The sequence below is a fragment of the Shewanella sp. GutDb-MelDb genome (assembly GCF_002836075.1).
In the GTDB taxonomy this organism is placed as follows: domain Bacteria; phylum Pseudomonadota; class Gammaproteobacteria; order Enterobacterales; family Shewanellaceae; genus Shewanella.
The window spans coordinates 1-57,671 of record NZ_PJBM01000263.1; the positions used below are offsets into that span (position 1 = coordinate 1).

Below are 57,671 nucleotides of genomic sequence, written 5' to 3' on the forward strand. Positions count from 1 at the left end.
TGTAAGAAGTTAATAATAAACTTGTGTGTTATTAAGTTTTTATCAGACTATTTTTATTATTTAGCCACATATTATTTGTCTAACTTTGAAGTTAATAAAACTCAGGTGAGTTGAGCTTTGCACCTATATTGTAGTTAGAGCTACTAGAGTAAAAAACTCTCCAGCAATGCTTGGATATGTAGTTGTTCATCTAGCATCGTTTCATAAATAACAAAAAAGGACAATAAAGAGACAGTTGTAATGAAAATTACCGCCTTATCTAGCATGTTTGTCTTATCTGTTTTGTTATTTGGATTTTGCTGCTGTTGCAGAACATTATTTAATAGTGAACTTAAGTGTTTACTTGACATTTTATTGCTCCTTAATGTTTGTCTACGGCTATTATCCAATCAAAATACTTATACCAATAACTACATTGTATTCGAATAACGAATAGCATCTTGAGGACTAGCTCAATCAAGCTTTTATGTATTCGTTTCACCAATAGTTACTAACTTAGGAAAGTTTGCTAACTCCGATAAGGTAAGAAGAGATCCCAACTAAGGTTTGTTAAATTTAAACAATTAGATAGAGTTCATTAGATGCTAACGTCTTTAGTCTTCCTATTTTGTACTGGTATAAAGCAGGTGGTGTTAATACCCGTTGGATTGTCTGCTGATGGAATTAGCGGTTGCATGAACTTAGATCTCTGTACAGCGAGTTTCAGCTTATTTAAGTCACATCTACCAGAAATGGATGTGTTAAATGAAGAAGGCTGGCAAAGCAAGGTTTAGCAAACATCATGACTTGGGGTTAGGCCGCTTCTCAAAATAGGCAGTACTGAGAAGCCTTACTTATTAAGATGGGAGAACCCTTGATGATTTATCTAGTGCGATACAGTTTTAATTATCAGCACAAGAATAAGCACACCAGCGAGCGTCTAACAGACAAAGTTTTTGTCAATGATAGAACGCTTCAAGGCGCTAAAGTACAAGTTACACGCCGCGCAGTAAGCGAGGACTTAAAAGGCTTTAAGATTATTTCAGCAGAAGTGATGTTATAGCTATGATTATCCTCTCCTCTACATGCTGATAATTTTTCTTTTCAAAGCAGGCTTAGCTTCAACTAGGCCTCCTATCTCTAAACTCTCTCAATAATACTTATTCATAAAAATGTTATGACAAATACAGCACTCATATAAATAGCTCACAACAATGCAAGTGTGCTTTACCTCTATGTCATTATTCGCTTCAGTGACCTATTCGATTTTTGAATGATAACCAACTCCTTGTATTGGTTTTTGTTGAGTAAAATAGCCTCAAGATTTACACACTAACTACATGAGGTACGACTATGAAACTTAAACATCTATTACTGACAGCCACTCTTGCACTTACTTGCGTAGCGACTAGCTCATATGCAGATTACTGCGACGATACATTAGGAGAGATGGTCGGTGGCGCTTTAGAAGGTGGTCTCGTTGGCACCGGCTTGGGTGCAATAGCTGATGGTAGAGGCGGGGCTATGCGTGGAGCACAAATTGGTGCTGCAGTTGGTGCACTTGACGGGCTTATTGAAGGAGAGATCAAGCGTGACCGCTGTCAGCGAGACATGCGAGATCTTGAGGATGGCCTAATCATGGATGAGCTTGATGATATGGCAATTGAAGATGCTATCGCCGACGACATTATCTTTAACGACTAATAGTCAAATTTACGCGCCTAGTGATCTCTGCGCGTGTATTCCTTGGGGGAGTCAACATGAACAATCGTAGTATTAAACCCGCTTTAACTGCAGCCGCGATATCGCTAATGATGTTGCCTAGTCTTGCCTCTGCAAGCTTTATGGACGCTTTTACTGATCCTAAAGATGGCCGTATAGATGCAAGTCAGTGGATCTTGGATAACTCAGCAGGCTTTATGCCTATTCCACTGATTATTACTGAGCCGGCAGTAGGGACGGGCGGTGGTGCTGCGTTGTTGTTCTTCCATGAGACTGATGAACAGAAGGCTAAGCGTGAACTATATCCGGATGAAGTCACTAATATTCCACCCAGTGTCACGGGTGTTGTCGGTGCAGCGACGAGTAACGGCAGTAAACTTGTTGGCGTGTTCCACTCTGGAAACTGGCAAGACGATAATATACGTTACTTAGGCGGCATATTTGGTGCTGAGTTTAACTTAAAATACTATGGTGAAGCATCAGATCAAGCCAACAATTTCAATATAAAAGGGCTGTACTTCTTTCAAGATATTGATTTTAGAATAGCGGGCAGTAACTTTTTTCTTGGTGCTGATTACGTCAATATGAATTCAGAAGCATCTTTTGATATGTCTTCGATGCTGCCTGGCGTCGATCCTCTCGCACTGGACAGTAATGACGCACACGTAGGCCTTAAGGTCACATACGATAGTCGTGATAACCAATTCTCAGCTAGGACAGGAACCAAAGCGGGTCTCAAAGCCAATATGCATGGCAAAGGTGTTGGTGGTGACTTTGACTATCAGGATTATCATGCATTTGTTGAGACCTATCATCGAGTGGCACCAAAGTGGGGCGTTGCTATGCGACTTGATGCTAAATCAACCACAGAAGGTGCACCATTTTACGCTAAGCCCTTTATTGATATGCGCGGCATGGCGGCAATGCGCTATCAAGCTGACAATACAGCGCTTGCTGAAGTTGAAGTTAGCTATGACATCGATGACCGATGGACAATACTCGGCTTTGCTGGCACCGGTAAAGCGGTTAATAACGATCAAAGTTTTAATCAGGCTGAATGGCAAAATGCTCAAGGAGCTGGCTTTAGATATCTGCTAGCACGCCAACTTGGTTTAAGAACCGGTATAGATATTGCCAAAGGGCCAGAAGAGTGGACCATGTATTTGCAGTTTGGTGGGGCTTGGTAGTTGCCTGCTAACTTTTTATTTGAGAAGGAGCTTTGTTGCTCCTTTTCCGCATAAGAATACTAAAGTAATCATACTTGAGTACAAAATGATTGGGCATCGCTAATAATCTAAAATGCTTCAGTATGTAAGCTTAAAGGAGTGATTTGGAATAACGGCGTATTCTTCGTCATACTACAGCGGACTCGGGAGTTCTTTAAGCCTCTTCCTTTAGCGTACTAATACAATAAGTGAGAGTTGTAGTTTTAACAGGAGCTCTGGCTACTCTCGTTGAGCACAAAATCAAGCTGCAGCAATAGAGTCCGCACTATCGCTAACACTTGAATGGATCTAGGGATTCATATTTCAGTCAGTTAAAAGGGCCACTCAGTTGGCCCTTTTTGGCCTTCAAAATGAGGGCCCAAATCGCAATCGTCGCCAATGATAGCTGTGGGTTTTATAAAGATGGTATTAAGAGGTTATGTGGCCAAATTAGTGTTGATGAAATGTACTTTTTTAAGCTGGAAAGCTATGTAGCCTGTCACTCCTATATTCACCGCTCACATCAATTTTTCATTGGCAGCCTAAGCGCGAGTAAATACTCAATAATATCTAGTAAGACTACTTAAATCAGTCTTGATTCATATTCCCTTCTGTAAAAAATGTCGGATGTTCTATTGCCCTATTAGCTATTTCATCGGTTTACCTTCTTTGACGCGCAAGTATCAGATTTAATCTGAATCAGAGCTGACTGTTTCGACCATTCAATCGAACGACCTATTCGATTTACCTATACTACATGGTTTAACGAATTACTTTTTCAATGTGAAAATAGCCTCACTTAGCAAGCTTACGAAATAATTCTATTTGCTAATTAACTTAAAAATCAAATCAATGAGGATGAACATTATGAAAAAGTCAGCAATCGTTATCGCAACACTACTCGCGCTATCTGCAGGCACTGCAAGTGCAAATACAGAAGTACTAAACGGCTTCACTGGTAAAATTGAAGCTGAATATACCACTCAAGATAAGCACGCTAATGTTGAAACCCAACTAGGTTACGACTTCAACTTCGGCGCGGTATCGGTTATCCCATTCTTTGCAGCTGAAACGGCATACTCTGGCGAACGTAACCTAGAAGATGGTAAGCGTGAAGGCTTTGATAAAGGCGGTTTAGGCGGCGGTATCAAGGTACAAACTAACTTTGACAACTTCTATGCCTATGTAGAAGGTCGTGCAATGCGCAAAGATCGTCTTAAGCTTCAAGGTCCAACACCTGAACTCTCGGGTTATACGCCTGCAGGGGCAGAAATTTTTACCAATAGCACTGTTAAAGAATACCGTGGCGAAATAGGTACTGGCTACATCTTTGACAATGGCCTAAGTGCCGGTGTTGAAGCTTCTTTCACTCAAGATCGCTTTGAAGACTTCAAAGATGAGAAACGTGAAGTGTTCGCCGTCGCTGGTTACCAAGTGTCAGACAATTTCAATGTGTACTTAAAAGCGGGCCGCGCTGATACAGCGGAGCTTAAATTAGTAGCAGTACCATCATCAGATAGTTTGAAAGGTGAGTGGGAAACAAAAACAGTTATTGGTCTAACGTACAAGTTTTAATCGCAACAGCTCTTAGTTAATGGTACCTCGATGCTCTAAATTCTATACAAGGGAAAGCATCGAGAGTCACTTTAATGAGTTGCCACCAATAACTTACCATCTTTTTATAACGTTAAACCGAATTAAGGGAACATCATGGAATTAACAGGATACTCTGTTAATTATAAAGCAATTGCTTCGCGCTCAGTTTTACTGCCGAAGTTACCACTTCATAGTCAACGTAAATCTAAAATCGCAAATGCACTTGCTATTGGATTGCCAGTCATCATGCTTAGTTTTGTACTGGCCAGCTCTGCTAATGCAGAGATAGCTTGTGCTAGTACTGACTTTGAGTGTCAGGTGGCATTGTCAGAAAGAGTGGAGATTGAATTGGATGAGCGTTTGGCGCTTTACCATAAGCAGAAGGAAGTTCAATCGAAGAAAGAGGCGGTGCAGCGTGAATATATGCAGCAGGCTCATAATCTATGTATAGAGAACCCATTTGCACTCAAAGATCAAAAGGACTGTAAACGTTGATAGCCAAACTTAAATTGGTAATATCTACAAGCCTGAGTGTTATGACTCGGGCTTTTTACTGTCTGCTGTACTCATTAGCTTTCTCTGAGTGATAGGAGATCTAAAGCAGATCATTTTGTGGTCTATGATATTTAGTCGATATTATTTGATAATCTTGAGGGAAGTAGCTGCTAATGACAGAGTTTAAATTCCTTAACCTGTTTAAAATTCGCCATTTAGTTACTTCTTATCTTCATCGTTTATAGTCAACTCACTTTGTGTCGAAAGTCGCTTATTTAAAAGTAGATGAGCATTTCGATTTGAGAGAAGCCAGAGCTGTGTTACGCTCTGTCGATTAGTAAAAATTTATAAATTTAGCAGGAGATTTCAATGGCCAGTCGTGGTGTCAATAAAGTAATTTTGGTAGGTAATTTAGGACAAGATCCTGAAGTTCGTTACATGCCGAACGGCAATGCCGTAGCCAACATTACCGTGGCGACAAGTGAATCTTGGAAAGACCCACAAGGTCAAAAGCAAGAGCGCACAGAATGGCACCGCGTAGTGATGTTTGGCAAATTGGCCGAAATCACGGGTGAATACTTACGTAAAGGCTCTCAAGTGTATCTTGAAGGCAAGCTACAGACCCGTAAGTGGAAAGACCAAAGTGGTCAAGATCGTTACAGCACTGAAGTGGTTGTCGATCAAGGCGGTCAAATGCAAATGTTAGGCGGTCGTGGTCAAGGTCAAGCTCCTGGTGCACCAGCACAAGGCGGATACCAGCAGCCACAACAGCAAGCACCTCAACAGGGTGGTTATGCACCTAAGCCACAGCAAGCAGCTCCTCAGCAAGGTGGTTATGCACCTAAGCCTCAGGAAGCTCCTGCACAAGGCGGTTACCAGCAACCACAACAGCAACAAGCACCAGCACAAGGCGGTTACCAAGCGCCACAGCAAGGTGGTTATGCACCTAAGCCTCAAGCTGCACCAGCTGCACCTCAGCAGCGTCCTGCTCCACAGCCACAGCAAAACGTGACTCCAGATTTGGATGATGGTTGGGATGACGATATCCCGTTCTGATTGACGGTTAATCAGAAAGTGTCAGAAAAGACATTACTACGCTAAGAAGACCAGCCATACGGCTGGTCTTTTTTGTTTCTGACACTTTTGACTGTCTAAATATGTACTATATTAGACTTGCGGTTAAAAATTATGTCAGAAAAGGAGTGATGATGTATAAGCTGGATATACTGATATTTGAAAATGGAGAGCGTTACCCTATTTTGATGGGTGAGGATGGTATGCCTCATTTATTTGTCACTCTATATGTTACTACAGAACTCCGTACCAAGATGGCCTTCAACACTATGGTCAATCGGCTTAAGGCAATTCTATGGCTGTTCGAGTGGGAAAAGAAGCATGCTCGATGCTTGGCCGAAGAGTTTGAACAAGCACAATTCTTAACTGTTGAAGATATCTTAAGCCTTCGTGACCATATGAAGCTTAATGCAATTGAGCAAAAAAATCATGATATGGGAAAAGCTAAGTTAAAACGCAGAGTCATCAACCTGAATGGTCCTGCTAGCATAACGACTACAGTAGCTTCTGTTAGTCAAAATCATCAGTACAACAGAATAACTGCTATTGCTGCATATCTACATTTCCTTGCCACAGTAACCAATCAACTTCGCAATAATCCAGAAGTAACGAAAGATATAGATGGTATGTCTAAGGCGCTAAAGAAGCATAGACCCAAAGGTCGTGGTCGAAATGTGGCTGAAGAACTAGATTCAAATTATTTACCTGATGGACTGCTTGATGAATTTATGGATGTCGCCAATCTTGAAAATTCCTTAAACCCCTTCAAAAATTCGATAGTAAAACTGAGAAACTATTTAGTTTTTAGGCTGTTGAGAGAAACGGGTATTAGACGTGGCGAGGTGCTATCGCTAGAGATTTCATATCTGGAACTGCACGGGGATAACCCTTTTATTTGGGTAAGACGAAAACACGATGACAGGCACGACCCTAGAATTTATCAACCAGTCTCAAAGACCAAAGAGCGCAAATTTCCGATTGCGAAAGAGACTGCGCAATTGCTCGATAGTTATATTGTAAATGAACGACTATCAACTCCAAATTCTGCTAAACACCCTTATTTGTTTATCACTCATAGAAAATGTGAAACTCAAGGCCAGCCAATTAGCTACAGCTACTTTAGTAGCGATATTATCTCAAAGATGAAAGCTGTTGATGAGCGTTTTTCTGTTATCCATGCTCACACCTTTAGGCATGAATGGAATTTAGATTTTTCAAGGCGAATAGATAAAATTAATAGCTCTGAAGAGGGTCGCAATATTCCTCCTGAAGAGGAAGCTAAGATGCGAAAATTTCTTATGGGGCATAGCTCAGAGAAGTCTGGAGACGTTTATAATCAACGCCACATAAGAGAAAAAGCAATGGAAATAATACTTGCTGAACAGATTGAATTAGAAGATAAAATTAAACGGAACCTCAAGGACGAATAATGAGTAATGGAATATGGAAAGCTGGAGATGGTGCTCTCCCCGCAAAATCAACTAATTTATTGATTTCAAAAGATGGATACACTTTTGACTCAAACTCAAATAGATGGATGCTAAACAAAGATAGAACTCTTGTTTTTCATTCAAACGTTCTAAATATGGAGACTCGAACGTCTCAAGGGCTTAGGTCTACATTAGCTAGATATGCTGAAGAGCTATCAGCTTCACATACCTGCATTATGTATGCACTCTTTCGGAGGATGATTCGAGTTACGGAAGCAACTCGATTGACACCTACCGTGATTCTTAATTGGAAGGCGCATTTAGGAAAAGACAGGGAGTGGGAACTAGGCAACATGCGAGGGCTATTAATCAGATGGTTTGATTATGGCTTTTATGGCGTACCTGCTGAGATAGTAGAGTTGCTAGGAAGTTTAAGATTAGCAGGAAATGAAAAAGGAGTAGCGATTGCTAATCGTTGCCCGTATTCGGGGGCTTTTACTGAAAATGAAGTATTAGCAATCAACGATGAGTTGAATCGTTTGCTACGTGATGAAGATATTTCATTGGAATGCTATGCATATGTCAGTTTAACTCAAGCAACTGCGAGACGACCTATTCAGTTACGCCAATTAAAGGCATGTGATTTGCTCCAAGATACTATTCAAGGTGCAAGGTCATATCGCCTCAACATCCCTCGTTCAAAGCAACGTGGAATAGGTTTTAGAGGCGCTTTTAATAGACTAGATATTACCGAGGATTTGTATCTCATATTGAAGAATTTGCTAGATCTTCAGATCGCTGCTGTTGAATCAATATTCAAATTAACTTTGGATGAAAAACATAAGCGTAAAGTTCCTCTATTTTTGGATGTAAGCTATTGTCGTCATCTATTTTCTTCTGGTGCATCAATTACTGACATATTGGACTTAGATGTGATGCACCTAGCCGCAAAAGATCTTGGGCAATCCTTGATGAACTTATTTGCAAAAAAGCAGAGGGCAATTTCAGAACGCACAGGTGACATCATTCACATTACCTCTCGCAGGTTTCGAAATACTCTTGGAACCAACCTCGGTCGCAAAGGCTTTGGTGTAAATATAATTGCCGAAGCTCTAGATCAATCCGATAGTCAAAATGCCAAAGTTTATACTGAGAACACGGCTGATACTGTTCAGTATATTGATAAAGCTGTCGGTAAAGAATTGGCTCGATATGCCAATGCGTTTTTGGGTAGAGTCATTGAGACATTGGAAGATGGTGAGCGAGGTGATGACCCTACAGCTCGAATTCCAAATGACAAAAATGAAGTTGTTGGAGCTTGTGGTACAAATAGCTTTTGCGTAAATGGTTACGAGTCATGCTACGTCTGCCACAAATTCCGTCCACTGTTAGAAGCGCCTCATGAACAGTTTTTAGAAAACCTCTACAAAGAAAAAGAACAACGATTGAAAAATACAGGCAGCATTCAGTATGCAAATGTTAAAGATCGTTTGATTTTAGCTGTGGAACAAGTCGTTAGTATGTGTGATGAAATTAAAGTGAGAAAGGGAGGGGCGTGATATGAGTGATATTGTTCAGTTTCAACCAAAGTCAGCTCATACGGCTCAAGAAAACCTAAACGAGTTTGTTAGCCTTTGTCGGGATGAGTTAACCGCTTTTGGTGAAGAGTGTTGGGAAGGTGACAATTGGAAAACTTTTTATGGCAAATCTAATAAAAAGGTGAATGCTCGCTTTTCTACTAATACGCAGCCATCTACAAGTTACAATTTTGAACCAATGGCAAAGCCATTTATCTACTTCGCTAAAGCTTACATTCGATACTTCTATTCATTAAACCCAGTTTCAAACTTGCAGCGTTATATGGAAGCATTACGAGGCTTGGAAGAGTCGTTGCTTTCAGTCAAAGGTGTAGCTGATATTACTGCTCTAGATGGAAGTGTACTTAGTGCATTAACTAATGTCCTTTCTGAAAGATACCCAAGCTCAGTAGCGTTGAACAAAATTGGCTATCAGATTGAAAGGATTTTAGACTTTTGTCGCTCCAAACAAATAACGCCTTCTCTGCCCGAATGGACTAACCCTTATGCAAGACCAAAAGATTTAACTATCGCTTTGGATGAGAAGGGAAAGGAGTATAAGGCTAAAAAACTGCCTTCGAATGAAGTGATGATGTTGGTTTCTAAACTGTTCAATGATGCCCCCAATTTGGGTGCCGAAGCCGAGTATTACAGCGCCGTTATGGCACTCTTGATGGTTGCACCTTCTCGCAGTTCAGAATTGACGGTTTTACCTGTTAACTGTCTAGAGTGGGAAGAGGATAGAGCTGGAAAACGTCAGCTCGGCATTCGCTGGAACCCAGCAAAAGGCGGTAAGGCGGGGTTAAAATGGGTTCCTTCCGTTATGCAGGATGTGGTTGTTGAAGCTGTTGCTAGGCTAGAGAGGATTGGTGCGTCAGCACGTTTGGCAGCAAAATTTGCAGAAGAAAATCCGAATGTTTTTATGCGTCACAAAGACTGTTTAACTCCTACCTCCTTTAAAGACGATAAGGCTTTAGATTATCTGGAGTTGGCTGCTGCAATAGCTATGGAAATGGATCGCCCTTCTCATATGTACAACAAGACAAAGTGGCTTGGTAAGTTATATCAAGAAGGAGGTGGTGAAATTACCTATGAATTGCTTGGGAAGTATTTTTACGACTTTTATGTATCCAAGTTGAATAACTGGCCTTATATCGACAAAGCTTCAAAAGTCAAAGCTTCAGAAGCTTTGCTGTTACATAGAGAAAATGAATTTCATGCTGACTTCTCTCCTCGTAATTTTTCTTTTGTTTTACCCACGGTAAATCATATCAATGATCGTTTTGTGCAGTCTGGAGCCAGAGGGGAGCGGTCCCTTTGGACAAAGTTAAACATCCAGCAATCAGATGGCTCTCCAATTTCGTTACAGAGCCACAATGCCCGTCACTGGCTATCTACTATGGCTGAGCGTGGTGGTATGGATGAACTAACTTTGGCTAATTGGGCTGGTCGTGCAAAGGTTTCTGATAACAAACACTATGACCATAGAACTGAAGATGAGAAAAGTGATGCAGCCAGAAGTCTGATGCTTCCAGAAGATGCCAATGCTCTTGATAAAATCAACGTAAATTTACCCGTGTCATATGAAGATATTGGCAGGAAGGACATGCTGGGTATCGCTATCGTCACTGAGTTTGGGGTATGTGAGCATGATTACTCTATGATGCCTTGTCAGCGCAGTGGTGACTGTGAAACCTGCAAAGAGCTTGTATGCATTAAGGGGTTCGTATCATCGCTAGATCTTCTTAAAAAACGAGAAAAAGTAGTTGAAGAGCAATTTGATAAAGCAGGAAAAGATCATGAAATGGGGGCGTTTGGGACTGATCGCTGGGTGAGTTCTCTGGGTTGGCGACTTTCTCATATTCGAACCAAAATTCGCTTACTCGAAGACGACAGGGTGCCTGATGGCGCTGCGATCCGCATTCCTGAAGAGTTTGACCCTTCTCCTGTTAAAACGGTTCTATTGGAAAAGGGTTATGACACCGAAGTTCAGAAATCAGACTCAATCACATTAGATGATGATGTGTATAAATTGCTAGGGTTGTAATGATGCCGAAAATTGTAATTACACAAGCAAATATTAATACAGTTCTGAAGCTTATCCTTACTTGGGAGGGGAAGCTAACGTGGGGGCTGTTGTGCGAAAGGATTGCCAGAGAGCTTCAGGTTGACAAAGTGGAGCGCCAATCCTTAGCGGCTTATACTGCAATTCAAAAAGCTTATAGCGAGCGAAAAGAAGAGTTGCGCACTAAGTCGCATGAGGTTCAGAGAGTCTCTGATGACGTGACGGTGGAATATCTGAAAAAACAAGTCAAAGAGCTTCAAGCTGAAGTGTCAATCTTAAAAAATGAGAACAAAAGGTACAAAGAGCGATTCATTCTTTGGCAGTACAATGCGTATTTGAATGGTGTTCGGGTCAGTCGGCTTGATGATGTAGCTGATGTCTTAAATAAACCATTAACAGCAGTAAATCGAGCCAAAGGAGGGTGAGGTAGTGGCTAATGGACAGCAAAAAGCACAACAGAATTTAGAAGCCTTTATTAGCTGGTCAAGCACTATGACAGATGATGATTTTCGTCAGATTGTTCACCGTGGACAGTTAAATCGAGTTGAGGTTTCAAAAGGTGTTGGTTGTGCAAAGTCTGTCCTGCTTCAAAACCCTAGGGTGCGAGCACTGCTAGATGAGCTTGAAGTTGGCTTAAGAAAGCGAGGTGTATTGCCTCAACTGACTGATGCTGCAAATTCAGTTCAAGATCTACCTAAAGTTCACGATAGAACCCTCTTAAGACGCTCACAAGACTCAAAGCGTGTTGCTGAGCTAGAACAGGAGATCTTGACGTTAAAAATGCAGCTAGAGCGCTTTAAAGAGCTTTCAGAAGTAATTCACGAGCTGGGGCTTGATGAATTATGAATGAAGTTGCCGATCTTAGAATCACCTCTGTGTGGGTGTACAGCAGGAAGTGGGCATGCTTTTCAGGTGTTCCAATCGTTAGTGACGGATTCGTTAGAACTAGCGGAAAAGATATTGTAGTCGTTAAGACTAAGCCTGAGCTGCTGCCAATAAAACCTGCGGTAGGGCAACATTGGCGAATAACAGGAGTATCTACGAGTCGTATTGCGGCTCATGGTGATTTCAAGGTGAACGAGCACCATTTCATAGACCCAGAGCGCTGTGAAGTTACTCTGCCCCATGATGGTGAGAATTTTATTCGATTTATTGCCAAAGAAAAAGACTTTAGGGGCATAGGTGAAGTAAAAGCCAGAGAGCTTTGGCAAGCCTTCCAAAGAAGCATCTTTAATATTCTCCAGCAAAAAGATATCGGTAGGCTCACTAAAATTTTGTCTGAACAATCCGCTCAGAGCTTGATTGACGGGTTTCAAAAATACGCCAATCTAAAATACTCAACGTGGTTCTCTGATAGAAAAATCCCGCCATATATCCAACAGAAACTATTCAAATATCACAAAGAGAATTCGGTTCAGTCGATTATCGATAACCCTTATAGGTTAGTGACTTTCGGGATGCCTTTCAAAGCTGCTGATGACATAGCTATCGAGAGCTTCGACATTCCATTTAATGACATTAAAAGACTGATTGGATCTGTTGAGTACGCCCTTAAAAAGCACTCAAAAAGTGGAGGTCACACAGTTGCCGCACATCAAGATATACATCGCTCAGTATGGACTTTGCTTGGTAGCAAAGAATTAGCATCTAAAGCGTTAAAAATTGCTGACATTGGTAAGTCTTATTTCATCGACAGCGAGACAGGAAGTTATCATCATACGCCTTTACTTGTTATGGAAAAGGTAGTGGCTAAGCGGCTGCTAACTCTAAATGGCAGGGAGGATGGAACCAGTTTGGAGTTTGACTTAGCTTATGTTGAGGCATGCAAAGAGTTGCCCTACGACTTGACAGCAAAGCAAACTGACGCAGTACTCATATCGTTGGCAGCAAGCGTATCCTGTATTACAGGCGGAGCTGGTACGGGTAAAACGACCGTACTCAGAACAGTATTAAAAGCCTATAACCATATGGGGTTTGATATAAAAGCGATTGCTTTGTCAGGTCGAGCTGCTATGCGCCTGCATCAAAGTATTGGGTTTACCACATCAACAATTGCTGCGTTTTTAAGGCAAGATCCGATTGAAAGTGACTCTAAGTGCGTAGTAGTCATTGATGAAGCTAGCATGATTGATTTGCCCACCATGTATAAAATTGTTGCTCATACCAATCCTGCTGTTCGCTTCCTCTTTGTTGGAGATTATCATCAATTGCCACCCATCGGTGCGGGTTTGATTCTTGCTGACATTGTTAAGTCTGGTGTAATCAAGAACACTGAGTTAGACATCGTTAAGCGACAAAATTCAGCTTCGGGGATTCCTCACTATTCGAAATTAATCAAAGATGGTGAAGTCCCTGAAGAGTTGTCTATCGGTCATATTCACTTTCATGATGTTGCACTTGATGATGTAGCAGCTAAATGTGTTGAGCTATATGCACTGAGTCCTCATTGCAGTCAGGTTGTTGCTGCAACTAAGAAGCTGACTCTAGATATCAATATCCGATGCCAAAACAATATTAACACTGGCGCTCAGCGATTAGAGTTTGAAGAATTCGGAGAGCGATATAGAACCGATTTATTGTTGAACGACCCAGTGTTATTCACCAAGAATAACTATGATGCAGGTGTTCAAAATGGCTCCCTTGGTCGGTTGACCTCATTGGCACAAACAGCAGATAGCCATGGCTTAGTAAAACTAGATGATAGCCATGACGAAATTGTTATAACTAGAGCACTTCTTGACTCGTTGGAAGCTGGTTACTGCATCACTTTACATAAGGCTCAAGGCTCTCAGTTTAAGCGAGTCATAGTCGCACTTAGTAGCGCAAAGATGCTGGATCGAGCTTGGTTGTATACAGCCGTCACTCGTTCGGAGGATGAATTGCACATTGTCGGCTCACAGGAATGCTTTGAAAAGTCAGTGCGAAGTCTCAGTGCTCATCATAAGCGTCAAACTCATCTTGCTTACCTGCTTCAGCAATAGCTATAAGCCTCCTCAACTAGTGCATAAAAGTTAATTTTCATTTTACCCAGTTTTTTCAACACCTTCGTTCTTTGAACTGATATTTACTTCTAAACAGCGCTTTTGCTCAGATAAATTCAGTGCTATACCACGTCAACATTTGAGTGTTATTCAAGTATTTTATCACTGTTGGAGGGGAAGCGTGTTCTCAGTTAAATCGATTAATAGTGAGGAAGTGCTCTTAGATTCGGGGGAGTGTAATGGCAATCGGTATCGAATTTATTTCAAGAGTTGGGATGAAAACTTGAGATGGAGCGTTGCTGTCAATGATGACATTTTTGAGTCTCAAACTTCCGCACCAGGTATAAATTTAGCGGCTTGTCTAACTGATAATGAGCTGAGCATTGGTTGGTGGAGTGAATTGAGTTCTACGTTCAAGGCTAACGTGCTTCTTTTTAGTGATGAATCGGCCTATGTGCTTCAACTGGCAAGTAAGCATCAATGCATATTCGAGCTTGTTGAAGCGAGACCAGCTTTGCTCGCATTATTGCTGTTTAACACTGAGGGACAAGAAGCATTGATTGCAGTCGCTTCACAAGCTCAGAGAGAGATTTTGCCGATACTTGGTATGTCTGCATCAAAGAAAGTGTTGAAAGTGCTTAGCAAGTATTCCTGTGAGCGATTTGATAGACCGCAGATAGATAGATTGTTGGAGTTCCTGAGAGCTAACCCTAACAGCGATGCGCTTCAACACGAAGCACTGATAACTGATGCGACAATCAAAGTTGCCACTGCCCATCCTTGGCTTATTTCAACCGTTTTGTGGCGAAGTATTTGCCATCTCGAAAGAGTCAAAAGGAAGAGCTTTATTTCATTGATTGATGATTGCTTGATGCTTGCAGCGACTTTAGGTGTAGAGAATGAAAAGCGAGTAATTAGCTCCTTGAAGGGGTTAGAAGAGCTTCAAGCGTTGCATGATCGATGGGTTCTGAGAGTGAACTCTAAAACTATCGAAGACATACCTGTCGAAGAGTACGAGATGGCTTTTCATTTATTCCCGCTCCCTGATATTGATGGTATTGAAGCGATTAAGAATAGAGGAGAGCTGAGTGAGGAAGGAATTACTTTAAAGCACTGCATAGGCGCATATTTCGATCATATCTTTTTTGGTTGGTACTGTGCATACAGAGTCACCAAGCCGCAGCGAGCCACAATCGGGCTTAAATTAGCAGAAGATGGCAGTTTTACTTTAGACCAAATTCGAGGCCATAAAAACGCAAAAGTGAGCAAAGATACATCTGATTTTATTACAACGTGGTTAAAAAGAGGTAAGTATGAACAATAAAAAACAAGCAAAAGTCCAAGTAAAAACAGGTCTGGACTCTGGGAAAACAAAATATTCAGTCAATGAGTTATTAGGGGTATTATTGAGGAAGGCTTCTTCAGGTAGAAGTTAATTATATAGATGCTAACTTATGGTTTCATTAGTTAGCATCATTTTATTTCCAACTTATCAATTGAGTCGCATGATGAGTTATATATGGCCTAAACATAGACTTTTAAGTTTTGGTTTACTTTTATCATGCTTATTTGCGACAGGTTCGAAATTTACTAAGTCTCCCTTTTTAATCGATTGATTTTTAGGATATAAACGGGCAGGAAGATAAAACACGTTTTTGTCTTTGCTACTTTTAACCAAAGAAAAGTTTTTGGCTTCATGTTTAAAGATGACAATTCCGTTATGACGAGAGTCTAACTCTACACTTTCAAGCCATTCCTCAGCATTTAAATCTTCAAGTTTATCCATCTCTTTGGGTAGCTGTTTAAAACGTTCGATTTCTCCAATAACACAGAGTGTTGCATACTTGGTGTCGTTTTCGAGTAATTTGATAAGCTTTAAATTCGAGCTATTAATCCAGTTGATAACAGTAAGACAGTCTGCATATATTCTTGCTGTTTTATTGACGGCATTTTCAATGGAATAGTGTTCTTTATCATTCCACATTGGTTCGTGATGAGCTAAACGATTTCGAATAGAGTTGATATATACAAGTTTGTCCCGTATTTTTTTGATACTTAGAGGGGTTTTATCTTCTTTTATGGCATTTGGGAAAACTATACTACGAAGCGTTGGCCAGAGTTGTAGGTTAGTCGTTTGGTTGACATCGTAGGCGGTACTGCAAAATGAAATCCAAAAACCTAATGGTAGCTTTGATATTAAATTATCAGCTGTAATAGGCTTATTTTGCTTTACTAGTTGCCTCTCTGCGGTTTCAATGTGTCTCTTAGATTCAGCGGGGGATGTATTTTTCTCAATTTCAGTTTTAAACCACAAAATATCAACTAAAGCCTTTGCTTCTTCGATTTTTTTACCTTCATTAACAAGACGCTGAACTTCACTGTCAATGTATCCATAATATAGGGCATTACGCAAAGATACTTCAATGAGTTGTAAGGGAGGAAGAAGGTTAGAACATAAGAGTTTGTTCCATAAGTAACCTCCAACACATTCGATTTCATCATTGTTGAAATGAGAATTTTTATAAGTTGCTATTCTCTCTTGTGAGATGGATTGAATTATAGATTGAATTGTCACAATGTGGTCTCTAATGTGTTGATGGTTATAACTTTATCACAGAATTGACAAAGTTATAATTAGTTGTATAATTAACTTAAGATAGCTTGCTATCATGTGTGAGCGCCTTGATCCACTCAGAGAAGGTCTAGGTTAGCGAATAATATTTCAGAAAAGGTTCCGAATAGGAGCCTTTTTTGATCATAATGAGATAGTCGTCATTTTGTTCCAGTCGCTTATTTGTTGACGGCAAAGTAAAGTCTTGTTAAAGTTTGATCTGTTGACTGAATAGTCATCATGTGTGAGCGCCATGATCCACTCAAAGAAGGTCTAGGTTAGCGAATAATATTTTCAGAAAAGGCTCCTAAAGGAGCCTTTTTTGATCCAGTAAAAAGTAAACCTCTTCACACATTTAAAAGTGCTTTCTAGGTTCGGTTCTTTTGTTGTCAAAGTAACTATCTAAGCTCATCGTTTATACTTTAAAGAACTTGTCTCCTACTGATAATTCTAAAATTCTATTTTGTGTTACGAATTCATGCCCAACCAACTGAAGTTTATCATTTAAAACTGAGATGACCGTTTGAATTTTTCTTTTGTTAGCAAGTATCATTAGCTCTGATAATTTCTCTTCGTCTATAGACTCTAGGTAATCTTGTAAGGTGAACTGAGGCAGTTTGGCTTTACTTTCTTTTACGTATTCAACCATCGCCATATCAAAGGCCATTGATGCCGCTCTAGGTGCGCCGTCACCAGAAACTTTGTCTTCGTTTACAGTGGAAAATGTTAATGAACCGTTCGCTTCAGAATTTACCTTGAGTTGCAGGCTAAAACTCTTAAACAATTTTGTTGTGATGGACTTTAAAGGAGTATTAAAGCGAGTCAGATTTGTAGCTAATTCACCCATATACGATTCTAGCATAGCCCTAAGTTCTGCTATTTTATTATTCTTCCCGTTGACCTCATCTCTGATAAGCGAGACTTCATCTAAGACGTAAGTTAATCGCCCCCGCTCTTCCCTTTTTTCTTGAATAGCCTGCTCTATCAAAATGAATCCGCTTAGATGGCTTTCATTTGAAAGAGATTTGAATAGTTTCTTTTCAAGACCAAGCTGTTGGTTTAAAAGATTTTTTACTCTGGCTAGTTTTGAGTTTAAAATACCTGATTGCTTTTCGACATATTGAGCTTTTTTAATAAATATAGCGTTGTGAAACTCAACCGCCTCATCAAAGGTTTTAGTTAGGTTTGGAACCAAAGTTAGTGCTTCGTCATAAATCGCTTTTATCGCTGTCGAATCTACATGAGCAACTTTTGTTCGATAGTTTTTTATTGTTCTCTGATTGTATATTTCTTTTGTTTCTAGGTTGGTGATTTCATTTGACAATGTGATGATTTCACTACGATGTACTCTTAGTTTCTCAATTGCTTCATTCTGTATGCCTGTAATGTCATATGAATCTTCTCGTAAATATAAAAGTTCTAGAGCATCATCAATCGAGGATACTTTATCTGAAAGCTCAGACTCTTTACTGCCATTTAATAGGAAGCTACTTCTGAGCTGAAGAGTCTTTATTTCCTGAATTAATTCGAATTCTTGAGTTAGCTCATGATGTCCATCGAACCCAAAAATGTGGGAGTATATTAATGTGTATTCATCGTTGCTTGTAAAAAAGGAATTAAATCTAAATACGTTTCCAGAAGAGCCTTTATCTAAACGAACGAATCGACTTTTAACGCTGTTATAGGAAGGTTTTTCAACGTCATAACCAAATATTTTTGCCACCGCAGTTTTAAACTTATCTTGAGAGCTATACTCTTGTTCATTTATCCAGCTAAGGCGTCTTAATCGAGTGCCTTTTTTCGTTAGCTGAGCCTCTACTTTTCTTGTTACCGAGTAGTCGATGCCGTTAACGTTTAGTTTTAGAGTGAATGTAAGCAGGCCTCCTGTAACCAGTTGATAAACACTTTCGTTTACAGTTTTTGAGTCTGGGTCTTTCCAAATACTATCGCCATTAGATCCAAGGCAAAAATTTATAACTCTTAATGTAGTGCTTTTTCCTACTTGGTTGCCGTCATCATCTTTACTCGTGATGATATTAATTCCATCTTGAAAATCGATGTTACGAATTACTCTGTGACCCTCAGATACAGTTAGGTTTCTTAATTGCATAACTTTATGTCCCCTGTATCTGTTAGGATTATGTAACCTGTGATAAATAGCCAGTCGAGTCCAAATATTAGATAAGAAAATGATAAGGTTTCGTGTTCGCTATTATATTTGTTTAGCAATATTATTGGGTTGATAGACTCAAATTGATAAAGCTTTAGAATGCCAAGAATGTTGCCACCAATGACAAACAAACTCTTTTTTGGTGTTTGAAAATTGGATGCGATCATTGTGGCTTCTCTAATATTTGGCAGTTAATAAAGCCATAACAAACAATGAGTTCTTGCGCTGCTTCTACTAACTCGATGGGAGCATTTATGTGACCAGAGCAAGAGCTAATAATGGTTGTCGCCACCTGATGAATAATTTTGTCAGCATTGGCTGATATTATTTCTTGTGCTTTTGGTTTATCTGAAGGGTCAATGCTGTTATCTAGAAATAGCTTTCTCTTGCAACCTTTGTACTTCTTATTTATTGCCCATAAAAAAGTGACTTTGGCATTGGGATTCTGGTCATCAATGCTGTCAAGTATACCTTCTATTAAGGCCATGTAGCCTGTGTTTTCCCTTATGTCATCGGCATATATCTTTACGGAGTTATAAGATATCTTATCCTCAACATCAGGTATTTCAGTGGTGTTACCTATTTCTTCGTATTGAGGTTGGTAAGCAGAAATTATTTTATCTAATAATGGTATCAAAATGGAAGGTAAGGAGGTTGCGTGTTTATTGATAGTTATGCTAACGGGACTCTCCGTTCCAGTGCTGGTTATCGCAATTCCGTTATCCGAAGCTTGAGTTTCACCTATCCTCTGTAAATTCATCTTGATTACTTCTTTATAGTTACAGGGCTATGACTTCCAGAGCTATCAACAGCAACGGAGTTGCCAGTTGCACGTGTTGTTCTGCTTGGTGAGTTTTTAGAGCTAACGTGAACTATGAGCAGTAAGACAAATGCAACAAAGGTAGCAGCTAAGCTATAAAGAAATGCGTTATAGGTCTGTTGAGCTGTTAGATCGGAAAAAATCCCAAGGCTAAACCACTCTTGATGCATAGAATAAAAGAGAGCAGTTGCTATAGCTGTAAGCCCAAAGCCTGCTTTGAGTGAGGTAGATAGGAGGTTTAGCATTTCAAATTCCTTTTCGTTTGGCTAATTTTTGACATGTTACCATCAGTTTCATAAATAAGCAGTATTTTCAATTGATTAAGTGTTTTCTTTATTAGTCATTTGGTTGTAGCTCAAATTGGCTTCCAAGACTGGCTTCATCATAAGCAAGTACAGCAAGGCTCATGGTCGATTTTTATTTTAGAAACATAAATCTCTGTTTTTGCTATGCACTGCGTAGAATTTGAATGGGTAAGTGTGCTTACATAGGAAAGGGTGTTCAGTTGTCAGTTATAGGCGTAAGGAGGAGGCGTTGGCTAGAAAAGGGAGCGGTTTAAGGTTAGCTATTAAAGTTGTTAAGGCTATTGATAAGGCTGGTAAGCAAGCAGCTAGAGATACTGAGCGGAGGCAAAAGGCAAACGCTAGGGAACAAGCTAAAGCTGAGAGGGAGTATCAAAAGCAATTAAGGGAGCGGGAGCGTGATGCAATTAGTGCGGAAAAAGATAGGGCTAGTCGAGCTAAGCAAACTGAAAAGTTAAATGCTGCTCAAGCCAAGCAACAGTTCAAAGATTCGCTTATTGATGCCCAAGAAGAATATGCTGAGAGATGCTCAGAAAGAGCCGCTTTACGTAAACAATTTATTAATGCAGTACTAAGGTAGTCATTATGGATAACAACCTCCTTATCGTTATAGCTATAGCTGTTTTAGCCGTAATTATTAGCTATTTCGTTGCCAATCATAACTTCAATAAAAAACTAAACGAATATAAAAATAGTGTTAATCAAAAGCTCGATGAACACAAAAGTATTGATGAAGCTTTGCACCAAATAAATGCAAAGATGGCACTTGTTAAAATTGAGCTTGATGATGACTCCAAAGAATTGGAGCGTGTGCAAGTAGAGACTGCTGAGTTACAAGAACTTAAGAAAAATGAAAAGCAGTTATTAGAAAATGTTCAGTTGCATACGTCAGCGATTTCTAAGTTAGAAGCTGATGAAGAAAAGCTTGTGTTAAGCATATCTAAGCTTGGTGTGGAGCAGGAAGAGTTAATGGGAATGTTAGATTTATATTCTCGTTTGGATGAATATACGACATGCGGCCATTTTGAAATGCCTGACTACCTCTATGAGACCTCAGTTAGATTTGTTGAGGAAATCAAAGATGTCAGGGTTCAGCAAAAAGAAATGATTAAAGATAAAGAAGCAGTCACTTACCCTGATACGACAATCATCTCAAATGATAAATCGTTCAATAAAAAGATTCTAGACGGGCAAGTCAAGTTGATGCTAACTGCATTTAATACAGAATGTGATTTTCTTATTGGTAAGGTTAGCCCAAGTAGTTTTGGTCGAACTTTGGAACGCATAGAAAAGCTTGCTAACACTCTTGAGAAATCGGCAGCCACCTTAGAGTGTGGCTTTAACATCAGTTACGTAGAGCTAAAGTTTGAAGAGTGTAAACTTCAATATCAATACACACTGAAGAAGCAGGAAGAAGTCGCAGAGCAAAAGCTAATTAAGGAACAGATAAGGGAAGAACAACGGGCTATCAAGGAATATGAACGAGCTATTGCTGAAGCTGAAAAAGAAGAAAAAATGTATAGGGATTTACTGGATAAAGCACGAAAAGAGCTATCTGAAGTATCTGAAAGTGAAAGGTCTGTCGCAGAACTTAGAATCGCCCAACTTGAGCAGCAATTATTGGAAGCTGAGGCTAAAGAAAGTCGAGCTAAGAGTATGGCTGAGCAAACTCGAAAGGGTCATGTTTATGTAATTAGTAATATTGGCTCATTCGGAGAAGATGTATACAAAATTGGGATGACTAGGCGTTTAGAGCCTATGGATCGTGTCAAAGAGTTAGGCGATGCAAGCGTACCGTTCCCATTCGATGTGCATGCAATGATATACGCTGAAGATGCTCCAGCACTTGAAACGGCTCTTCATCGAACATTTACGTCATTACGGGTTAATGCTGTAAATCTTAGGAAGGAATTCTTTCAGGTGGATCTCGACTCTATAAAAGAGGCTGTTGATAATATTGATGGGATGGATGTTGAGTTTAAGATGACAGCTTTAGCTGAAGACTATTATGAAAGTCTTCGTTTACAAGAAAGGTTAGCTGCCTAATCTCTACTAGTAAAAAAGCCTTCAGTGTAAAGGGTGAAGGCTTTGCCTATTACTGTAAACAAGGATGTAAATATGGGTAAAAATACGGCTCAGCAACATTTCTTCGAGTTTTTAAGAGAAAAGCAAAAGCTATCGAAAACCTTTAACAAGGCCGAAGTAATCAAGGCTACTAATTGGAAGCCTGATACATTTAAAACGTACTTTGGTAAAGGTCAAATAACGCAGTTTGTAGTTAAATTAGCTGTTGATGAATTTGAAGCTATAAATACGCTCGACATCAAATTTGTTGAGTTCAAAAAGCGGTTGTCACAAAGTAAACACTATCAAGAGCTTGGTCATAAGTGTAAGTCTAGTCTTGCTAAAGCATTGCTGAAGAAGTCTCGTGACAACATGATGTTGGCGCTTGAGTTGTACAACAGGCCGTCATTGGAAAACAAGCTGGATGGTTTTGTTGTCTTGTTCTCTATGTCTTGGGAGCAATTGATAAAGGCAATACTAATTGAAAGAGATGGCGAAGATAGTATCTACAAGCCGCCATCAAAAAAAGGCATTAGAGAAACCATATCCTTAAGAGTCTCTTTGGATCGACTATTTAAAGGTAACGATTCAATTAGAAAGAATATCGAGATAATAACAGGCTGGAGGGATAAAGCCGTTCATCTGCTGATGCCAGAATTACAAGGCTTAGCCTCTAGGATATTCCAATCGGGAGTCTTGAACTACTCGGCAAAATTTGAGCAGTTTAGTGATACCCCCTTCCTTCATGCACAGCATAGCGGCATGCTTTCTTTAGTTGGCGACTTCAAGCTCCCTCCAGCTTCTGTTCTCAAAACAAATTATGGCTTAGCGGCAGATGACATTCTGGAGCTGGCTATGGCCGCTGAAGAGGAAATTAAAAACTCTAACGACATTGAATTTGCAATACCCATTAACGTCTCTCTAGTGTATGCCAAGGATGGGCAAACGATTATTGCCAATGCAAGCGGGAATAAAGAAGACTTACAGAATCTAAAAAATGCCCTAATTATCAATAAAACAGTGAACGCTGAAGAGTCGCACCCTTTAACTCAAGATAATGCAATTAAGGCTATTAATGTGGAGTTGGAAAGCACTTTCGATGAGGGGAAGTTGAATCGTTGCCTTATTGCAAGAAAGGGAGGTAAGCCCAATTTTAACCGTAATTGTTTTCAATCCTGCCTACAGAAGCTCAAGTGGAAAATGGACAACAACGACTATCACTTTTACCAATCCATTGCTAATAAACACATCTATTCCCCTTTAGCGGTTCGTGAAGTAGTGAAGCGGGTTACTGAAAATGAGAGTTTTTTGTCGGAAGCAAAAGCAAATTTTAACCGTAAGTAGGCTGACAATCTGTTTCCATATTTAGTATCGCTTTCAGATTGATATAGCTAAAGAGGTCGTTGGTAGTAAATGAAAGAACGATATGAGAACAATACATTTTCTAGCGGAGCCATTAGCAGGTTAAATGCTACGGTTGGTTTTAATGGAAGTTCTGCGCCAGAAGGTAAGCCGAGATCCAATACCGATTATGCAAAAGGATATGCTAATGCATCTCTTTTGCTCATTAATACTGCTCTAGAGAGTAAAGAGTTTAAACACTCTGTAGATTACCTTGTTTATCCTGTTTGTTTTAATATGAGGCACTCGGTTGAGCTTAGATTAAAAAAGTTATGGACTGATTTAGAGCTGTTATCAACCAAACGGACTCATATACTTACAGTGTATAGGGGGGCTAAATTTGATGCTGAGCCAGCTTTAAGGGGATACCTGGAGATTTTCCCTAAAATTGACCAAGTAATAACTCATAATATTAATAGTCTTTGGCTACTTATTAAAGAATATGCTCCCATCATCGATAGTCGGTTTGATGAGGTTATTTCTATTCTAGATAGTTATGTCGATGATATCGCTAATATTGACCCTACAGGCCAAACTTTTCGTTATCCTGCTAGTAACGACAGTAAGGTGCATTTGGCTAACACTCCACTGATTAATTTTGTGATTCTAAGGCTTAGGTTTGAACCATTAGTTGAGATATTTGATTTTCTAGAGTCACTCATTCAAGATGTTAAATACGAGTATGGCTGGGCGAAGCAAACTAATTCCTTATCCTATTTTGACATCACGAATGTATGCATGCTTATCAATTCATTATCACCAAATGGTGACATTAAACTGTATGAGTATCGTGATGCTGTTAAGGCTAACTACCCGATGTCTAATAAAGAATATGGCGAGCTATTAGACATCGTTGGCTCAAATCAATACCTGAGTAGTATTGTCAGAAAAGAAGTAGGATTCAGATATCTAACCATTGATTCATTTATGACCTTTTGTAATGTGATTTTTGAATTTTGGTCATTAGATTCATTCAAAGAATATTATAATTCTGAGGGTAATTACAGTCTTGGGGAGATAGATGTATCAGCCGTAATGGATGATATGTTGAAAGAACGAAATGCAATAAGTCGGTTGATTGAACATCTTTCTGAGAATGAAATTTTAGAACTTTTTTCAATCTATGATGCTCGTCATGAAACATTTATTTTTGAGATATTTACCAAAGTTAAGAACGACATTTTTAGTGCTTCTAAGCGTGATGATTTTGAAATATCATCGTTTGTTGGTTCATATGGTATTGGACATCATATAGTTACAGCAACAATTAAGATGCTCTATAAAATGGGGTATCACGCTTTTTTTCATGATTTAGCTTCCCTTTACAAGCTGTATGATTTGCCTTGGTGTGTCGAGCTGTTGAAGAAAGAGTATCTACCCTACCTAAATGAATACATGTGGTTTAATGAAAGACTAGCAGAGTTAAAGTGCAAGGTTGACAATGCTAACGGTTATTTGGCAAAGCACCGTAAAGCTTTAGGTGATTAATGCTTCGTAATACTACATGCCTGAAATTATTTAAGCTTCAACCTTAGAGACTAATAACGAATGAATTTACAATTAAGTGATTTGGACGAGTTGCTGCAATCTGTAAGAAATAGATATTCACAAGAGTATTTAAGAGAAGCTGTGATTGCATATCGAGCAGGTGCATATCGTGCAGCAGTAACATCTACATGGATATCAATTTGTGTCGATGTAATCCAGAAAATAAAAGAATTGAGTGTAGGTGGGGATGCTGCCGCAGCCAAACTTGAAGTGAAACTTGATGCTATTCAACCAAGTGATGTACGAGGAATGCTAGACTTTGAGAATGATATATTACGAATAGCACATGAAGAATTGGGGGTTATCTCACTGATAGAGAAAACTCATTTAGAACGAGTTAAAGAAGATAGAAATATATGTTCTCACCCAACATTTTCCACAGATGGTAGCCAGTTTGTCCCTTCTCCTGAGTTGGCTAGATCTTACATTGTGCAAGCTGCTAACTATCTGTTGACTAACGCTCCACTAAAAGGAAAGGTTGTTGTTCATCAGATGTTTGGGCTTATCACTTCTATTTCATTTCCTGAAAATAAAACAAAGGCGTTTGAAGTCTTAAGTTCTGAAAGGTACTTGGGGCGTGTGAAAGAATCTGCTATTCGTAATCTAACTATTATATTATTCAAGCGCCTTTTTAATGATGAAGATTCAATGGCTTCAGGGGTGTTGCTCCAGATAACAGCAGCCTTAATAGCCATTAACCGCATAAACTCAGAGGCGTTTAAATCTGCTTGTCGAGATAATTTGATTAAGTCATTAGCAGCATCTTCAGATGCGACCCTTAAGAGATTACTTCCAGTGCTGAGTGAGATGCCTGAGCTTTGGAGGTATGTAGAGGAAGCTACTCAGCATAGGTTAGAGCAAGTCATTGAGAACATGTCAGTAAAGGAGCTGGTTTTATACAGGGTAAGTAGTGTAGCGTCAGCAATTCCTAGTGTTGAGGTTTACTTTCAAAGCTCTATTGATGATATCAAATGGGTCGACTCTAGTATCTTATTAAGTGGCTCTCCATCGGTAACCTTACTCGAACAAGCTATTGAGTTCTTTGTTAAATCGGGTAGTTTTGATTCGGCCTACTCGAATGGGGTCAATATTCTACTGAAATACGCTGGTTTTTTAGATGATGAAAAATTGACGGAGGTATTCGAGGGCGTGTATAGAAATAAAACTTATGGTATTAATCAGATATTAAATGCAGGTGGAATAGGTGAGTTTTTTGCAAGCCTGTATAGCAAAACACAAGTAGGGAATGTTTCTAAGCATACTGCTTTGTGGCTTGCCTTTAGAAATGAAGTTGTTAAAAAGGGATATAATTATCCCGATTTGGACGGCTTTATGGAGGCTGATGGTATAATCAAATTGGAAGCTGCTGAAGTCGCTTGATAAGCCGAAATTGCTAGGGCGTATATAGTGTCAATTTAGAAGTAGATATTTAGCTGTATAGCACTCTTTGTTTGCGAAATTTTCACTTGTGTAAATTTAATGGGAACTAAATCAGTTTGAAATGCCATCTAGCTGGGTGTGTTACTCACTCACTCGGTAGTTAAATTTTGTTTTTACCATAAACTACCGTTCTAGATCCCTGTAATTACAGTAATGTAAGAATAAGCTGTAAAATACATTTAAACCCAGTCTAATGACTGGGTTTTTCTTTTTCTGACACTTTCGTTTGTCTAAATATGTCCTATATTAGACTAGCGGTTAAAAATCGTGTCAGAAAAGGAGTGGTTATGTAATGCCCGATTGCCTTATTAGCCTCATCAAATGAGGTAAACTCCGCTCTTGGACTTAAGACACCGTTTATTACTTTTGCTCGTCATCAGGATAGAGTTCGGCAAATAAATATACTAAACATAAACTGTTAAGCGGCATAACGGGATTTGTCCAAATCATACGGCTGTGACGCCCAGCTTCACCAAATATTTCAAGTAGAAAATCCGAAGCACCATCAAGCGCTTTTGGATGCTCAAAGCAAGATTCATGGACATTCAACACACCCTCCAAACGGTAAATTTGTTTTATCCGCGTAAGCTCACCACAAGCCTGTTTTAATTGCGCAATGGCATTGAGAGTTGCAAGACGACATGCAGCATATCCCTCACTCACGGTATGCTCTGCTCCCAATTGTCCTTGATACTGAAGCACGCCCTTTAAATAGGGAAACTGCCCCGAGGTCATTAACTGGTTGCCGACGATTGAATAGGGCTCGTAATTCCCAAGTCCCCTAGCGACTTGAGGTAATGCAACCCCTGCGGTCATTAACCGCGATTCAGGAGTGATCATCATGATGTCGCCTGGTGTGACAAGGTCTTCGTTGGATCCAGGAGCGGTGCTAACCAAGCCGTCAAATGCTGAGGATTGGTCATCAGCCAGTTCGCTGCCGCCTCATCTTCTGTCATCCCTTGTCGATTAACCGCATAATCGAGCTCTGCAACAATTTGATTCGACATTACTATATTATCGAGTACCTTAATTTGTTCCGGCGAGAAATTACGCGTTAGCTCCACCTTACGGGCAAGCAACACTGCTTTATCTTTACCACCGAGCAAACCTCTTGGATCCTGAAGCTCACGAATACGGTATTGGTGATGTAAAAACTGAGGGTGCCACAGAGGAACAATCACCCAATCATTCACCGCTGCTGCAGATTCAAAGGCCGCGACACAATCAGCCTGAGTGCCAGTTTTAAATTGATAACCCGCCGCAGTTAATCCATATTGCACCATGATATTTTTAGAAAATCGTGTAATTCCCGCACCTTCACCAATCCCTTGAATTGTCGGCCGCATACGTTGCTGGACTTCAGGTTTGAGTAAATCCTCAATGCTCGACACTAATTCTGCAGGCACATAGTCGGGCACACCCCAGAGCGCATAGGGCTCATAATGCAGCCCGAGTTGCTGCGTAGGTACTCGCTCTTCAACGTGTTGTCGATAAATCCCATGGCTATGAGGTAGCCATGCAGAACAAACCATATCCACTTTGCCTTCACCTAGCCGATCAAAATTAGCCTCATGCAGTGCATAGCTTCGTTGTACCTCTTTACCCATAACTCTTATTACCTGAGCCACTACAGCCGCGGTAACGCGGTGGAAACTCAAGTCCGTCACTCCCATGCGAATAACCTGCTCACCCTGTGCACTTTTGCTATTCAGGCTTGTACTCTCATTCTGTGAACTCATGCCCATTGCGCCTCGGTGAAATAACCCTAAAGATGCCAAGCTTCCCAGCCCCAGCGTTTGTAATAATTGTCGCCTAAAAGAATCAATCTTTGGCATGCTCAATCTCCTTAGTATCTAAAATGGTGAGTCTGTCCATCGCAATCCCTACGATGGTGTTGTGCTTTGCATAGGGAAAAATCACCTCTACTTTGATGCCATTCGGATCTTCGAGGAACAACTGATGTTCACCAATTTCGGGCACGATTCGTTCCTGAAAAGTCATCCCTTGCTGACATAAATGTTGCTGCATCTGGTGTAAATCTGTGCCGCGAAACGACAAATGATCAACACGCCCAGAACCATAGAGGTTGCTACTCTCCCCTAAATAAACCTGTAGCGCTTGATCGCCTGCAGCCACTAAATGCAAGATGGGTTTATCCGAGGCATAGAGCCAATGGCCTGGAAAACCAAACTGTGGCCGCCAACCGAGTTTCAAGTCCAGAATGACTTGATAAAATGCGAGCGTCTCAACCAGTTTTGGGGTTCTGATAGTAAAGTGGTCTAATCCGATTATGTTCATATTGTTATCCTCTGGCAGTATTGACTCAGCATTGCCAAGTGCGGAGCCAAACGGTTTCAACTCAAACGAATTACGTGAGTAAATTCAATTAAGCTCAGTACTTGGCGTAAGCCGATAAGATTAATTCCCGCGAACGCCCGCAGCCAAAGGCTTGAAACGGAAAATGTAATAAGGTGGACTGTTTTCAGCTTTGCCATTATTGAAAGGCGCTGACAGCGGTAATTGTGCGGCGCCTGAGTACAAATAACCTTGCTTGCCATAACTCACGCCGTCGGGCCACACCATACGTTCATCATGCACATAAGTACGGTACTGACGAGACTCAGCGGGTATCACTCCAATGGTTCGTTCACCCACTTCCGTCAGGTACAAATTATTGGCTTCATCGATACTTAAGCCGCCGTTATTAGGTTTGTTGGCATAGGTCTCCACTTTGGCTGAGAGTGCCGCAGGTGTAAGCGAAGGATTGATTAAATCCGTCATTTGCACTCGGTAGATTTTGTCTTTATTCATGGGGGCAAAGTAGAGCCATGTTTGTGTTTTATCTAAAGCAATACCATCGGCACCCACATAGACTTCAATCTGCTTACGGTTTTTTGAGTCCTTGTCGATAATAAGTGGCCGTTGCAAATCAGGCATTACACTGTTATCCCCCTGTAGTAGGCGACGGCTAATACCAGTGTTTAAGTCTACGACTACCAATGCGGCCTTATCACCTATGGGGCCGGTGGCAATGCCTTCATCGGCAATCACTATAGTTTGATGCCTTGATGAAATAACAAAGTCATTATGCTGTGATTCTGCAAGCGAGACAGGCGCTGGCAAGTGAATAATGCGGTCTAATTGATTTTTCTTGGTATCCCACGCTACTATTTTAGGTTCAATGCGTGGTGTCTGCTGACCAGAGTCCAATAGCCAGACTCTATCTTGATCATCAGTTCGCAAACCCAAAACCCAATTAAGGCAAGTATCAGGATCTTTGGCTTTACCCTGTAGGTCATGGCATTGTTGCCAATCTGCATTGGGAAATGGCTTGCTGCTGCCATCAGCTAAAAGCTCAGCAACCTTAGTCTTAGGTTGATAAAAAGGGTGATAACTGAAAATCAATCTGTCAGTCGATGTGAAGGTAATGCCGCCTACGGCCCCATCTAGTTCGGCAAAAACTTCCATTTTTGCCAGCGGCGCTGTCCTTGTTACTGCCAATGTGTGACAGCTCAACAGGCTGGTTATCAATAACACCAATGTTTTTGATCGTATAGGGGATATCATTAAATCGGAAAATTTTATCATCTTTATTCTCCTTAACGTGGGCCAGCTAACAAGGTTAAGCTTGCATCGGCTAGCCTATGCTGCCAAAGATAAAATCCCACCAAAGCAGGCGTTGCGCCCTTGTCTATAGGTAACTGCGCCACATCCAAAGCATGGACAGTCCACACATAGTGGTGTTGACGCCCCTCCGGCGGGCAAGGTCCAATAAAGCCAGGCTTACCCAAATCGGTATTCGCTTCAACGGCACTACTGGGTAATTCTCCACCGTCTACGCCACCAGGAAGCGTGGATACTTGTGCTGGAATGTCATACACCACCCGATGCCAAAAACCACTGCCTGTCGGTGCATCTTTGTCATAAAAGGTGACGGCAAAGCTTTTGGTGCCAGCTGGCGCATTTTGCCAAGTTAAACTTGGAGCGAGATTTTCGCCCGAACAGCCAAATTGGTTCCAATAATACTTAGGCGGAATAGTTGAATTATTACTCAAGCTGCTTTTTAAATTAAAACTCTTGGTACTGTTATCAGCCATAACATTATTAATGCTGGCGGCCAAAATAACAGTAACCAAAAGGATACTATTGGAACAAGATAGGCGGGTTAATTTCATGTTATGTTTACACTCATAGTTTGTTAGAGACTTAGCATAGCAATTAAAATATTTTGATAAATAGCATGTGGATTGAATGAGTTTCAAAAAATATTGTCTAATAAATGCTTGTAAAATCACAACAAATAAGTAACAACTCATCAGGTGTCATCATGTAGGGAGGTCGCTATTATCTGGCCTACAAACTAAGTTACCGTGGAACTGAGGAGATGTTCGCTAAGCGAAATATCCATTTTAACCACTCAACCCTGAACCGTTGGGTTATCAAATATGCGCCGAAACTCGAAGGTATATTCAGGAACAGAAAGTGTCGAGTCTCTGGCTCGTAGCGAATGGACGACACCTACATAAAAGTAAAAGGTCGGTGGGTTTACTATTATCGAACCGTGAACAAGTACGGCGTTATTATTGATTTTTATTTGAGTGGAACTCGTGATGAGCCAGCACCCGGGAATTTTTCAATAAAGCCATCAACTAGCCCGGCTTACCTGAAAGGTGGTCATTGATAAAAGTGGTGCCAATGCCGCGGCATTAGGTACTGTCAATATTCGTCTTTGGTTATCTGGACATATGCAGTTGATGATCGAGGTATTGGCGGTTAAATATTTGAATAATATTGTCGAGCAAAGTCATCGAAAAGTGAAAGGCAAAATACATCAATGTTTGGGTTGGAAGTCTTGGGCAAGGGCCAAATGAACATTGGCAGGCGTTGAGCTTTGGTCCATGATTAAGCAAGGGTAAATGGACACCACTGAAAAGATGACACCATGGGAACAATTTAATTTTTTAGCAGCCTAATTGCACCTGTGTGACCCCGTACCCTCAAATTATAGCGCCGATACCTCAGTTTGAGACAGAAGCAGCATCTCTTAGTTTGTCACTTTGGCCCCAGAAGGTGGCAAAGTCTTCAAGTGACATGCCAGATTTGTTGGTCATTTCAGCGTCACACTCCTGGCTGTAAAGCTGCTTCATGATTGAAAACTCTGCTTTGATCACTGCGCCCATTATCGCAGTATTTCCCCGCTTATCCTGCAGGCAGGCATTGGCACCCTGTTCGAGTAATGCCGCTGTTGCCAACTCTTGACCGTTATAGGCAGAGACCATCAGCGCGGTATAGCTTTGGCCATTGCGTTGATCAACAGGAAACCCAGCTTCGATAAAGTGAGTTAACACCTCAACATCGCCAGTTCTGGCAGCGGCAAAGTAATACTCCATGAGTAACTGAGTCTGTTTCTCGATAGCCTGCTCAGCAGGCTTTTCTTTGTGAGCGTGCTCGGCTGCAAGTGGTGCAGCGAGTGAATAAGAGACATAAAGCGCTGAGGTGATAATACTCGCGCCTAAGTTAGCACAGAGTAAAAAAAACATTGATTTCAGTGACAGTGAGCTAAACATTGAACTGGCCCTCGATTAAAAGATGTCGATCATTGGTATTGAATATTTATTTGGTGATTTCCGGTTGCCCGCAAGACGCACTCTAAACAGGGCAGAAAAGAGCAAAATTACGTCTTGCGGGGCTTACTGGGTACTTCCTATACTGATTGGTATTAATACTTGCCCTTTAGTATTAAATATCGATTGATTGTTACATTAGACTTCCCTGATGTTCTACTCTTTGCTTCACTTCGTTTAAATCACCATTAACGGCTTTAGTGAGTCGCTTACCAAAATTTTGGTCAGCGAGGTAGAAGTAGCTCAACATCTGATGCTTAACATTACTGTCTCTTACTTGACCAAGGTCGCCAGATAAGTTGGTGATCAAATCACTCTTATCTTGCTTGCTTAGGCTGCGATAAAAGATCCCTGCTTGAGTAAAGTTATCTTGCTTACCAATGACTTTTTGCTGCACGGTGCCAGACACTGGCGTATTACCTGAGCGGTAACGGTTATCTTCAGCGAGTGCTAAATGACTACTTGGCTGATAGTTAATGTCACTCGTGGTGTGGCCGTAGTTCAATGCACCATCTTGGTTGTGATTCGCAACTTTCACTCGTGTTTGGTTAATCGGCAGCTGTGATAAGTTGGCGCCTAAACGATACAGCTGTGTATCGGCATAGGAGAAGATACGCCCTTGCAGCAATTTGTCTTCCGATGGCTCGATACCTGGGATTAAGTTGGAAGGAGCAAACGCGGCCTGTTCGGTTTCTTGGAAGAAGTTACCCGGAACACGGTTTAAGGTCATTGTGCCTACGGTTGTTTCAGGCACATCAAGCCACATTTTCGTTGCATCGAGCGGGTTGTAATCAAACTTACTGAGATCTTCTGGGCTTAATACTTTGACTTTTAGATCCCATTTAGGAAAATTGCCTTTACCAATCTCGCTATACAGATCGTCGGTTAGGTGGTTGAAGTTTTTACCTTGCATCTGTGTGACTTCTGCCGGTCTGAGTCCTTCAACACCTTGCTGGCTCTTCCAGTGAAACTTCACGTATTTAACTTGGTTATCATCATTAATAAACTTATAGGCATGTACGCCCCAGCCATCCATTTTACGGTAGCTCGATGGCGTGCCTAAATTGGTGTAAACCCAGGTCAACATGTTGGTGGCGGTGCCTTCATGGCTGAAGAAATCAAAGTAACGATTAGGGTCTTGGATATTCGTAATAGGTGACGGCTTTAGTGAATGCACCATGTCAGGAAACTTAATGGCATCACGGATGAAGAACACAGGCAGGTTATTACCAACGAGATCCCAATTACCTTGCTCTGAATAGAAGCGTGTCGCGAATCCACGAGGATCACGTAACGTTTCCGGTGAACCTTTTGAATGGATAACCGTTGAAAAGCGAACAAATACTGGCGTTACTTTTCCTTTTTCAGAAAAAAGTGCTGCTTGCGTTAGTCCACTAAGGTCATCGCTGGCAACAAACTCACCATGCACACCAGTACCTCTGGCGTGAACAACACGCTCAGGAATACGTTCACGAGCGAAACGTTGTAGTTTTTGAATCAACTGAACGTCCTGTAAAAGCACGCTGCCGTTACTGCCTGCAGTGATTGAGTTTTGGTTATCGCCTACAGGGGCACCATTGTCACGGGTTAAGGTTTCAGCTTGGACACTAAATGCCAGACTCATCGATAGTACTAAACAGCTTTTTCTTGTTAGATCCATTGGGATTCTCATTATCTACAACACACGCTCTTTCTGCCTGTAATCAGTGTAGAACGGAAATAGAGATTAAAAGAAGCGATCTTTATCGATTGAGTGAATTGTTAAAATCTATTAAGCCTATATTTCATTTAGATTTTTTAATTATCTTTAGTATTCTAGGTCTAAGTACAAAAAGTGGTAAAAACGACAACGGGTACAGGTTAAGCCATTGATTAACAATAATGAGTTACTGATATTTGCAAAAAACATTGACCGATATGGAAACTGACTTAGACTAATGTCATGTTAAACGGGGTATGAGCACCACCAGAAAGGGATAGACTCTCTACGCGGAGCCTATAGCCAGACATCAGCCAAATACACAATATATTGTTTTTTAATGCTAATAACTTTATATACTGACTTTAGTATGTGATTTCTGTTGTCTGATTCAAGTAACCGTTTTACGTCACTATAGATCTCATAAGTTTCTTTGACGGGTCATTGATCCTTCTCGCCTCAATGAAAACAACAGCCTCTTTTTCAGATAAAAAAACCACACCGTCTATATGAGGGTAGCTTCTACTATTTTGCTTTAGAGGCGCTTATAGCCAAGTAAATGCATCATCTTCACTATTAGTTAAACTTTTAACAAACAAATCTGATTAGCTTTCATAAAACCTGTCAATTTATGCGCAGGATAATAAAAATTAAGAATATTTCCGTGCTCATACAACTGGTTAATTGACGTTTTTTGGTAAGTGTAAATTTAGAGTTACTGTGGTGCTGTTTTGGTCTCTATATCGCTAGGGTTCATTCACTCCGTTGCTGATTTTGATTTTTACCATGAACTGCCGTTCTAAGACAGATATAAATTAAAAGTGTCAAAATAGGTATCTAAAATACAACTAACCCATTATAAGCGAAGGTTTTATTATTGCTTCAACCCCCCTTATTTTAATATCGGCACCCTACCTAAAAGTACTACTCCTTTGTGTTGGTTCTTCATTTTGACGGGTAATTCGTTCTGTTTGAGACATTAACTATCACCAATTGCTGTTAGGGTAACAAAATGACGCAGAGCAGCTAGTTCTCAATTTGAATCAAATCAAATTAGCGGTGAGTCGGTTGCAGATTATTCAACAAGGATTGTGCTGAATATGCGAGGAATATTACTGGTATTGCTATTGATTATTAGTAGCGCGATGCCATCGATGGCTGAAGATAGTGACATTGAAATCAGTGGTCTCATGATTGACCGCACATTAACTCGCTTTGGTAAGGACTTTGGCTTTTATTACGCAAGTTATTGGCGTGATCTGCCGTTTACTCAGGGTTTTAATGTCACGCTTTATGAAACTGTTTTCCCTCAGGCTGGTACGTTACTTCGCTTAGAAGTTAATGGCGTTACCATTTACAGAACTCACTTTGGACGCAGAGCTAGCCCGATAAAGGAACGAGCAGAACAAGCCATTTTACTAACAATTGATTATTTGGCTCAGGTTAGAGCAAATGCAATTACAGCTGAGTTTGCTGATAATGCTGACGGATATTAGGATAATTACAATGAATAACAGGATGTTAATTCTCGCTACTTTATTCGTAGCAAGCCCTCTTCAAGCCACCGAATTAGTTTATACCCCGATTAACCCTAGTTTCGGCGGTTCAGCATTAAATGGCTCCTACCTGCTGAATAAAGCCAATGCACAGAATGACCATACTGCAGAAAATGCTGAAAAAGATTTTGTCACTCGCTTTAAAGAGTCATTAGAGCGAAACATCATGAATACCATTACTCGTGGCGTTGCCAGTGGGGAAATTACAGATGGTACTTATGATACTGGAGACTTTAGGATTGAAGTTGCCTCAATAGGCGGTGGTGTGATGTTAACGATTACTAATCTACTGACAGGTGAGGTAACCGTGATTGAAATGCCTTCTTACGGAGGATAACGGATGAAATTATTAATTAGCCTATTGTTACTCGGCAGCTTATCCGCTTGTAGCCTTATTCCCAAGCCTGAGTTGAATATCAGTGAAGCACAGCTCAATCCAACCAGTGAAACGATGCGGCAATTAGTGGCAAAACCAGGCCCAAAGTACCCAATTCCTGTCGCGGTATATTCCTTTAGGGATCAAACCGGGCAATATAAACCACAGCAAAACGTGAGTTCTTTTTCTACTGCGGTAACGCAGGGAGCGACATCAATGTTGGTGCAAACATTATTGGACTCTAAGTGGTTTACCCCAGTGGAACGAGAAGGGTTACAAAACCTGTTAACCGAACGAAAAATCACCAAGAAACAACCTAATAAATCCAAAAAAGAAGATGTGCCACAACTGACCAATGCCAGGTTGTTGTTAGAAGGCGGCATTATAAGCTACGAAACAAATATCAGTACAGGTGGGTCGGGAGTTGAGTACTATGGTATTGGTGCATCCGAGATGTATAGGGAAGACCAAGTGACGATCTATCTTCGAGCTGTCGATGTTCATACGGGTAAAGTAATGATGTCGGTATCAACCACTAAGCGGGTGTTTTCTCAGGAAATGCGAGCAGGACTGATTCGATTTACGAGCCTAAATAGACTCGCTGAAGCTGAAATTGGCTTTACAACCAATGAACCCGTACAGTTTTGTGTCTTGCAAGCTATTGAGTTAGCGGTATCTGAATTGGTAGAAAAAGGACTTGAAATGGGTTATTGGAATTCAGCTACATTAGCCGCTAAAGAGCTTACTCCAGCCAATTCATAAAGTGTTTCCTTATTTGGTTTTTTCAGTAGCGGTAAAATTTATTTTACCGCTATCTTTTGCGTTTTATGTCGTTAAACTATTGATATGAAGCAGTTTAGTCGTAAGTATGGTTTAGTTGTATTTGTATGGTGTTTTCAGTTGTAAGGGTCTTTTTATATAGCTATTAATACTGAATTGTTGTATTAATGTTAAATTCTCTTGGGTAACCTAGAGTATAAAGAGCATTCATTCATAAGGACAAGTATGGGTGGTTCATCTATAGCGTTAGATGATTTCATTTCAGGGAGAGAGCTCAATGAGTAAAATAGATGAACTAGTCTTCATCCACCAAGTTGCCGCGCCTTGCCACTTGGCCATATTAGCGGATTCTATTGGTATTAAAACCAGGGTAATCAAAAAGCCTTCTGACCTAGTTGTTGCAAAAGACTGTAATCGCTTTTATATGGTAGCCCAAAAAGGCACGGCGTTAGATAGCAAAGGCATTCCAATCGTCGCTGCTCGATTAGTGTCGCAGTTCCCAATCGCATTGTATCAGGTAGAACGAGATTCTTTAGATCCTAAAGCAGCACTACTGCTAGGAATAAAAGGCCTTTTATATGCCGATCAAGGCATGGACCTGTTATTGACAGGGCTTAAAAAAATGGTCGCGAATGAGCTTTGGTATGAACGGGGTTTACTGAGTGAAATGTTTAGTCATTTGATGAAACGTTTAGATAGCAATAACGAGGTGGCTCAAGATCAAGATACGATAGCTATGCTACAAATGCTGACCAACCGAGAAAGAACCGTCATTCAGTTAGTGTCCAGTGGTGCACGAAACAAAGAAATTGCACATCAACTATGTATAAGTGAACACACAGTCAAAGCACATATATCTTCAATATTTAGAAAGACCCAGTCGCGTAATCGAGTTGAGTTATTGCGTTGGGCGCAAACCTATCAAAGCCAATTTGAGTTATGTTCTTAATATAACAAGTATAAAAAAAGGGAGCCTAAGCTCCCTTTTTAATGGATGAATAATTTAGTTTTGCATTACTGTCGCACTGTTAAAGTCACCAGTTTGGCTGACTGAAATCGCATTATTGGCACCGGTTTGAGAACCACTTACGAAGTTATCATTACCTACTTGTGCAATCGTTAGGCTATTGTTTACGCCATCAACTCGGAACGCTTCTTCAGATTCGCCACCGACCCAGTTGCCGTCGCCAGTTTGAGCTATTAACGCGCTATTTTCATCGCCAACAATAATCAAATCAATGAGGTTAATATCACCATCTTGAGTCATCTCAACGTCAGTATTGTCAAAACCGACCACTGTTACTAAGGCTTCGTTTTCGTTGCCATCTTGTTCGATATCGACTTCGTTACCAAAACCTGTCACGTCAGCATAACTGTAGTTGTCATCGCCTTCTTGTGAGATCTCAATTTGGTTGTCATCCAGAGTTGTAAAGGCAACAGCGGTGTTATTGTCACCATCGGAGATGATACTGATGTCGTTATCATCGCCATAAGCGGCGAATGTAGCAAAGTTAGTTTCGCCTTCTTGATCTAAAGAGATGTTATTTTCATCTCCTAGGATCTGAAATTCAGCTCCATTATTATTGCCATCTTGGTCTACACGCAAGACATTATCACTACCTTGAATTTCAGCAGTTAAGGAATCACCAATCGTGTTAGTGTTACCGTCTTGATTCACTTCAATGTCATTGTCATCACCAGCGGTAAAGGCAAAGTATGCCGTATTGCTATTACCAACTTGGTCAATCTCAATCTCATTTTCTGAACCAACCAGCGAATATACAAAACCTGTGTTGTTATCACCTTCTTGAGAGACTACAAAATTATTGTCGTCACCGGCCACACCTTTCACAGCCCCTAAGTTACCATTACCCTCTTGGTAGACTTCAACATCATTGTTATTACCAACGTTTGGCGTAATGTCTAACGACACTAAACCGGCAACGTTGTTATCGCCCATTTGAGTGATGTCACCATCGTTACCATTGCCTTCAACTCTAAAAACACCAAAGTTACTGCTACCCTCTTGGTTCACAACACTCGTGTTTTCATCACCTAAGAGCTCAACAACCGCCTCATTTTGAGCACCGTCTTGCATCACGTCGCTCGTGTTGCCGTTGCCAGTGATATCAGTGGTGCTTTCGTTAAAGAAGTCGAGCTGCATGACCGTTGCTTTGTTGTCGTTGCCATCAATATTAGTGGTACTTATATGCCAATCATCAGCCTGGTCGACGTCAACAGTGTTGCCGTTACCCTTGGAGTCAACATAAGCTTCTATCCAAACTCCATTCTGGATCACGATTGCAGATTGATTGTCACCTTGTTGGTTGACGTCTGCGATATGTAAGTCACCTGTTTGGATCACAGTGGCGTCTTGACCCACAACACTGCCAGCGGTAACGGTAGTTTGTGTAATTGTGGCCGTGTTTGATGTGTCGGCAAATGCATTACTGCTAAGGCTAAAACTTGCGGTAATCGCTAGTGCAATCATGGTTTTTTTTGTTTGCGATCTCATTAGATGCTCCCTGTTTAGTATTGAGTAATTGTGATTGCTGCGCCGTCTGCAATCTGTTCAATCGAAAAACTGGCACTTCCTAACTGATTAATCTGCACTAAATTATCATTACCAATTTGGGTGATGTTAGCTCGGTTATCAGCTCCAGCTTGTAAAAGTTCAACTTCATTATCTTGACCATACTGGATAATGTCAGCGTGGTTGTTGCTACCCATTTGGATTAAGTTTGCTCCATTACCAGCGCCTGATTGACTCAGATTTGCATGGTTTAGAACACCTAATTGAACGAGGTTAATAACATTTTCTCGGCCAGTACTTTCAAGCAGTGTTTGTAGTGTTATTGGTAGCTCGGTGCTCTGATTGTTGAGTTCAGTAGCGCTTGTCGGCACTGAGTGCAGCAATAGCGCAATGGTGAGTCCAATCGTTTTAAAAACTGACACTTAACGCCCCTTGGTATTGGTGTAAATAGGCAGTAGAAAACTTAATGTTTAAGTTACTAATCCTGCTTTACGGCTTGCTGGTAAGGGACTGTATATGACAGCTCTCGCCAGATAAGTGACTCAAGCTACAGTGCTGAATTTTTGCAGCAATCAGAAAAAGGTCTATTTATTCAACGTAAGCTACCGACATTGAAATTTGTTAATTTCGGTAATTTTCTGTTGAAAAATATAGTGTTTATTTAATTATTTTACGAATGCGGAAGAGATTACTAATGCCATGGGATTAGTAATTAAGTGTTAAAGGGTTGGGGGGCTCTTTTAAAAACAGAGTGGCTATGGCAACAATCCCTACGTTAACAATTTCCGGATATGCGCAAGGTGTTTTCAGCGGTCAGTATTTTATGTGGCTATGGATGGCACTCAGAGCATTTGCAGTACCGGTTCGGGGAAATTTAAAGGATTAATAGGAAGACTGTTATATGTTTAAGAAACTGACACCACTTGCTTCGGCAATCGCAGGCATTATTGCCGTATCATCGGCACCTGTTTATGCAAAGGGGCCTGCACAGCATGAAATAGTGAAAGACTCACTCATTGTTGTTTATAAAGATAACACTACGATGAGCGAACGTGCTTCAGCACAGCGATTAGTACGAGGCTCAGTTCGTGATATCAATGCCGATGGCGTAGACGATCGTTTTTCAAACTTACTTGGCGGAAAATTGGCTCGTCTCTCACTGCGCTCAGGCTCAGATGTTGCGAAAGCAATCAAAATGATTAGTCGCCATCCAGCGGTAAAGTATGCAGAACCAAACTATGTACTAAAAGCGATTGGCACGCCTGATGATCCTGATTTTGTTTCACTTTGGGGGCTTAATAATGCAGGGCAAGATGGCGGAACTACTGATGCCGATATTGATGCAGTAGAAGCTTGGGACATCACGACCGGTGATACCAATATTGTCGTGGGTGTTATTGATACGGGTGTTGATTATAACCACCCTGATTTACAAGCTAATATGTGGACTAACCCTAATGAAATAGCCGGTAATGGTATTGATGATGATGGTAATGGTGTTGTCGATGATATTCATGGTTTTAGTGCTGTTAACAACAGTGGTGATCCCATGGATGGTAACGGTCATGGTACTCACGTATCAGGTACTATCGGAGCGAAGGGTAACAACGGTGTTGGTGTTGTTGGTGTGAACTGGGATGTCAGCATTATAGGGTGTCAGTTCCTTGATGCTAGTGGCTCAGGTTCTACAGCAAATGCCATAGCATGTATCGACTATATGACAGATCTTAAGTTAAACCATGGGGTTGATATTAAAGCGACAAACAACTCGTGGGGAGGTGGTGGATTTAGCCAAGCAGTAAAAGACTCTATTGAAGCTGCCGGTGATGCAGGGATATTGTTCTTTGCTGCAGCGGGTAACGATGCTGTCGATAACGATGCTAGCCCGCATTATCCATCCAGCTATGATTCTGATGTTGTGATGTCAATTGCCAGTACTGATCGAAATGACAATATGTCAGGCTTTTCACAATGGGGTTTGACGAGTGTCGATATGGGAGCGCCTGGTTCCGCTATTTTATCTACAACACCAGGTAATACCTATTCGACTTATTCTGGTACTTCGATGGCTACCCCTCATATGACGGGAGCAGCGGCATTAGTTTGGTCTATTAATCCTGACCTGACCCCGTTAGAGATGAAGCAACTACTAATGGATTCTGGCGATGTGAATGCAGGATTGACGGGGAAAACAGTTGCAGGAACACGATTAAACGTAGCAAATGCGCTTGATCTTGCCGACCCAGAACCAAGCTATCGCTTTAGTGTTTCTCCTACGGCACAAACTGTTGAAGCTGGCAGTGCTGCAAGCTTTGACTTTAGTGTGGGCAGTGTAGCAGGTTGGGATGGCACCGTTGCGTTGACTGTTGATGTGAGTCCGGCTTTGGCGGGAGTGTCACTTTCAAGCGACAGCGTAGTGACTGGTGATAGCTTTACCGTTGATATTGCCACGGCTGCTGATGCGTTATGGGGAGATTACACCATTACAGTATCGGGTGACGATGGCAGTACAGTGAAGAGTAAAGCTGTATCACTGACGGTATTACCACAAGGTATTCAGGACTTCACTTACGCAAATGATGAGTCAGTAGCCATTCCAGATAATGACCTTGCAGGTTTGGTGAGCACGATTGTTATTACTGATGATGTTCAAGTCTTTGGGGTGAATGCAGACGTTGATATTTCTCACTCTTGGATTGGTGATTTAGCCGTGACATTAACTTCACCAATGGGAACCGAAGCCGTGTTGCATAACCGTGAAGGTGGTAGTGCGGATGACATCGTTAAGAGCTGGGACTTAAGTGCTTTTAATGGAGAAATGGCGACAGGTACGTGGACATTAGCGGTTAATGATAACGTTGGATCCGATACTGGTATCTTAAATAGCTGGGGAATGGTGATCTCAGGTGTTGGTGATGCAGCGCCGCAGGCACCAGTGGCAGGCTTTAGTTATGCCATTGATGGTTTAGATGTCACCTTTGCAAACGCAAGCTCAGATATGAATGACGATATTGTCAGCTATAGCTGGGACTTTGGTGATGCTGGAACGTCAACAGAGATGAGCCCTGTTCATACCTATGATACAGCAGGTACTTACACTGTATCGATGACTGTTATAGATGCAGAAGGCAACAGTGATTCTGCGACCATGAGTGTCGAAGTGTTTGAGCATAGCATTACTGCTGGAGTGGCAAGAGCTAAGTTATCTCGTCGTGGCAGTGCATTAGTTGACTTAACATGGGGTGGCGCATCTGGTGAGTCAGTGGTGATTTATCGTGATGGCAATGCCATTGCGACAACTGCAAATGACGGTCGTTACCGCGATCGTTTCAGCGATGCTGCTGCATCAGTTGAGTACAAGGTTTGTGAAGCCAGCAGTAGCTTGTGTTCAGAACCTATCGTTGCGACTTTCTAACTAATTATTAGTTAACTTGTCTTTTGGCGGTCTCCGGGCCGCTTTTTTTATTGCTGTTAACTTTAGCGATGAGTGAGTCGTTATTTAAAATAAAGAACTCACCTCGAACAACTTCAGGTTTTTGTGTTGATATTTGCGAAACCCAGCATGCCTTCAATAACATCAGCGGCTATTACTCGCACTTGGTAGTGGTCAATGTGATAGCGAACATAACTTGCTTAACGGTAAAGCACCAGATGATGTGACCCACACTGAATTGATCCAATGCATGGGTGAAAAAGTCATTAAATTATAATTTTAATAGAAAAATAGGGTCTAACGGTTCGACTTTTTTATGAGCATATGGAGTTGCGAGGTTACCAAGGCTCGATATGGTATTTCTTCAAAATGGCCTGATATTGGCCAGACTGCTTGATATTTTCTATCCCTTCGGCAAACTTATGTTGGTAATTTTTTTCAAGATCTTTATGACTAAAGCCAACATAGAGAGACGTAGAATTCCCGTCACTACCAGCAAACTTAATATCCTCCGAGTAGCCAAATACTTGTGCAGTGTGTTCTACCACATAGCGGTTTCCCAGCAACACATCGACGCGATCTTTTATGAGCAGGTTTAAGTTGGTTTTGAATGGTGATTCACCAGAGGCATAAAAGCTGAGAGGACTTTGTTCTAGATATTGATTTAATTCGTCACCATAGTTATATCCTAAAATACTGGCGACCGCTTTGTCCTCAAGGTCGGTCAATGTTGAATATTGCCAGCTATTGGAAGCATGCACGTAAAAGTCATTGGTATTCTGGCCTAATACTATATTGGAAGTTTGTAATTTACAGCGTTTAATAGACTCTTGGTTGATTGCCAGCACGGCATGAATTTTATCCCTTTGCGCGAGTCGTAAGGCTCTTTTAAATGGAATAGTCTCAAACTTAGCCGTAACTCCCACCGTTAAAAATGCTTGCTGAGTGAGTTCGACAAAATAACCCGAATTGTTTGCACAGATATAGGGACACCAGATATCTGACGCGATAACAATCTGCTCTGCTTGGACTGGAAAGCTCAAACACAAAATGATTAATAATTTAAGCTTCAAAATAATATCTGTAGCACTTTTGTATGAGAAATTATTTTGCAGTTTAGCAAATAAAAGTTTAAGACGCTGGTAAATTAACGAGATCTAATTTACATCGTGCTAGATGCTCTGCTTGAGAGGGGTGTCAAGCGTTTCACACTGAGGTTGAATTTAGTGACAGGTTTCCCGCCTAACATCATTCTGTCATGTTATCAGAGCACTATGCTCTCCAGATTAACTTAAATGTATCATTTTTAGTTTAAGTTAAGCTGTTGATATAAAGGTGATTAGTATTTTATATCGCATTATTGCAATTTATTCTCTGATAAAAACTTGAATAACGACGGCTTTGAACTAAATTCGATAATAGCAATAAAAAGCATGAAATGTTTTTCAAATTCTTGATGATAAACCTATAAGTTGTACTACTGAAATAGAGACAGTAAACGGCAAACATAAGGCTAACACCTCAGTGGTATGTCATTGAGTAAACTTAAGTAAATGAAAGCAATATTTACTTTATATTTTTTGGGTATGTGTTGATTCAAGGGCATTGGCATCGATGTATAATTCGTCAAAAAAACCAGTTTGGTACGGTGAACTGATCACCTCACGTGGTAATACCGTGGTCATTTATGACACACAATTCCCCGAGGCTCCGGCGGGTAGAGTCTACTTTTATAACACGACGCGTGACGCTATTATTGAGTATGAGGAAGGGATTGTTAAACCTCATTTGCATGAGCTATCGGCTGCGGCCTTAGCAACCGCGGAAGAACATTACGGAGCGGCGTGGAATGTTGCTCGAGAAGCATTTATGGAGAAGCATTCAGGCTGGGTAGAAGCGAATAATCCTAAGGCAAGCGTGACTAAAAAACCAAAACCTGAACCCATTATTGAGCCAGAAGCAGAGTTAGAGACAGAATCAACTAATGACGATGATTTTGATCGTGGTTGGTCAAATGATGATTTGGATGACTAACATCGTTAGTCTAACGAGAAACAGCGCTTTAGCGCTATTTTTTTAAGCTTCGCTATCAAACTGATAGCGGCTAATATGATGATAAATTTTGCCTGGTCTCGTTAAGCCGTCACCTGCTATTTCGGGTTGGTTAGGTGCATCCGGTATTTGTTGAGGTTCTAAACATACGGCTTGATATTGCGATAACCGCTGTTGGTTTTTTCCTATCGTACCCTGCAAAAAGTTAGCGCCGTAGACCTGAACACTCGGTTGGTTAGTGTAGAGCGTCATACCACGGCCACTTATTACCGAACTCAAACGACCAAATCTTTGCAGTTGTGGTTCGGTTTGGGGTAATAAGTAACAATGATCAATCCCTGATGTGGCAGTAAACTCTTCTGCACCTATAAACGACTGTAACTGTGTGGCTTGATGCAGATCGAGGGCACTATTGACGGTTTCACAAATTTGAGTGGGTACACCAACATCGTTCATCGCCAGATACTGGTTTGAGTCTACTTGCAGAGCGTGTTGTAAACTGCTGTTGCTACCGTCTAAGTTAAAGTAACTATGCTGCGTGAGGCTTATTGGACAGGTTTTGTCGGTACTTGCCAGCATCTCTATGTAAAGGTTCTTTCCCACAAGGCGATAGTCTAATTGAACAGTGCACTTGCCGGGAAAACCCATATCGCCATCGGGGCTCACCAAGCTTAAGCGAACCCCATCTGGCAGTTGACCTAAATGCCAGTGCTTACGATTAAACCCCTCTTTACCGCCATGTAGACAATTGCTGGCTTGATTGATATCAAGTTGATATTGCTGACCATCTGCTGAGAATTTACCGTGGGCAATGCGGTTGGCATAACGGCCAGCAATAGCGCCTAGATGTGCATCTTGGGCTAAATAGTCACTGACCGAGTCACAACCTAAAACGATATTGCCACGCTCGCCATCTCGGTCTGGGGTCCACAATGATCGAATGATCCCGCCTAAGCTCAGAACCTCTAACGCGAGGATGCCGTTGTCAATGATAATCCGTTCAACTTGGTCACCGCGAGGATCGTTCCAAGGGGCTAGAGGGCGAAAGCGTACCATGGTTTATCCTTGTTAAAAGCGAAGTTTTACAGCGTGCTATGTTGCGGTTAATATTTTGATTTAGCGAGATGAATACGTATTCATCTCGCCAGCTGTTAGTGCCTGATTACCGTGCTTATTGTCGAGCTAGTTACCAAGTTAGTTATCGAGCCGTTTGGCCCCATCCGATGCGGAACATAAGTAGATAGTGGCTTCTATGCCTGTTTTTTCCAAATATTGTTGTTCAACGATTTCGACGACAGCATCGGTCAATTCATGATCGACTAAGGCGACGACACAGCCACCAAAACCGCCGCCAGTCATCCGTACCCCCCCTCTTTCGGCGATGACACTCGATACTATCTCAACCAGAAAATCAATTTCCGGTACGGTGATTTCAAAATCATCACGCATAGAGATATGTGACTCGGCCATTAATGTGCTTAGCTGCGAAATGTTGCCCGACTCCAGTGCCCATGCGGCATTTTGAGTACGACGGTTCTCGGTAATGACATGTTTAGCACGTCGATAATGTACATCACTGAGCTGGTCTTTTGCCGCTTCAAGGTCGGCGAGTTCAAGGTGACGCAGCGAGTCTAGTTGGAAGTGCTCAGCAACTTGTTCACATTGTTCGCGGCGCAGGTTGTATTCAGACTCAACCAGACCCCGTTTAACATTAGAGTTGATAATAATCAGGCTTAAGTTTTCGGGGATACTGACAGCCTCGCTATCGAGATCAAGGCAGTCTATTAATAATGCGTGATCTTGCTGACCCAGCGCACTGATCATTTGATCCATAATACCGCATGCACAACCCACGTAGTGATTTTCACCGCGCTGAGCCAGTTGGGCAATCGCCAGAGGTGACAGTTGTATTTGGTTTACATCATTAATCGCTGTCCCAAAAGCAATCTCTAGCGCGGCAGAAGAGGAGAGGCCTGCACCGAGAGGCACGTTACTGACTATCGCTAAGTCCATACCTTTGGTTGCGAGGCCTGATATCGCCATAGCCGAGCTAAAGCCTTTAAGGTAATCAGCCCATTCTGGTGACTCTGGTTTGTTACCTTCTTCACCGAAGGTCCATTCTTTCATCTCGCCAGGAAAGGCATCAGAAACTGCGCGAAACTGGCTGTCTTCACGACGCTTTATGGCAATGATGGTGTGAAAGTTTATCGCTGCTGGCAACACAAAACCGTCATTGTAGTCGGTATGTTCGCCTATTAAATTGACTCTTCCGGGAGCAAAATAGAGCGTATCAGCTAGGGTGCCGAATGTTTGTACAAAAAGTTTATTGGCTCGTTGAGCTGGATTGGACATGGTTTACTTTTCCGAAAGTTGTCATTCTGTTGAAAGCGATATCTGCTTTAGCTTATTAATAATCGTTTAATGTTTAACAAGCGGTTTGTACCTAACTGTTTAGTGGCGGCGTAAAGTCGTTTGCTAATGAAAGTGAATAAACCGTTTACTGGGTTACTCTGTCCGTGAGCTGTAATGTTTATTTACACTTCATCAGCTTTATATCACGACTTTACCTGATATGTAACTGAGTTTTTTATTGATTTTCATAGTGAACTTCAGACTGAGCTCGTAGTAGGCTTGCGGCTTGTTCAGCTGTTAAGTCTCGCTGGCTTTCAGCTAGCATCTCGTAACCCACCATAAATTTCTTTACATCGGCACTGCGCAGTAGAGGGGGATACACATGCCCATGCAATTGCCACTCCAGGTGAGGTTGCTGGTCAAACGGGGCTCCATGCCAGCCCATAGAATAGGGGAAACTGGTGTTAAACAAGTTGTCGTATCGTGTCATTAATGACTTGATTATGGTCGCTAATGAAACTTGCTGGCTGGTCGTAAGTTTGTCTAAGTGAGCGACTTCAAAGCGCGGTAAAATCAGGGTTTCAAATGGCCAAGTCGCCCACCAAGGCACCACCACTAGCCAGTCATCATTGTTTATGACGACTCGCTCGGTGTTGGCTATTTCTTTACTGGCATAGTCAAACAACATTTTGCGTTGATGACGTTGATAATATGCCAATTGTGTACGGGTCTCGGTTACAGCCTCATTAGGCAACTCGCTGACGGCCCATATTTGGCCGTGGGGATGTGGGTTGGAGCACCCCATTGCCGCCCCTTTGTTTTCGAACACTTGCACCCAAGGATAGTGTTTACCTAGCTCGCTGACTTCTTTGGCGAGGCATTCGAATACAGCGCTAAGTTGTGCAATAGAAAGCTTAGGTAGGGTGTGGCTATGATCGGCAGAGAAGCAGATAACCCGGCTGGTGCCAGTAACAGATTGCAACGCAAAAAGTGGATCATCTTGCTGTGCGGGCGGCGTGTCTGATGTGAGTGCCGGGAAATCGTTAGCAAATACAAACGGTGAACTATATTCTGGATTTCGCTCGCCACTCATTCTTTTGTTGCCAGGGCAAAGGTAACATTCAGCATTGTATTTGCTGGTGGTCGTTACCCTTGTTGACTCCCTTTGCCCTTGCCAAGGACGTTTTGCTCGATGTGGGGAAACCAACACCCACTGCTCGGTTAGCGGGTTAAAACGTCTGTGGGGGTGGTCATCACGATCAAACATCTCACTAATCCTTTATATTATGTGTTTAATAGGGCTGTAATGCACAGACCCTGCGATTCTTTTTGGCTATGAGTTAGCCGTCAGCGGAGTGATGTCTGCTTGCGCTGAGAACACAAATCGACTTAAAAACAGTGTCATTGAAATAGTGGCAACGAGAGTGATGGCCATCATGTGGATAAAGTGGAATGGGCTCCAAATAAAGGTAAACACTGCATAAACTAATACCCCAAATACTAAACCGACTTTAATCGCCTTGGCACTGACATTCTTAAACACCAGCGCACAAATAAATGCTGCCAACACTGGCATGGAGTACAAGCCATTAAGCTGTTGCAGCAAAGAGATAATGCTCTTCGATTCTGCAAATACAGGCACCAATGCCACCGATATTAGGGTAAAGACGAGAGCAACCCGAGTCCCAATCTTTTTCACATTAGCGTTTGGGTTGATATAATTTTGGTGGATGTCACAGGTATACAATGCGGCTGCTGAGTTCAAACATGAATTGAATGAACTCAATACCGCACCTGCCATTACGGCGGCAAATGCGCCAGACATCCAACTTGGTAGTATATCGCCGACTAATCTACCGTAGGCCACATCACCTATGTCTCCGTATAGTTTGTAAGCCACAATGCCGGGTAACACGACGATAATTGGAATGATCAGTTTCATCACTACTGCGGCATAGAGGCCTTTTTGTGCTTCTTCGACAGACTTTGCCGCTAACGCTCGTTGGGTGATCACCATATTGGTGCCCCAGTAGAATATTTGAATGAAGATCATGCCGGTCAGCAAGGTGTGCCATGGAATATCAGATTGGTCATCACCGATCAGTGTCAGTCGCTCAATGGGCACACCAGAGAGATCCCAGTTGACGGCGTTTAATGCTAGATAAGACACCACAATGCCCATGAGTATCAAGCCAATGCCATTTAAACTATCGGATATCGCAATCGCGCGTAGTCCGCCGAAAATGGCATAGATGGCACCCACAATGGCAAAAATAATGGCTAGAGCGATGACTGAAATGGATAAACCAAACATTGACTTCATAAACAGTGAGCCGGTATAAAGCACTACAGGAAGCAAGATAAAGGCATAGCCAAGCATAAACAGCACTGAGACCATTGCGCGGATCCCTTTGTCATTGTATTTACGCTCAAGTAACTCAGTTGTAGTGGTGCAATTGTACTTGTAGTAGATGGGGATCAGCCACTTAGCGAGAATGATTAAGCCAATTGCTGCGGAGATTTCCCACCAGGCAATCAATAGGGTTTGGGCGCCATTCATGCCCACAATCTGCTCGGCACTGATATTGGTCATCATGAGTGAACCTGCAACGACAAACCAGCTTAAGCCGCCGCCAGCAAGAAAGTAGTCTTTGCTGTCGCTGCTGTCTCGCACTATTTTACGGCACTTCAGATAAGTGATTAGGCCGACTAATGCTGTTAACCCCAAAAATATGACCAGCTGAATAACTTGTTCCATGTCTATCCTTTATTATCAATATCTTCCCCCTAGGTCCAATTAACAACTGACTTTAGGTTCGAATTATTCCCTGTGATTAAGGTTTTGTTCTTGCTTGGTGTTGAATGTCACTGTTAGCAGCCACAGGCTCAATACTAAAATTGAACTGCATCGGCTGGGCTTTAATGCGATAAGGCTGATGAACTTGCCTGCCCCATGATGTGTCCCCACCTACGCCCATCTGCTTATAATCAATATTCCAAGTGACAAAATCCCGAATAGGGATCTCTGCGCCATGGTTAGTGGTTACGGGCACCAGTCCTGACGCTGAACCTGAGGCATCGCCTTGTCTAAAGTCGATATCCGCTTGGGCAAAAGGCCACAGACTGGTTTGTAGTGTCTCGCTTGCGTGTCCTGCTTTTGCCAGCAAGCCATTACCGTTAGCATCTGTTACCGCCACATAGCGTACGTCGGTTCTTTGGCCTGTTTCTTGTGGTCTAGAGTAACGGTGAAAGGCTTTATCAATAGACAGTGCAAACCAGCTGATAGGGTTACCTGATTTTCTATCAGCATAGGTCTCTTCAGGACCACGCCCAAAGTAATGCATAAAGCGCTGACTGAAAGGCAGCTGTGTTTGAAAGCCAAAGCGCGGTAGATCGGCAAGTTCAATATCGCCTGGAATGAATTTGCTCTGTACTAGCAACTGCTTATCAGTGCTAATTTGGTAGCGACTGCTAAGCGTAAAATCGAGCGTAGCGTGGTGCTGAATAACCTCAATGCTGTATGGGTCACTGCGCTTAATCGAAATCAGCGTCAGCTCCTGAGCGGCATCTTGCCATGCACCAGCCCACTTAGGCATTTGGTTACCCAAGTCGTTGTCAGTAGGGGCGCGCCAAAAGTTAGCCATTAATGGGGCCGTTAATTGCGATTGGCTATTTTGCTTAATATCGGCGAGCCAACCGGTTTTTTTGGAGATGAAATACAGTGTCTCATTGCCGCCTAATTGCCAAAATTGGTCATGTTCAGTGATGACCTTAGCTAATTTTTGCGGCTTAGCGGTTGCTTGTTGCAGTGGAAATTGGGCAAAAGCGATGCGATGGTCGGTGGGCAGCATGGGTTGTGGTTTATCGACGAGTACCTCTAATAACACAAGGTATTCATGCTGTTTATTGAAGCGCGAACGCCCAATGGGCAAAGTGATGAGTTTAGATTGCCCCGCTTCAACCATAGGCACCGCCATTACGCCGCTGCTAAACTCACTACCATCTTGCTCAACAGTCCATTTTAAACGCAGCCCTTGAGTGTCTATAAAGTCATAGCGATTTTCGAGCTCAAAGCTCATTGTCTTCGTCGCGGCTACAAATTGATTGAAACGCAGTGGTTGGTACACCTTTTTGACTTCACTGAGGTGCGGGTGTGGGTTGCGATCTGGATCAACCAAACCATTATTGAGAAAATTACCATCGGTTGGCATATCAGGATGATAATCTTTGCCGTAAGCCCAATAACGCTGGCCATTTTTGTTGCTAAAGGCCAAAGACTGATCAACCCAGTCCCAAATAAAGCCGCCTTGTAGCTGTGGGTAGCGTTCAATTACATCCCAATAGTCTTGTAGGTTACCCACCGAATTACCCATAGCATGGGCATATTCGATCATGATCAGCGGGCGATCTGTATGTTCCTTGGCATATTTTGTCAGTCGTTCAATGGACGGATACATAGGGGCGACAATATCGGTATAGGCATGTTGTCCCGCAGGTTCATATTGCACTGGGCGGCTTGGATCGCGCAGCTTTACCCAATCGTATAATGCTTCGAATAATGTGCCTTCACCCGCTTCGTTACCCAAAGACCAGATGATAATCGAAGGGTGATTTTTATCTCGCTCGACCATACGCTCTACCCGTGCTTTATGGGCGGGCAACCAGCTCATGGTATTGCCTAGCTGTGTATTTTCATTAATCGCCAGTGGGTGAGATTCGATATTGGCTTCATCAATGACATACAGCCCATATTTGTCGGTTAAGCTGAGCCAATAAGGGTCGTTAGGATAGTGGCTGGAGCGCACAGCATTAATATTATTTTGCTTCATTAAGCGAATGTCAGTTTCCATGCTGGCACGGCTGACAACATGGCCATGGTCTGGGTCAGTTTCGTGTCTATCGACACCGCGGATGGTAATGGCTTTATTGTTAACTAACAGCTGACCCGCTTTTATTTCGATGCGGCGAAAGCCTACTTTTTGACTGCTTGCTTGTAGGAGCTTACCGTCAGCCGCTTTAAGGCTCAGAAGTAGTTGATAGAGTGCCGGTGTTTCAGCGCTCCAAAGGTTGGGCTGCTGAACTTTGAAATCAATGATTTGGTTATGATGTTCATTAAATGCTGAGACAGCTTGCTCGCCTTGTTTGATGCTAATGCCTTGCGGAGAAATCAGTTGATAGTGAAGGCTGAGCTGCTGCGTCTCTATGGCCGCTTTTGCATGGTTATTAAGTTTAATGTTAATGGCCATATTGGCGTTAGAGAGATCTTGGCTGAGTGTGTAGCCGGCATCAATATCAGCGATACGTTGTTTCTCGGTGGCGTACAGATAGACATCTCGTTCAATGCCACTGACCCGCAACATGTCTTGGCTTTCAAGGTAGCTGGCATCGCTCCAGCGTATTATTTGCAGCGCGATGAGGTTGTCACCTTGCTGAAGGTAGGGCGTAAGATCAAATTCAGCTGGGGTTTTAGCGCCTTGGCTATACCCGACTTCAACGCCATTGATATGCGCACTCAATGCAGAGCGTGCGGCACCAATATGCAAGAATACCTGTTTGTGCTGCCACGCCTTAGGCAGCTCAAAATGACGTCGATAGCTGCCTGTCGGGTTATGATCTTCGGGGGCATCTGGCCAAGTGGTGGTAAAAGGGTAACGCTCATCTAAGTAGATGGCGTGACCAAAGCCTTGAGTTTCCCAATTACCCGGCACCAGAATGCTTTGCCAATCATCTAGGTTAGCGTCTTTTTGTGCAAAATCCACAGGGGTAGAGAAGGGGTTCTTGGCGTAATGAAATTGCCAACGGCCATTAAGGTCGAGGAAGTTGCCACTGGCTTTGTAATCATCATCGAGCGCTTTTGAGAACGATGAGTAAGCAAAAAAACTGGCGTGGGGAGCTTGTTTGTTTTGTTCGAAAATAAGGTGGTCTTGCCATCGCTCAGCTTGAGCTTGTGAGAATTGGCTCACTAGGCTTAGCATAATTAACCCAATCAACTTAGCGTAAAAATATTGCGTGCTTGGCTGACAAGTTAAGGCTATGAACGGTTGATTGTTATTTTTGGTTAGCATCGTATGTTATTTGGCATTATTTTTATTGTGCCAAACAACATACGTGATAGTAAGAATAATGTATACAATATATCTAGGTGTATACTTTATCAGCCTGTAAAGGTGAGTTAACGGTCACTTCGAGGGTGATTCACAGCTTCGGGGTGATCAGGTACAGCGCCTTGAGGGCTGAGTAACTCTTTGACCACATGATCAACAAAACCCGCACCCGCCGCTTCGTATAGGTTATAAACACTGTGCACACCTGATTCACTCAGGGCATCAGCATCTTCTTTATACTGCACGATAGCACTCAGTTTACCTTGGTAATCTAGGCGCTTAAGCTGCTCAACTGCAAATAGGTTACCTACGTGATGCGGCATTGCCAGTAACACTAATTCTAGATTAGGGGCTTTATCCAGTTTCTCCCAAAAGTCTGTATCAGAGGCATCCCCTTGAACCACATTACGCCCTTGTTTATGGTGAAAGTCGACCAACTCTTGCTTGTGTTCAACGCCAAGGATTTCCCCTTCATATTGCACCCTTAACTCGTCATATGCACCCGAACCAATTCGGCCCATACCCAGAATAAGAAACCTTGGATTACCTACAAGGATAGGGCGGTCTTCTGGATGTAACGGGTGTTTCTCTAGTCGTTGTAATCGACGTTGGTATTTTTGATAAAGTCGATTAGCAGCAATATTTAGCGGTGCAGAAAACAAAAAGCTAAAACTTAACGCGACGGCTAAAATGACCATCCATTGCGATGGTAACCAGCCTTTTGAGGTGGCGACAGCAGCAACAATTAAGCCAAACTCACTGTAATTACCTAGGCTAAAGGACGTTAGCAGCGAGGTACGTGAACGCAATTTAAAGTGCGTTAACAGATAGAGGAATAACATGATTTTTATCGGTACCACGAGTACCAATATCGCCGCTAAGCCGATATCTGAGAAGGAGGGGAGACCATTGAGACCCACGGTAAGGAAAAAGGCGACTAAGAAGAGCTCTTTAAAGTAAAACAGTGACTTTGCCAGCTCTGATGACTTTGGGTGTCCCGCCAATAGAATACCAATGACCAGCGCGCCGAGATCCGGCTTTAGGCCGACTATTTCAAATAACCATGCGCCCATCACTAACGCCATGACTAAGCCGAAAAGGACCAGCAGCTCACCGTGTCCAACGCGGTCAAATAACTTGTAAATTAGTGGTTTTGCTAAGGGAAGTAACAACAACCCTAGCGCCCAATATGAGGGGATATCCCCTTTAGAAATCGTCAAAAAAGCGACGGCAAAGATATCTTGCATAATCAAGATACCAATCGCAACGCGTCCATAAAGGGATTCCATATCACCTTTATCTTCTAAGATTTTTACTGCAAGAATGGTACTCGAAAAACTCAAGGCAAATGCTAACAACCCGAGCTGGTTTAGTTCAAGCCCGGTCAGTTGCTCTAAGCCGAGTAAGCCTAATAGCTTCAACAGTGGAATGAAAAACAGCATGGAGCCAAGCAGATGCAGGCTGGAGCCTGCCCAAACTTCTACTTTAAATAAACTGCGAATATCCAGTTTAAGGCCAATGGCAAACAAAAGTAGGGTGACGCCCAAGTTAGCCAATTGTTCTAACATGGGTAGGCTGGATTCTTCAATCCCAAACAGAAACAACACAAATCCCGCTACTAAATAGCCGATCAATGGGGGCAGCCCCACACGGCTAACTAACATGCCGCAGGCTAAGGTGATAATGAGTATAGCGGGTTCCATGGTGCTCCTTGCAAAGCTTATATTGATGCACCATTGTACTAGAAGTTTATGAAGTTGAACTGAAAATTAGTAAATATTTATAGTTTGTTATCGGCTGAAGGTAGATGTTGGGCAGCTGCTATAAATTAACAAGCAAGTCAAAAAAGAGATGCAAATTATGGATATAAAAAAGCCTCTGCCAAATGCCCAAATGAAAGGGTAATTTAGTACAGAGGCCTAATTTTGTGTTGTTACTTCACCAGATGATCAAGGTGTTCGGCAAATGCTTTAGGACGCATAAAACCGGTCACTCTTAAGTCATCTCTTATGGCGCCGCTTTCATCAAACATGAGCAGTGTTGGTAAGCCTAAAACGTCGTAATACTCTAGTAGAGCAACATCGATATCATCGCTTTTAGTGACGTCAGCTTGTAGCAGTACCATCTTGTCCATACGTGCCATTACCGCTTCATCTTTGAAGGTGATGGCTTCAAACTCTTTACAAGCAACACACCAGTCAGCGTAGAGATCTAACATCACTGTTTTACCTTGTGCTGAAGCTGCTGCAATCTCACTGTCGAGATCTTCAAGCGACTTAATACGCTTAAATGTATGGCTTTGCTGCGCTGAAGTTAGGTTAGCGTTGGCATGAGACGTAAAGCCAAAATGATTCATAACAGCTTGCATACCATAGGAGAAACTCCCAAGGAAAATAAGCAACAGTAGTATTGCTCGGGTGGTTTGTTTCCAGCTAAATTCCGTTAGCTTATTTTGATGCATTAGGTAACCGACAAAAACAACGCCCCAAAGTGACCATAAGACATCGGAGATAAAGCCTGGCCAAATTCGCCCTAGCATGACGATAGAGACCGCAATCAGTAGGAAACCAAAAATGGTCTTGATGATATCCATCCAGCGCCCGGCTCTTGGTAGAATTTTTCCGCCAGAGGTACCGATAATAAGCAGCGGTATTCCCATGCCCATACTCAACACATATAGCGCTAAGAAGCCTTGCAGTAGATCGCCAGTTTGTGCCACATAAATGAGTGCACCAGATAAGGGAGCCGTAGTACAAGGCGAGGCGACTAATCCTGAGATAACGCCCATCAAGAACACGCCAATGACGTTGCCGCCTTTTTGGCTGTTCGATATTGAATTCATCTTCTCTTGCCACTTCGATGGCAGTTTAAGATCGTACAAGCCAAACATTGATAAGCTTAAAACGAAGAATAATATCGCCAGCACAATCAGTACAGCCGGGTGCTGCAACGCCGCTTGATATTTCATGCCAGCGGAGGCAACAACAAGTCCTACTAACGAGTAGGTGATTGCCATACCTTGGACATAAACCATCGACAAGCCAAAGGCTTTAGCGGTAGAGAGCTTTTCTCCTTGGCCGACAATGATGCCTGACAAAATGGGATACATCGGGAACACACACGGCGTTAATGCCAGTCCAATGCCCAAACCAAAGAAGATCACCAAGGTCCAAATAAGGCTATCGCCTGCAAGCATTTGGTTTAAGCTATCTTGTTGTGTAATTGGGACAACGTCGGTATCGCTAGCGGCAGTGGCCTCGCTACCGGGTATATCGAGTATGCCGTCATTGGCGCTAACTTCGGTTAGCACTGCGGTGCGTTTGGTCGGTGGGAAGCAGAGCTTACCTTCGGCGCAACCCATAAAGGTGACGTTGAGTGTGTCTCCCGCCGCCGCTTCTTTTATTGCAACCGGCATTTCGACATAAGAGTAATAAACTTCTTGCTCGCCAAAGTACTCGTCGTTGTGAGACTTACCTTTAGGCAGCGCTATTTCGCCCAGTACTGCGCCATCAGCTTCAAACTTGAGTTTGTCGCGGTACATGTAGTAGCCGTCGGCAATAACCCAGCTGATTTTGACCTTATTGCCTTCTTGTTGAAAGTCGAAAACAAATGCTTGATCGACAGGCATCAGTTCAGGTTCGCCCTTTAAAAAGGAGAATTTATTGGTATTGAAAATGTTTTCGGCATGCGCTAACGGGCTAAGCAGTAGCAGGGAGGCTAAAAACAGAGTAATGATTTTTTTCATGGCTGTGTGGTTTCTTTTATCCAATCAAAATAGGCTGGCAATCCCTGTGTTACAGGTACTGCTATTAGCTCGGGAACATCGTAGGGATGCAGTTCCAATACTGCAGTTTCAATCGCTGCGTAGTGCTTGGCGAGACACTTAATCTGTAAACAGAACTCTTTTTCTTCACAAATCTCACCTTGCCATTCATATACGGATGTCATCAAGGATGAGATCTGTACACATGCAGCAAGTTTGCCCTGTACTAGCGTGTGAGCTAAAGATTTAGCCAACGCTTCGTCTGGGCTGGTGGTCATTACCAGTAAGAATTCATTGTCCATTAAACACATCTTTCCTGTTGATGGCTTGCTCAATGTGCACTGCACAGATTAAACCTGCTTTAAGGTTATTGAGGTAAGCTTGTTGCTGCGATTACCACTAACGGTACTTTACGTGTTTTGCCTAAAGCATGCATTAAGGCATTGCTAAAATAGTGATACCAGTAGTTTTTGCTTACAAATGCTTAGGCATTTCAGCTTAAACACTAGCGATTCACCCGTTTATTGTCATAATTCAACCCTGTATTAGGCGAGAGTTGGCTATGCGACTTGAAAATAGACCGACTAACCCCAATTTAGTTTTCATCACCACAAAAAAATGTGAGGTCAGTGTGTTTTTTATTTTGTTAATAATTTTTGTTTTAGTGCCTGTAATGGAGCTATCTGTACTGATCCGAGTGGGTGAAGCCTTCGGCAGTTGGACCACCGTGGGATTGGTTATTTTTACCGCCGTGGTCGGCGTGTCGTTAGTGCGAAGTCAAGGTATTAGCACCTTGATGCAAGTACAACAAAAGATGGCTCGTGGCGAAGCGCCAGGGCAGGAAATTGTTGAGGGCATGATGTTAGCGGTCGCAGGTCTACTGTTGCTTATTCCCGGTTTTGTCACCGATTTTCTGGGC

Annotated in this window: 51 protein-coding genes and 1 pseudogene (1 of these 52 running past the window's edge); 28 read left to right on the top strand and 24 right to left on the bottom strand. The window is 41.9% G+C overall.

Annotated features, from left to right (window positions below; translation table 11 throughout):
- Window positions 1–143: 143 nt before the first annotated feature.
- On the bottom strand, window positions 144–350 hold the full coding sequence (locus CXF82_RS20565) for a hypothetical protein (RefSeq protein ID WP_102044854.1): 207 nt from the start codon (window positions 348–350) through the stop codon (window positions 144–146).
- A 231-nt stretch (window positions 351–581) separates the two neighbouring features.
- Here CXF82_RS20565 and CXF82_RS20570 point away from each other — a divergent pair, with 231 nt between their 5' ends.
- From CXF82_RS20570 to CXF82_RS22685, 15 genes are all read left to right on the top strand, one after another.
- Window positions 582–773, top strand: coding sequence for a hypothetical protein (locus tag CXF82_RS20570; RefSeq protein WP_102044855.1), 192 nt, complete (start codon window positions 582–584; stop codon window positions 771–773).
- A gap of 80 nt (window positions 774–853) precedes the next feature.
- Entirely contained in the window at window positions 854–1,042 is a 189-nt protein-coding gene (locus tag CXF82_RS20575; RefSeq protein ID WP_145991709.1) for a hypothetical protein, read from the top strand.
- 290 nt (window positions 1,043–1,332) lie between these two features.
- On the top strand, window positions 1,333–1,683 hold the full coding sequence (locus tag CXF82_RS20580) for a hypothetical protein (protein WP_102039556.1): 351 nt from the start codon (window positions 1,333–1,335) through the stop codon (window positions 1,681–1,683).
- Between the two features lie 56 nt (window positions 1,684–1,739).
- Entirely contained in the window at window positions 1,740–2,888 is a 1,149-nt protein-coding gene (locus CXF82_RS20585) for a BamA/TamA family outer membrane protein (RefSeq protein ID WP_180961238.1), read from the top strand.
- A gap of 885 nt (window positions 2,889–3,773) precedes the next feature.
- Window positions 3,774–4,481, top strand: coding sequence for a hypothetical protein (locus CXF82_RS20590; protein WP_102039557.1), 708 nt, complete (start codon window positions 3,774–3,776; stop codon window positions 4,479–4,481).
- 135 nt (window positions 4,482–4,616) lie between these two features.
- A complete protein-coding gene (locus tag CXF82_RS20595; protein ID WP_102044856.1) occupies window positions 4,617–4,997 on the top strand; it encodes a hypothetical protein in 381 nt (126 codons plus the stop codon).
- 369 nt (window positions 4,998–5,366) lie between these two features.
- Window positions 5,367–6,053: a single-stranded DNA-binding protein gene (gene ssb / locus CXF82_RS20600; protein WP_101092463.1), complete on the top strand. Its 687-nt coding sequence runs from the start codon at window positions 5,367–5,369 to the stop codon at window positions 6,051–6,053.
- Between the two features lie 152 nt (window positions 6,054–6,205).
- The gene (locus tag CXF82_RS20605) at window positions 6,206–7,501 is read left to right on the top strand and encodes a site-specific integrase (protein ID WP_180961239.1); all 1,296 of its coding nucleotides are present in this window, start codon (window positions 6,206–6,208) and stop codon (window positions 7,499–7,501) included.
- Window positions 7,501–9,060 (top strand): site-specific integrase, encoded by a 1,560-nt coding sequence (locus tag CXF82_RS20610; protein WP_219621797.1) that lies wholly within the window; start codon window positions 7,501–7,503, stop codon window positions 9,058–9,060. The genes CXF82_RS20605 and CXF82_RS20610 overlap by 1 nt, the downstream gene beginning before the upstream one ends.
- A gap of 1 nt (window position 9,061) precedes the next feature.
- Window positions 9,062–11,125, top strand: a complete 2,064-nt coding sequence (locus CXF82_RS20615; RefSeq protein WP_102044858.1) for an integrase — start codon at window positions 9,062–9,064, stop codon at window positions 11,123–11,125.
- A gap of 2 nt (window positions 11,126–11,127) precedes the next feature.
- Window positions 11,128–11,568, top strand: coding sequence for a hypothetical protein (locus tag CXF82_RS20620; protein WP_102044859.1), 441 nt, complete (start codon window positions 11,128–11,130; stop codon window positions 11,566–11,568).
- A gap of 4 nt (window positions 11,569–11,572) precedes the next feature.
- A complete protein-coding gene (locus tag CXF82_RS20625) occupies window positions 11,573–11,989 on the top strand; it encodes a VPA1267 family protein (RefSeq protein ID WP_102044860.1) in 417 nt (138 codons plus the stop codon).
- Complete coding sequence (locus tag CXF82_RS20630) at window positions 11,986–14,124, top strand: AAA family ATPase (protein ID WP_102044861.1); 2,139 nt, start codon at window positions 11,986–11,988, stop codon at window positions 14,122–14,124. The genes CXF82_RS20625 and CXF82_RS20630 overlap by 4 nt, the downstream gene beginning before the upstream one ends.
- Before the next feature lie 181 nt (window positions 14,125–14,305).
- Window positions 14,306–15,448: a PcfJ domain-containing protein gene (locus CXF82_RS20635; protein WP_102044862.1), complete on the top strand. Its 1,143-nt coding sequence runs from the start codon at window positions 14,306–14,308 to the stop codon at window positions 15,446–15,448.
- The gene (locus CXF82_RS22685) at window positions 15,438–15,560 is read left to right on the top strand and encodes a hypothetical protein (protein WP_257982835.1); all 123 of its coding nucleotides are present in this window, start codon (window positions 15,438–15,440) and stop codon (window positions 15,558–15,560) included. Before CXF82_RS20635 ends, CXF82_RS22685 begins: the two co-directional genes overlap by 11 nt.
- Before the next feature lie 77 nt (window positions 15,561–15,637).
- Here the strand turns inward: CXF82_RS22685 and CXF82_RS20640 are convergent, their stop codons facing one another.
- From CXF82_RS20640 to CXF82_RS20660, 5 genes are all read right to left on the bottom strand, one after another.
- Window positions 15,638–16,699 (bottom strand): Abi family protein, encoded by a 1,062-nt coding sequence (locus tag CXF82_RS20640; RefSeq protein WP_180961240.1) that lies wholly within the window; start codon window positions 16,697–16,699, stop codon window positions 15,638–15,640.
- Window positions 16,700–17,150: 451 nt separating this feature from the next.
- Window positions 17,151–18,845, bottom strand: coding sequence for a DUF2326 domain-containing protein (locus CXF82_RS20645; RefSeq protein ID WP_102044864.1), 1,695 nt, complete (start codon window positions 18,843–18,845; stop codon window positions 17,151–17,153).
- Window positions 18,836–19,072: an ABC-three component system middle component 6 gene (locus tag CXF82_RS22725; protein WP_102044865.1), complete on the bottom strand. Its 237-nt coding sequence runs from the start codon at window positions 19,070–19,072 to the stop codon at window positions 18,836–18,838. Before CXF82_RS22725 ends, CXF82_RS20645 begins: the two co-directional genes overlap by 10 nt.
- Complete coding sequence (locus CXF82_RS20655; protein WP_102044866.1) at window positions 19,069–19,665, bottom strand: hypothetical protein; 597 nt, start codon at window positions 19,663–19,665, stop codon at window positions 19,069–19,071. The genes CXF82_RS22725 and CXF82_RS20655 overlap by 4 nt, the downstream gene beginning before the upstream one ends.
- Before the next feature lie 5 nt (window positions 19,666–19,670).
- Entirely contained in the window at window positions 19,671–19,970 is a 300-nt protein-coding gene (locus CXF82_RS20660) for a hypothetical protein (RefSeq protein ID WP_102044867.1), read from the bottom strand.
- 289 nt (window positions 19,971–20,259) lie between these two features.
- Here CXF82_RS20660 and CXF82_RS20665 point away from each other — a divergent pair, with 289 nt between their 5' ends.
- The 5 genes from CXF82_RS20665 to CXF82_RS20685 all read left to right on the top strand — a co-directional run bounded on the left by CXF82_RS20665 (window position 20,260) and on the right by CXF82_RS20685 (window position 26,420).
- Window positions 20,260–20,607: a hypothetical protein gene (locus CXF82_RS20665; protein ID WP_102044868.1), complete on the top strand. Its 348-nt coding sequence runs from the start codon at window positions 20,260–20,262 to the stop codon at window positions 20,605–20,607.
- A gap of 5 nt (window positions 20,608–20,612) precedes the next feature.
- Window positions 20,613–22,073, top strand: coding sequence for an SNIPE associated domain-containing protein (locus tag CXF82_RS20670; protein WP_102044869.1), 1,461 nt, complete (start codon window positions 20,613–20,615; stop codon window positions 22,071–22,073).
- Window positions 22,074–22,145: 72 nt separating this feature from the next.
- Window positions 22,146–23,435 (top strand): DUF3644 domain-containing protein, encoded by a 1,290-nt coding sequence (locus tag CXF82_RS20675; RefSeq protein ID WP_102044870.1) that lies wholly within the window; start codon window positions 22,146–22,148, stop codon window positions 23,433–23,435.
- A gap of 69 nt (window positions 23,436–23,504) precedes the next feature.
- Window positions 23,505–24,980, top strand: a complete 1,476-nt coding sequence (locus CXF82_RS20680) for a hypothetical protein (RefSeq protein ID WP_102044871.1) — start codon at window positions 23,505–23,507, stop codon at window positions 24,978–24,980.
- A 60-nt stretch (window positions 24,981–25,040) separates the two neighbouring features.
- Window positions 25,041–26,420 carry a hypothetical protein gene (locus CXF82_RS20685; protein ID WP_102044872.1) on the top strand — a complete coding sequence of 460 codons (1,380 nt, stop codon included), beginning with the start codon at window positions 25,041–25,043 and terminating at the stop codon, window positions 26,418–26,420.
- A 420-nt stretch (window positions 26,421–26,840) separates the two neighbouring features.
- Here CXF82_RS20685 and CXF82_RS20690 read toward each other — a convergent pair whose 3' ends face one another.
- The 5 genes from CXF82_RS20690 to CXF82_RS20710 all read right to left on the bottom strand — a co-directional run bounded on the left by CXF82_RS20690 (window position 26,841) and on the right by CXF82_RS20710 (window position 30,535).
- The gene (locus CXF82_RS20690) at window positions 26,841–27,323 is read right to left on the bottom strand and encodes an Atu1372/SO_1960 family protein (protein ID WP_102044873.1); all 483 of its coding nucleotides are present in this window, start codon (window positions 27,321–27,323) and stop codon (window positions 26,841–26,843) included.
- On the bottom strand, window positions 27,320–28,315 hold the full coding sequence (locus CXF82_RS20695) for a glycine betaine ABC transporter substrate-binding protein (protein WP_257982836.1): 996 nt from the start codon (window positions 28,313–28,315) through the stop codon (window positions 27,320–27,322). The genes CXF82_RS20690 and CXF82_RS20695 overlap by 4 nt, the downstream gene beginning before the upstream one ends.
- Window positions 28,302–28,778, bottom strand: a complete 477-nt coding sequence (locus tag CXF82_RS20700) for a VOC family protein (protein WP_101092459.1) — start codon at window positions 28,776–28,778, stop codon at window positions 28,302–28,304. The genes CXF82_RS20695 and CXF82_RS20700 overlap by 14 nt, the downstream gene beginning before the upstream one ends.
- 120 nt (window positions 28,779–28,898) lie before the next feature.
- A complete protein-coding gene (locus tag CXF82_RS20705) occupies window positions 28,899–30,068 on the bottom strand; it encodes a major royal jelly family protein (protein ID WP_257982837.1) in 1,170 nt (389 codons plus the stop codon).
- Window positions 30,069–30,079: 11 nt separating this feature from the next.
- On the bottom strand, window positions 30,080–30,535 hold the full coding sequence (locus tag CXF82_RS20710; RefSeq protein ID WP_257982838.1) for a YbhB/YbcL family Raf kinase inhibitor-like protein: 456 nt from the start codon (window positions 30,533–30,535) through the stop codon (window positions 30,080–30,082).
- 284 nt (window positions 30,536–30,819) lie between these two features.
- Here CXF82_RS20710 and CXF82_RS20715 point away from each other — a divergent pair.
- Window positions 30,820–31,382: pseudogene (locus tag CXF82_RS20715) on the top strand (IS6 family transposase); the annotation flags it as partial.
- Window positions 31,383–31,498: 116 nt separating this feature from the next.
- Here the strand turns inward: CXF82_RS20715 and CXF82_RS20720 are convergent.
- A complete protein-coding gene (locus CXF82_RS20720) occupies window positions 31,499–32,047 on the bottom strand; it encodes an ankyrin repeat domain-containing protein (RefSeq protein WP_102044874.1) in 549 nt (182 codons plus the stop codon).
- 190 nt (window positions 32,048–32,237) lie between these two features.
- Entirely contained in the window at window positions 32,238–33,764 is a 1,527-nt protein-coding gene (locus CXF82_RS20725; protein WP_102044875.1) for a catalase KatE1, read from the bottom strand.
- A gap of 1,184 nt (window positions 33,765–34,948) precedes the next feature.
- Between CXF82_RS20725 and CXF82_RS20730 the strand changes: the two genes are divergently transcribed.
- The 4 genes from CXF82_RS20730 (at window position 34,949) to CXF82_RS20745 (ending at window position 37,464) form a co-directional block, all read left to right on the top strand.
- Window positions 34,949–35,299, top strand: a complete 351-nt coding sequence (locus tag CXF82_RS20730; protein WP_232775057.1) for a curli production assembly/transport protein CsgE — start codon at window positions 34,949–34,951, stop codon at window positions 35,297–35,299.
- Between the two features lie 10 nt (window positions 35,300–35,309).
- Window positions 35,310–35,696: a curli assembly protein CsgF gene (locus tag CXF82_RS20735; protein ID WP_101092449.1), complete on the top strand. Its 387-nt coding sequence runs from the start codon at window positions 35,310–35,312 to the stop codon at window positions 35,694–35,696.
- 3 nt (window positions 35,697–35,699) lie between these two features.
- Window positions 35,700–36,497, top strand: coding sequence for a CsgG/HfaB family protein (locus CXF82_RS20740; protein WP_101092447.1), 798 nt, complete (start codon window positions 35,700–35,702; stop codon window positions 36,495–36,497).
- A 295-nt stretch (window positions 36,498–36,792) separates the two neighbouring features.
- Entirely contained in the window at window positions 36,793–37,464 is a 672-nt protein-coding gene (locus tag CXF82_RS20745; protein ID WP_101092445.1) for a helix-turn-helix transcriptional regulator, read from the top strand.
- Window positions 37,465–37,518: 54 nt separating this feature from the next.
- Here the strand turns inward: CXF82_RS20745 and CXF82_RS20750 are convergent, their stop codons facing one another.
- Window positions 37,519–39,030: a curlin gene (locus CXF82_RS20750; protein WP_101092444.1), complete on the bottom strand. Its 1,512-nt coding sequence runs from the start codon at window positions 39,028–39,030 to the stop codon at window positions 37,519–37,521.
- A gap of 14 nt (window positions 39,031–39,044) precedes the next feature.
- Window positions 39,045–39,470, bottom strand: coding sequence for a curlin (locus tag CXF82_RS20755; RefSeq protein WP_101092442.1), 426 nt, complete (start codon window positions 39,468–39,470; stop codon window positions 39,045–39,047).
- A 479-nt stretch (window positions 39,471–39,949) separates the two neighbouring features.
- On the opposite strand from CXF82_RS20755, the gene CXF82_RS20760 reads away from it, so the two are divergent.
- Window positions 39,950–42,463 carry a S8 family serine peptidase gene (locus CXF82_RS20760; protein WP_102044876.1) on the top strand — a complete coding sequence of 838 codons (2,514 nt, stop codon included), beginning with the start codon at window positions 39,950–39,952 and terminating at the stop codon, window positions 42,461–42,463.
- Window positions 42,464–42,819: 356 nt separating this feature from the next.
- Here the strand turns inward: CXF82_RS20760 and CXF82_RS20765 are convergent, their stop codons facing one another.
- The gene (locus CXF82_RS20765) at window positions 42,820–43,554 is read right to left on the bottom strand and encodes a substrate-binding periplasmic protein (RefSeq protein WP_157822935.1); all 735 of its coding nucleotides are present in this window, start codon (window positions 43,552–43,554) and stop codon (window positions 42,820–42,822) included.
- 541 nt (window positions 43,555–44,095) lie between these two features.
- Here CXF82_RS20765 and CXF82_RS20770 point away from each other — a divergent pair.
- Complete coding sequence (locus CXF82_RS20770; protein ID WP_102039564.1) at window positions 44,096–44,515, top strand: hypothetical protein; 420 nt, start codon at window positions 44,096–44,098, stop codon at window positions 44,513–44,515.
- A 42-nt stretch (window positions 44,516–44,557) separates the two neighbouring features.
- Here CXF82_RS20770 and CXF82_RS20775 read toward each other — a convergent pair whose 3' ends face one another.
- From CXF82_RS20775 to cutA, 8 genes are all read right to left on the bottom strand, one after another.
- Complete coding sequence (locus CXF82_RS20775) at window positions 44,558–45,589, bottom strand: aldose epimerase family protein (RefSeq protein WP_101092434.1); 1,032 nt, start codon at window positions 45,587–45,589, stop codon at window positions 44,558–44,560.
- A gap of 138 nt (window positions 45,590–45,727) precedes the next feature.
- Window positions 45,728–46,885, bottom strand: a complete 1,158-nt coding sequence (gene galK / locus CXF82_RS20780) for a galactokinase (protein WP_101092432.1) — start codon at window positions 46,883–46,885, stop codon at window positions 45,728–45,730.
- Window positions 46,886–47,120: 235 nt separating this feature from the next.
- Window positions 47,121–48,152: a UDP-glucose--hexose-1-phosphate uridylyltransferase gene (locus CXF82_RS20785; protein ID WP_102039566.1), complete on the bottom strand. Its 1,032-nt coding sequence runs from the start codon at window positions 48,150–48,152 to the stop codon at window positions 47,121–47,123.
- A gap of 66 nt (window positions 48,153–48,218) precedes the next feature.
- Window positions 48,219–49,643, bottom strand: a complete 1,425-nt coding sequence (locus CXF82_RS20790; protein WP_101092428.1) for a solute:sodium symporter family transporter — start codon at window positions 49,641–49,643, stop codon at window positions 48,219–48,221.
- Window positions 49,644–49,719: 76 nt separating this feature from the next.
- Window positions 49,720–52,860 (bottom strand): glycoside hydrolase family 2 TIM barrel-domain containing protein, encoded by a 3,141-nt coding sequence (locus CXF82_RS20795; RefSeq protein WP_102044893.1) that lies wholly within the window; start codon window positions 52,858–52,860, stop codon window positions 49,720–49,722.
- A gap of 197 nt (window positions 52,861–53,057) precedes the next feature.
- Window positions 53,058–54,692 (bottom strand): cation:proton antiporter family protein, encoded by a 1,635-nt coding sequence (locus tag CXF82_RS20800; RefSeq protein WP_101092426.1) that lies wholly within the window; start codon window positions 54,690–54,692, stop codon window positions 53,058–53,060.
- A 230-nt stretch (window positions 54,693–54,922) separates the two neighbouring features.
- A complete protein-coding gene (locus CXF82_RS20805) occupies window positions 54,923–56,734 on the bottom strand; it encodes a protein-disulfide reductase DsbD (RefSeq protein WP_101092424.1) in 1,812 nt (603 codons plus the stop codon).
- Window positions 56,731–57,054, bottom strand: a complete 324-nt coding sequence (gene cutA, locus CXF82_RS20810; RefSeq protein WP_101092422.1) for a divalent-cation tolerance protein CutA — start codon at window positions 57,052–57,054, stop codon at window positions 56,731–56,733. The genes CXF82_RS20805 and cutA overlap by 4 nt, the downstream gene beginning before the upstream one ends.
- A gap of 329 nt (window positions 57,055–57,383) precedes the next feature.
- Between cutA and CXF82_RS20815 the strand changes: the two genes are divergently transcribed.
- Window positions 57,384–57,671, top strand: the start of a protein-coding gene (locus CXF82_RS20815; protein ID WP_101092480.1) for an FxsA family protein. 315 nt of this gene lie beyond the right edge of the window; 288 of the gene's 603 nt are visible here — the first part of the coding sequence; its start codon is at window positions 57,384–57,386; the stop codon falls past the right edge of the window.

Excerpts from the sequence above, each read along its gene's own strand:
- CXF82_RS20565 (WP_102044854.1), bottom strand. The coding sequence starts at position 350 with ATGTCAAGTAAACACTTAAGTTCACTATTAAATAATGTTCTGCAACAG.
- CXF82_RS20570 (WP_102044855.1), top strand. The coding sequence starts at position 582 with ATGCTAACGTCTTTAGTCTTCCTATTTTGTACTGGTATAAAGCAGGTG.
- CXF82_RS20580 (WP_102039556.1), top strand. The coding sequence starts at position 1,333 with ATGAAACTTAAACATCTATTACTGACAGCCACTCTTGCACTTACTTGC.
- CXF82_RS20585 (WP_180961238.1), top strand. The coding sequence starts at position 1,740 with ATGAACAATCGTAGTATTAAACCCGCTTTAACTGCAGCCGCGATATCG.
- CXF82_RS20590 (WP_102039557.1), top strand. The coding sequence starts at position 3,774 with ATGAAAAAGTCAGCAATCGTTATCGCAACACTACTCGCGCTATCTGCA.
- CXF82_RS20595 (WP_102044856.1), top strand. The coding sequence starts at position 4,617 with ATGGAATTAACAGGATACTCTGTTAATTATAAAGCAATTGCTTCGCGC.
- ssb (WP_101092463.1), top strand. The coding sequence starts at position 5,367 with ATGGCCAGTCGTGGTGTCAATAAAGTAATTTTGGTAGGTAATTTAGGA.
- CXF82_RS20605 (WP_180961239.1), top strand. The coding sequence starts at position 6,206 with ATGTATAAGCTGGATATACTGATATTTGAAAATGGAGAGCGTTACCCT.
- CXF82_RS20610 (WP_219621797.1), top strand. The coding sequence starts at position 7,501 with ATGAGTAATGGAATATGGAAAGCTGGAGATGGTGCTCTCCCCGCAAAA.
- CXF82_RS20615 (WP_102044858.1), top strand. The coding sequence starts at position 9,062 with ATGAGTGATATTGTTCAGTTTCAACCAAAGTCAGCTCATACGGCTCAA.
- CXF82_RS20620 (WP_102044859.1), top strand. The coding sequence starts at position 11,128 with ATGCCGAAAATTGTAATTACACAAGCAAATATTAATACAGTTCTGAAG.
- CXF82_RS20630 (WP_102044861.1), top strand. The coding sequence starts at position 11,986 with ATGAATGAAGTTGCCGATCTTAGAATCACCTCTGTGTGGGTGTACAGC.
- CXF82_RS22685 (WP_257982835.1), top strand. The coding sequence starts at position 15,438 with ATGAACAATAAAAAACAAGCAAAAGTCCAAGTAAAAACAGGTCTGGAC.
- CXF82_RS20645 (WP_102044864.1), bottom strand. The coding sequence starts at position 18,845 with ATGCAATTAAGAAACCTAACTGTATCTGAGGGTCACAGAGTAATTCGT.
- CXF82_RS22725 (WP_102044865.1), bottom strand. The coding sequence starts at position 19,072 with ATGATCGCATCCAATTTTCAAACACCAAAAAAGAGTTTGTTTGTCATT.
- CXF82_RS20655 (WP_102044866.1), bottom strand. The coding sequence starts at position 19,665 with ATGAATTTACAGAGGATAGGTGAAACTCAAGCTTCGGATAACGGAATT.
- CXF82_RS20660 (WP_102044867.1), bottom strand. The coding sequence starts at position 19,970 with ATGCTAAACCTCCTATCTACCTCACTCAAAGCAGGCTTTGGGCTTACA.
- CXF82_RS20670 (WP_102044869.1), top strand. The coding sequence starts at position 20,613 with ATGGATAACAACCTCCTTATCGTTATAGCTATAGCTGTTTTAGCCGTA.
- CXF82_RS20675 (WP_102044870.1), top strand. The coding sequence starts at position 22,146 with ATGGGTAAAAATACGGCTCAGCAACATTTCTTCGAGTTTTTAAGAGAA.
- CXF82_RS20680 (WP_102044871.1), top strand. The coding sequence starts at position 23,505 with ATGAAAGAACGATATGAGAACAATACATTTTCTAGCGGAGCCATTAGC.
- CXF82_RS20685 (WP_102044872.1), top strand. The coding sequence starts at position 25,041 with ATGAATTTACAATTAAGTGATTTGGACGAGTTGCTGCAATCTGTAAGA.
- CXF82_RS20690 (WP_102044873.1), bottom strand. The coding sequence starts at position 27,323 with ATGATGATCACTCCTGAATCGCGGTTAATGACCGCAGGGGTTGCATTA.
- CXF82_RS20695 (WP_257982836.1), bottom strand. The coding sequence starts at position 28,315 with ATGCCAAAGATTGATTCTTTTAGGCGACAATTATTACAAACGCTGGGG.
- CXF82_RS20700 (WP_101092459.1), bottom strand. The coding sequence starts at position 28,778 with ATGAACATAATCGGATTAGACCACTTTACTATCAGAACCCCAAAACTG.
- CXF82_RS20705 (WP_257982837.1), bottom strand. The coding sequence starts at position 30,068 with ATGATAAAATTTTCCGATTTAATGATATCCCCTATACGATCAAAAACA.
- CXF82_RS20720 (WP_102044874.1), bottom strand. The coding sequence starts at position 32,047 with ATGTTTAGCTCACTGTCACTGAAATCAATGTTTTTTTTACTCTGTGCT.
- CXF82_RS20725 (WP_102044875.1), bottom strand. The coding sequence starts at position 33,764 with ATGGATCTAACAAGAAAAAGCTGTTTAGTACTATCGATGAGTCTGGCA.
- CXF82_RS20730 (WP_232775057.1), top strand. The coding sequence starts at position 34,949 with ATGCCATCGATGGCTGAAGATAGTGACATTGAAATCAGTGGTCTCATG.
- CXF82_RS20735 (WP_101092449.1), top strand. The coding sequence starts at position 35,310 with ATGAATAACAGGATGTTAATTCTCGCTACTTTATTCGTAGCAAGCCCT.
- CXF82_RS20740 (WP_101092447.1), top strand. The coding sequence starts at position 35,700 with ATGAAATTATTAATTAGCCTATTGTTACTCGGCAGCTTATCCGCTTGT.
- CXF82_RS20745 (WP_101092445.1), top strand. The coding sequence starts at position 36,793 with ATGAGTAAAATAGATGAACTAGTCTTCATCCACCAAGTTGCCGCGCCT.
- CXF82_RS20750 (WP_101092444.1), bottom strand. The coding sequence starts at position 39,030 with ATGAGATCGCAAACAAAAAAAACCATGATTGCACTAGCGATTACCGCA.
- CXF82_RS20760 (WP_102044876.1), top strand. The coding sequence starts at position 39,950 with ATGTTTAAGAAACTGACACCACTTGCTTCGGCAATCGCAGGCATTATT.
- CXF82_RS20770 (WP_102039564.1), top strand. The coding sequence starts at position 44,096 with ATGTATAATTCGTCAAAAAAACCAGTTTGGTACGGTGAACTGATCACC.
- CXF82_RS20775 (WP_101092434.1), bottom strand. The coding sequence starts at position 45,589 with ATGGTACGCTTTCGCCCTCTAGCCCCTTGGAACGATCCTCGCGGTGAC.
- galK (WP_101092432.1), bottom strand. The coding sequence starts at position 46,885 with ATGTCCAATCCAGCTCAACGAGCCAATAAACTTTTTGTACAAACATTC.
- CXF82_RS20785 (WP_102039566.1), bottom strand. The coding sequence starts at position 48,152 with ATGTTTGATCGTGATGACCACCCCCACAGACGTTTTAACCCGCTAACC.
- CXF82_RS20790 (WP_101092428.1), bottom strand. The coding sequence starts at position 49,643 with ATGGAACAAGTTATTCAGCTGGTCATATTTTTGGGGTTAACAGCATTA.
- CXF82_RS20795 (WP_102044893.1), bottom strand. The coding sequence starts at position 52,860 with ATGCTAAGCCTAGTGAGCCAATTCTCACAAGCTCAAGCTGAGCGATGG.
- CXF82_RS20800 (WP_101092426.1), bottom strand. The coding sequence starts at position 54,692 with ATGGAACCCGCTATACTCATTATCACCTTAGCCTGCGGCATGTTAGTT.
- CXF82_RS20805 (WP_101092424.1), bottom strand. The coding sequence starts at position 56,734 with ATGAAAAAAATCATTACTCTGTTTTTAGCCTCCCTGCTACTGCTTAGC.
- cutA (WP_101092422.1), bottom strand. The coding sequence starts at position 57,054 with ATGGACAATGAATTCTTACTGGTAATGACCACCAGCCCAGACGAAGCG.